This window comes from Pectobacterium aroidearum, from assembly GCF_015689195.1.
Taxonomy (GTDB): domain Bacteria; phylum Pseudomonadota; class Gammaproteobacteria; order Enterobacterales; family Enterobacteriaceae; genus Pectobacterium; species Pectobacterium aroidearum.
In genome coordinates, this window is the sequence record NZ_CP065044.1 from 3,629,659 (window position 1) to 3,687,329 (window position 57,671).

A 57,671-nucleotide genomic window follows, 5' to 3' on the forward strand; every position below is an offset into this window, starting at 1 on the left:
CTTAAGTTCCCCGTCGCTTCTTTAATTGCGACAATATTTTTCACTTCGGACAAACGGGCAACGGTTTCCGGCAGCATGTCACAACCAGTACGGGAAGGTACGTTATACAGGATTTGCGGCAGATCGGTATGCTCGGCAATCGCTTTGAAGTGCTGGTACAGGCCTTCCTGCGTCGGTTTATTGTAGTACGGCGTGACCGTCAGGCAGCCCACAACGCCAGTGCCGTGAAAACGTTTAGTCAGTGAAACGCCTTCGGCGGTCGCGTTAGCACCGGTACCCGCGATGACAGGAATACGTCCGTCGCTCAGCTCCAGCGTCAGCATCACGACATCGCCATGTTCGTCATGGCTCAGCGTGGCGGATTCACCCGTCGTGCCGACAGAGACAATCGCCGATGTACCGCTAGCGACATGATAATCAATCAGTTTTTTCAAGCTCGCCCGATCGACGGCGCCTTTGGCGTCCATCGGCGTAACCAGCGCAACAATACTTCCCGTAAACATTGGCCATCCCCTCCACAAACAAGTGCTTCATGGTACTTTTGACTTCTATGCAAAAGCAAGCGGACAAGGGCGTTGTCGGCGTCTGACGCAGGTTTTTTTATGACGCAGTAAACGAAATTAAAAATGCTTCTGACGTTTTGCGCCAAAAGCAGCCCGTTTACTGCGACTTATCCGTCACTCGCGGGATGTTTCAGGTTATTTTTCACCCAACCGATCAAATCCAAATATCATTTTCAGCCGTCCGCTCACCGCCTTCATGACCCGTATTCAGCACGCCTTTTGGTTCAATGAGCAGCATTTTTACTTCGTGTTCTGCATAAGGCTTATGTTCAACGCCGCGTGAGACAACGTACATTTCCCCAGCATTGATGTGCACATCGCCGTCACGAAAATCGATTCTCAGTTGGCCTTCCAGCACGATGAATGTTTCGTCCGTTTCGGGATGGGAATGCCAGATGAAATCGCCCTGAATTTTCACGATTTTAAACTGATAGTCATTCATCTCCGCGATCACTTTCGGCTGCCAGCGATCGTCGAATAACGCTAACTTTTGGGCAAAATTAATGGATTTATACATACCGTCTCTCCTTATGATGACGCCCTCAGACTAGCGAAGCAGAGTACCGGCTGTATTGAACGATTGTGCAAGTAGATTAAAACGTAGTGAACATTCGCTGCCAGTGACCCGGTGAAAGGCCAAATGCCTTCACGAAATGACGCGTCATATGGCTTTGGTCCGCGAAACCCGCCCGAGCGGCGATATCGACGAGGCTGTCACCGGCCAGCATACCTCGCCGACAGTGTTCGAGACGGCGCATGGTGACGTAGCGGTACGGCGTCGTGCCGAAAAGTGCGCGGAAATCGCGCGTCAGGCTCCAGCGGTCCCGACCGCTCACCAGTGCCAGCTCATCAAGCGTAATGGCCTTATCAAAGGCATCATGAATATATTCACGTGCCCGTTCGGCAGCGTGGTAGTCGAACAAACGCCGCGGATGCCGCTGTCCACCCACAGCCGATAGAGCCTGCGCCAGATCGTAGAGCACATCATCTTCTTCCAGTTCATCGAATCCCTCCTCCATCGCTCTGAGCAACGGTTCCGTTGCCGCAAACAGACGCGGATCGTTAGATATGCCGCCGTTAACGAAGGGCAGAGGTTTACCACCGAGTATTTTTTGAATCAGCGCCGGCTCAACGTAAATCATGCGGTACTGAAAGCCGTCGGCAGAACCCGCTTCGCCATCATGAATCTCATCCGGATGAAGTACCAGCGTTCCCCCCGGCACGCTATTGCACAGGCTGCCACGATAGTGAAAACGCTGCACGCCGGATAACGTCCGCCCAATCGCATAGGTGTCGTGCCGATGGGGATCGTAACCGTGCCCACGGAAGAAAGCCTCAATTCGTTCGAACGAGGCGGGATGCTGAGCCTGCTTTACCCAGTCGTTATTTATTTGATGCCGTCGCATGATGAAAGGCGCTTTATCTCTGGTGACCAGAATTCACCTTAACGCGGAATGCCCACAATCACGAAATATTGTCTAAGCGACGGCAAGCGGCGTTAAAAATTGCTCCAGGCAATTTTTTATGTTTACCATGTGATTAATGGGAAAAAAGACAGGAAGCATGATGTTGCCAAGCTCACAAGAATACTATCTGGTTATTACCGCACTGGGGGTTGATCGCCCTGGTATTGTCAATGCGATTACCCGCCACGTCAGTAGCTGTGGCTGCAATATCGAAGATAGCCGTCTTGCCATGCTGGGCAAAGAATTTACCTTCATTATGTTGCTGTCCGGTAGCTGGAACGCGATAACGCTGATCGAATCAACCCTGCCGCTGAAAGGCGCAGAGATGGATCTGCTGATCGTGATGAAGCGGACGGAGTCACAGGCCAGCCAGCCGACGCCCTCTACCGTCTGGGTGAAAGTTGACGTTGCCGACTCCCCTCACATCATCGAGCGTTTTACCGATTTATTCGATTCTCATCAGTTAAACATTGCTGAGCTGGTGTCAAAAACACAGCCCGCCGAGGGCGGCAAACCGCCGCAGTTGTATATTCAGATTGCCGCACACAGTTCTGCCACGCTGGATAGCTCAATTATTGAGCCAGCCTTTCATCAGCTATGTACAGAATTGAACGCACAAGGCAGTATTAGCGTCGTTAACTATGCCCAGTAGTATTTGGCGCCCAATAGTATTTGTGCCCAATAGCATAACGCTGCCATTATTATTGCGAATAGCATGGGTATATCCACAGCATGAAGAGAAACAAGACGGAGAGTCGTGATGAACACACTGAAAGCCGGTGATATTGCACCGAAATTTAGCTTGCCCGACCAAGATGGCGAACAAGTAAATTTAACCGACTTCCAGGGACAGAAAGTGTTGGTGTATTTCTACCCTAAAGCGATGACGCCAGGATGCACCGTTCAAGCCTGCGGCCTGCGCGATAACATGGACGATCTGAAAAAATATGGCGTTGAAGTTCTCGGTATCAGCACGGACAAATCAGAAAAACTGTCCCGCTTTGTCGAGAAAGAAGTCTTAAATTTCACGCTGCTTTCTGATGAAGACCATCAGGTTTCAGAAGGATTTGGCGTTTGGGGAGAAAAAACCTTCATGGGGAAAACCTATGATGGTATTCATCGTATCAGTTTCCTGATCGATGAAAACGGCAAGGTCGAGAAGGTTTTTGACGACTTCAAAACCAGCAACCACCACGACATCGTTCTCGATTATTTAAAAAACGCCTGATTCGCGGTTTTTAAATCCTCTACCGGCACCGTCATACGTGCCGGTTTTTCCTGTTATTCTTCCTCTTCACTACGTTTTTCCCGCTCGGGCATTTCTTTGTCTGCCATCGCTGGCTAAGATAGTTGGCAGAATGCTTTCACGTTAGCTGTTGATAAGGTTATCTTCCGTTATGTCTATTCGGTTAAGAAAAACGGTCATGTCCGTGCTGTTTGGGGCACTACTGGCTGGCAACCTGCTTCCTGCTCAGGCCGACACGCAGGATCGGCTGCCGGATATCGGCACCACCGCAGGCGGTACGCTCAGTATCAATCAGGAACTGGCAATGGGGGATTTTTACGTCCGCCAACTGCGTGCCGGCGCACCGCTTATCAACGATCCACTGCTGTCGAATTACATTAATCAACTCGGTAACAGATTGGTCAAACAGGCCGATTCCGTGCGTACGCCGTTTCATTTTTACCTGATCCGTAATGACGACATTAACGCCTTTGCCTTCTTTGGCGGCAACGTGGTGCTGCATTCCGCGCTGTTCCGCTATGCCGATAGCGAAAGTGAACTGGCCTCCGTGCTGGCACATGAAATCTCTCACGTTACCCAACGTCACCTGGCGCGTAGCATGGAATCACAGCAACGTAGCGCACCGCTTACGTGGGTCGGCGCGCTCGGTTCCATACTGTTGGCGATGGCTAATCCACAGTTGGGGATGGCGGCACTTAGCGGTACGCTGGCGGGTGCGCAGCAGGGCATGATTACGTTCACGCAGGCGAATGAACAAGAGGCAGACCGCATCGGGATTCAGGTCTTGCAGCGTGCGGGCTTCGATCCGCAAGCCATGCCAAATTTCCTGCAAAAGCTGGCGGATCAGTCGCGTTACGCTTCCAGACCGCCGGAAATGCTGTTGACTCACCCCTTGCCGGAAAGTCGCCTGTCCGACGCCCGCAACCGCGCCAACCAGATGCGTTCAACGCCGGTACAATCTTCTCAGGATTTCCTGTTCGCCAAAATACGGACCTTTGGCATGTATGGCTCACCGGATCGTCCGCTGAGCAACGATCTGCTGGAGCAATGGGAAAAAGGCAACGTGCGGGAACAACTGGCCGCGAAGTATGGCCGGGCGATTCAGTTTTATCAGGCGAAGAAGTACGATGAGGCGCGCAATGTACTGCAACCGCTGCTAAGCAGCGCGCCTGAAAACCCGTGGTTTCTGGATATGATGACCGATATCGATCTGGGACAAAACCGCGCGGCTCAGGCTATCAGCCGCTTACAAAACGCTCCCGGTGCGCAGGCTAATCCGGTACTTCAGCTTAATCTGGCGAATGCCTATGTGGAAGGGAAGCAGCCTGCTGCTGCCAGCAAAATACTCTATCGCTATACCTACGCTCACCCTGACGACTCGAACGGCTGGGATCTGCTGGCACAAGCCGCAGCAGCACAAGGACAGCGAGCAGAAGAACTGGCCGCACGCGCAGAGAGTCTGGCGCTCAGTGGCCAGCTCGATCAAGCTATTCGGCTACTGAGCAACGCGAGCTCACTGGTTAAATTGGGGAGTCTGGAACAGGCGCGCTACGACGCCCGCATCGACCAGCTGCGCCAATTGCAGCAGCGTTTCCGCCAGTACCAGAAATCCTGATAAGGAGCATGACGATGACACAATCTTCAACCCAAACATCCGTGACGATTTACCACAACCCGCGCTGCTCCAAAAGCCGTGAAACACTAGCGCTGTTGCAGGAACACAATGTCACGCCCGACGTCGTGCTCTATCTCGACACGCCGCCCGATGCCGTGACGCTGGCTCAGCTTATTCAACAATTGGGCTTTAACAGCGCACGTGAGTTAATGAGAACCAAAGAAGAGCGTTATCAGCAGTTGGGGCTGTCCGATACCGCGCTGACAGAAACGCAGCTGATTCAGGCAATGGTCGATAATCCGAAGCTCATCGAGCGTCCTATCGTCGTGGCGCACGGTCAGGCACGTATTGGTCGCCCGCCGGAACAGGTGCTGGAAATACTGTAGTTGTAAAAATGACTGTTAAATGATGGTTGTTAAACAATGATTGTTAAGCGGCAGGCATGAGCGATCCTCAACGACGATCTTTTAACAACGATCGTCAACTACAGCCCGAGGATCTCTTTCACAAAGGGAATGGTCAGCTTGCGCTGTGCGGTGATGGAAGCGTGGTCAAGCTGATCGAGCGTCATAAATAACGTCCGCATTTCCCGATCCAGACGTTTAAGCAGAAAACGGCTCACGTCTTCCGGCAATTCGAACCCTCGTAGTCTGGCGCGCAGCTGTAACGCTTCCCCTTTCTCATCATCCGACAGCGGTTGCAGCTTGTAGATTTGTCCCCAGTCGAGACGAGAAGCCAAATCGGGCAGGTGTAAATTCAGCTGACGCGGCGGACGATCGCCGGTAATCAACAGTCGAGCACGTCCCGTTTCCTGAATGCGGTTATACAAGTTAAACACCGCCATTTCCCACTCTTCATCACCCGCAATCGATTCGATGTTATCGATACACACCAGCGCCAGTTGCTCCATACCTTCCAACACATCCGGCACAAAATAGGCGCGTTTATCTAACGGCACGTAGCCCACCGCGCGTTCCTGACGCGACAGTTCAGCGCAGGCAGCATGCAGCAGATGGCTGCGCCCGCCCCCTTCGCGTGACCAGAAATAGATGTAGCTGCCGTGTTCCTGGTGCAAAGCATTATTAATGGCGGCAAGAAGAGACGCATTTTCACCCGGATAGAAACTGGCAAAGGTTTCGTCATCGGGTAAGTAGAGGGGCAATGAAAGCTGTGCCGGCGTGTTCAGAATCACCTCAAGCAAAACGGGCAGGAAATCGGATCGAGTTTATCACAGAAACCGTGCCCTGTTGAGGACGCGATAGTGACGGCCTCAACAGGGGAACTAATGCGGTTATGAACGTGTGTCGTTCTCTTCCGGCGCATCGAGGATCTCTTCCTCTTTGCGGAACAGGCTGATGACCTTAAACACCAGGCTCATCCCAATACCGACAACCGTCGCCAGCGCCATGCCTTTCAGCTCAGTCGCGCCCAGATGCACTTTTGCGCCGCTGACGCCAATGATCAGGATCACAGAGGTCAGGATCAGGTTTTGCGCTTTGTTGTAATCCACTTTGGATTCAATCAGTACGCGAATACCAGACGCCCCAATCACGCCGTACAGCAACAGCGATACACCGCCCATGACAGGAACCGGTACAGCCTGAATCGCCGCCGCCAGTTTGCCCACGCAGGAGAGCAGAATCGCGAGGATCGCTGCACCGCCGATAACCCAGGTGCTGTACACTTTGGTAATCGCCAGCACGCCGATGTTTTCACCGTAGGTTGTGTTCGGCGTAGAACCAAAGAAGCCGGACAGCACGGTAGAAATGCCGTTGGCGAACATGGAGCGATGCAGCCCCGGTTCACGCATCAGATCTTTCTTCACGATATTCGCCGTCACGACCAAGTGACCGACGTGTTCTGCAATCACCACCAGCGCCGCAGGCAGAATCGCCAGAATGGCAAACCATTCAAAGCGCGGCGTGTAGAATGTTGGCATCGCAAACCAGTGCGCTTCACGAATCGGGGTCAAATCCACCACGCCCAGCGCGAACGACAGCGCATAGCCTGCCAGTACCCCGATCAGAATCGGGATGATCGCCAGAAAACCGCGAAACAGTACCGATCCCAGAATGGTGATTGCCAGCGTCGCCAGTGAAATCGTCACCGCGGTAGAATCGACAGAAGCGCCATCGGCAGGCAACAAGCCAGCCATTCCCGCCGCCACACCGGCCAGTTCAAGGCCGATAACCGCCACAATCGCCCCCATCGCCGCAGGGGGGAACAGCACATTCAGCCAGCCAGTCCCCGCTTTCTTAACAATCAGCGCCACCAGACAGAACAACACGCCGCACATGATGAAACCACCTAGTGCGACCTCATACCCCAGTGGCAACAGCAGTAAAACCGGAGAAATGAACGCGAAGCTCGACCCCAGATACGCCGGGATTTTCCCCTTACAAATGAATAAATAAAGCAGCGTACCGACACCGTTGAATAACAGTACGGTTGCCGGATTGATCTTGAACAGAATGGGTACCAGAACGGTAGCGCCAAACATCGCAAACAGATGCTGGAAACTCAACGGGATGGTTTGTAACAAGGGTGGTCGTTCACTTACCCCGATGGCGCGACGAGTCATCTTCAATATCCTCTGTAGTGTTGTTATCGAGTGTTGCTATTTGTGTGTGCAGGTAGACCCGCACTTATTATCACAGCCAGACTCACCCCGCCCCACCGTAGCGAAGCAGGAGAATGGTGACTGCTGATGTATAAAAGAACCGCGTGTGACGTAACACAGGCTGTGGCGCACCATAGGAAATACTTAGGTTGGCGCCAAAAAAAAGCCGACTATAAGTCGGCTTACCTGTTATTTCGTACCAAATATTTTATCGCCCGCATCGCCCAGACCCGGCATGATGTAACCCTGCTCGTTGAGGCCTTTATCGATGGATGCCGTGTAAAGCTCAATATCCGGGTGAGCTTTTTCCAGTGCGGCAATCCCTTCTGGCGCCGCGACCAACACCAGCACCTTAATGCTGTGACAACCCGCTTTTTTCAGCAGATCGATCGTCGCAATCATTGAACCGCCGGTTGCCAACATAGGGTCAACCACCAGCGCCATGCGCTCTTCGATATTGGAAACCAGCTTTTGGAAATAAGGAACAGGCTCTAGCGTCTCTTCATCACGGTAGATACCGACAACGCTGATACGCGCGCTAGGGACATTTTCCAGCACGCCTTCCATCATCCCTAATCCTGCACGGAGAATTGGTACGACGGTAATTTTCTTGCCTTTGATCTGATCGACTTCAACTGGACCGCACCAGCCATCAATGGTGACTTTTTCGGTTGCCAGGTCAGCCGTCGCTTCGTAAGTCAGCAAACTTCCCACTTCGGAAGCCAGTTCACGAAAACGCTTCGTACTAATATCGTTCTCTCGCATCAAACCCAGTTTGTGTTTGACGAGCGGGTGTTTCACCTCGACGATCTTCATCATTATCTCCCCATCGGCTAGTGGACGGACAAAAACGCCAAACGCGTTTTTAAACACCGCTTGCGGCGGCCCGCAGGGCGGCGGGCACGAGAGCCCGTCGTAAAAAAAATCGCGGGATTATACCGCCTTTTTTACTTAGCGCCATATGATTAAGCCTGATCCAGATCAACCGAGGAGAGAAATTGTCGCCGTTAGCGAAAAATAGCCAGCCGATGACTCATCGCTCGCAAACGATTGCCTACACTGTTAGAATTAGCGCGCATTATTTTTACCACAGTATGTTTTCTAAATACCGTGTTTTCTGAATACGACCCGTAACCTTCGTGGGGACTCAGCAGTGACCGACAAAACCTCTCTCAGCTATAAAGACGCAGGCGTGGATATCGATGCGGGTAATGCATTGGTAGACCGTATTAAAGGTGTAGTGAAACAGACCCGTCGCCCGGAAGTTATGGGTGGATTGGGTGGTTTCGGTGCCTTGTGCGCCTTACCGCAAAAATACCGCGAACCGATTCTGGTTTCCGGCACTGACGGAGTCGGCACCAAACTGCGCCTGGCGATGGACCTGAAGCGCCACGATACCATTGGTATCGATCTGGTTGCGATGTGCGTGAACGATCTGGTGGTTCAGGGTGCAGAACCACTGTTCTTCCTCGACTATTACGCTACGGGCAAACTGGATGTCGATACGGCTGCCAGCGTGATTACCGGTATCGCGGAAGGCTGTAAGCAGTCAGGCTGTGCGCTGGTCGGTGGCGAAACCGCCGAAATGCCGGGCATGTACCATGGCGAAGACTACGACGTTGCCGGCTTCTGCGTCGGTGTCGTAGAAAAATCAGAAATCATTGACGGCAGCAAAGTCCAGAACGGCGATGTTCTGGTTGCCCTCGCGTCCAGCGGGCCGCACTCAAACGGTTATTCTCTGGTACGTAAAGTGCTTGAAGTCAGCAAAACCGATCCAGAGCAGTTCGAACTGGAAGGCAAACCGCTGGCCGATCACCTGCTGGCACCGACCAAAATCTACGTGAAATCCATCCTGTCCCTGATTGAGAAAGTGGACGTCCATGCGATTTCTCACCTGACTGGCGGCGGCTTCTGGGAAAATATCCCACGCGTTCTGCCAGAAGGTATGCAGGCGACTATCGATGAATCCAGCTGGCAATGGCCTGCGGTGTTCAACTGGCTGCAACAGGCCGGGAACGTTAGCCGTCACGAAATGTATCGTACTTTTAACTGCGGTGTTGGTATGATCATCGCACTGCCAGCCGAACAGGCAGACGAGGCCGTTGCATTACTCAACAGCAGCGGTGAAAACGCATGGAAAATCGGCGTCATTACTCAAACCGATGCCGGAGACGCAGTGGTTATTAACTGATGAAAAACATCGTTGTGCTGATTTCAGGTCATGGAAGCAACTTGCAGGCGTTGATTGACGCCTGTAAGAACGGACGTCTCAAAGGAAAGATCGTCGCCGTATTCAGTAATAATGCGGAGGCCTACGGGCTGGAACGCGCGCAGAATGCGGATATTCCTACGTGCGTCCTGAACCCTGAAGATTTTGCCGATCGCGCCGCATTTGATGCCGCACTGGCAAATGAAATTGAGCAATATGAGCCGGCGCTGGTGGTTCTGGCAGGTTACATGCGGATTCTTAGCCCGGAATTTGTTGCCCAATTTGCCGGCAAAATGCTGAACATTCACCCTTCTCTGCTGCCCAAATATCCCGGCCTGCATACACACCGCAAGGCGCTGGAAAATGGCGATCGGGAACATGGGACTTCTGTGCATTTTGTCACGGATGAGCTGGATGGCGGCCCACTGATTCTGCAAGCGAAGGTGCCTGTATTTAGTGACGACACCGAAGAAAGCCTGAGCGAACGCGTGAAAACGCACGAGCACACGATTTATCCGATGGTCATTAACTGGTTCCTGAACGGCAGACTGGTGATGCGGGATAATGAAGCCTGGCTGGACAGCGTGCGTATTCCGCCACAGGGCTACGCTGCTGAGTAATTCTGTCTCTTCATCATCTTAGTAAGGCTCCCACTACGGAGCCTTACTCACCTCCTCTTCCTGCTTTTTCTTCTTACCTCCTCTTCTCCGCATATTTCTTCCCTACACACGCGACACATCGCTATTTTCAGCCCTATCCGCGCTTTAAATATTTACTAATCTTTACTAAGCGAACACTAAGACTCAGATAAAAAAGAACATTTCTATCAACCGGAATTACACCCACTTTTCATCGGTTGAAAACGAAAATGACAATGATTATCTTTCCCCATCCTAAATTCTGTGAACTCCCCCATGCGTACTGTCTTACTGCTTTGTCTGCTTTTCCTCAGCCCATTCCTACAAGCAAAAACGGTCACCGATATGTTGGGCCGACAGGTGGAAATACCAGACAATCCCCAACGCATCATTCTGGGTGAGAGCCGCATGCTATATACGCTGGCACTGCTTCAGCCTGATAACCCGGCAAAGCATGTTGTCGGCTGGCCGGGAGATATGGCGCGCTACGATGCGCAAAGCTGGTCACGCTATACCGAAAAATTCCCACAGCTTAACCAGATCCCACAGTTAGGTAACGGCAGCCTGCAAGCAATGAACGCGGAGATGCTGCTGCCGCTAAAACCCGATCTGGTCATTCTTCCCCGGCTGGCAAAAAACGCGGCCAATGAAGATCTGCTGCAACAAACGCTGACTCGTGCGGGGATCCCGTTTATTTACGTCGACCTGCGTATCGACCTGCTTAACAACACATTACCCAGTATTCGCCTGCTCGGCGAGGTGCTGAATCAGCCCCAACGCGCTGCCGCCTTCAGCAATTTCTATCAGCAGCATATGGACGTGGTTCGCCAGCGTATCGCGCAATACCACGGTAAAAAACCGACGGTCATGCTGCATTTGCATCTGGGTAGACGTGATACCTGCTGTACCACAGCGGTCGGCGGCAGCCTTGGCGACCTGCTGACTTTCGCCGGTGGCGAGAATATTGCCAATGGCACCATCAACAGCGTCTACGGAGAGTTGAGCCCAGAGCGCGTGCTGGCTGCCAATCCTGATGTCTACATCGCCACCGGCATGGCCGGGCCGGAAGGCAAACGTTTCTCCAGTCTGATGCTCGGGCCGCTGGTGAACGCCGCGCAGGCAAAAGAGAGCTTCGACACGCTTATCCGTCAGGAACCTATTTTGTCTCACCTGCAAGCCGTGCAAACAGGCCGAGCCTGGAGCATGTGGCACAACTTCTACCTCAGCCCGTACCACGTCGTGATGGTCGAAATGTTTGCCAAGGCGCTTTACCCGGATCGGTTTGCCGATATCGATCCGCAACAAACACTACAACAACTCTACCAACAGTTTTTACCTATTGAATTTTCAGGGATTTATTGGAGTCAGATTTCGCATGAATAAGTTTGCCATAAGAAAGACCACGTTCCGCCACGGCTGGCCGCTGCTGGCGCTGTTGCCGTTTAGCATTCAGGCCGCCATTGTTGATGGCAAAGAAGACACTATGGTAGTGAGCGCAACACCTGGCGAGCAGACGGGAAAAGAGACAGGTTATCAGCCGCATAAAACCGTGACCGGCACCCGTACCGAAAGCCGCCTGCTGGATGTGCCACAGGCCGTCAACGTCGTGCCGACTCAGGTACTTGACGATCGTGCGGTACGCAACATCGATGAAGCGCTGTATAACGTCAGCGGTATCACCCAGTCGAATACGCTGGGCGGCACACAGGATGCCATAATCAAACGCGGCTTCGGCGATAACCGCGACGGTTCGATCTTCCGCGATGGCGTACGCTCCATTCAGGCACGCAACTTTACGCCCAGCAGCGAGCGCGTCGAAGTGCTGAAAGGCCCAGCCTCCATGCTCTACGGCATGGGAGAACCCGGCGGCGTGATCAATATCATCAGCAAAAAGCCTGAACTGGTACAGAAAACGCACATTGAAGGCTGGGGAAGCAGCTTCAAGGGCGGCGGCGGCCAGTTGGATGTCACTGGTCCGTTAGGTACGTCCGGTCTGGCTTACCGTATGGTGGTCGATCATGATGAAACTGATTACTGGCGCAACTTCGGGCGTAACCGCCAGACGACGGTTGCGCCATCCCTCATGTGGTACGGCGAAGACACCACGGTACGTGTTTCCTACGAACATATGGAATACCTGACACCTTTCGATCGCGGCACCCTTATCGATCCGAAGACAGGCAAGCCGGTTAATACGCCGCGCGATCGCCGCTTTGATGAAAGCTACAATGCGACACGTGGCGATCAGGACAGCGTCACCATGCAGGTTGATCGCAATCTAAATGACCGCTGGAAAAGCAGCCTGACCTATTCGTATAACCGCAACCGCTACAGCGATAATCAGGCGCGTGCTACAAAATACAATGCCAATACGGGAGTCCTGACACGTCAGCCAGACGCTACAGGCTATGCGCATAGCCAGGCGCAAATTGTCCAGCTTACGCTGAATGGCGACGTTGACTGGGGTCGCATCAATCACCAGTTGCTGTTTGGGTTTGACTATGAAGCGGATAGAACATTCCGTGGCGATATGATCCGCGGTACAGCGGCTTCAGGATTCAACATCTATAACCCGGTGTACGGCCAGCAACCAGCCTCTACTGCCGTTAACGCGAAAGACAGTGACCAGCGCGAGAATATCGACAGCAAAGCTTTATTTATGCAGGACGCTATCCGCCTTAACGATCGCTGGCAGTTACTGGGTGGTTTGCGTTATGACACGTTCGATGTGATGGCGGGTAAAGGACGCCCTTTCATCACCAATACGGACAGCTCATACCACCGCGTCGTACCGCGTGCAGGCGTCATTTACAGCCTGACGTCGTATTCATCGCTCTATGCCAGCTACAGCGGTTCATTTAAGCCCAACAGCAATATTGCCAATAACATCGGTGCCCTTCCGCCCGAAATCGGCAAGTCTTACGAAATCGGTGCCAAACTGGATCTGCCCAACCGTATTACCGGTAACGTAGCCTTGTTCGACATTGAAAAACAAAACGTGATGGTCAAGGTCGATGACAATCTTTACCGTACAGCAGGGAAAGTGCGCTCGCAGGGCGTTGAACTGGATCTGGCAGGTAGCCTCACCGATACCTTAAGCCTGATCGGTTCTTATGCCTACACCGATGCTCGCGTCACCGCTGACCCGGAAAACACCGGTAAACGGATGCCGAATGCCGCACGTCATACCGCCTCGCTGTTCCTGACGCAGGACTTCGGCAATATTGGCCTGGCCGCTGGTGACGATCTACGCGCGGGTGCGGGCGCGCGCTACGTCAGCCGCCGCGCGGGCGATGCAGCAAACACCTTCTATCTGGATGATTACACTGTCGCCGATGCGTTTATTGCCTATAGCCTGCCGCTCAACGGTTACAAGGTGAAATGGCAGTTGAACGTGAAGAATCTGTTCGACCAGACCTATTACCCCTCCAGCGGTAACAACCTGCGTGTCGCCATCGGCGAGCCGCGTCAGGTGGTGCTGCGCGCCAGCGTCGATTTCTAATCCGCTTTGCCCCGCATCTCAGCGATGCGGGGTCTCTTGCGATGTTTCATTCCACATTACGCGTTCAGCGCCAGCCTATCCGCCGCTATACTAGCGTTGGCATACCCATGCCAACGTGACTCCGGAAACCTCGGTTCACGTCCCTTTTATCAATTAAGGATTCACTATGTCCGGTACGAGCAATTCCGTTCGGCTACGACCGCTGGAGCGGGACGATCTCACTTTTGTTCATCAGTTAGATAACAATGCCAGTGTGATGCGTTATTGGTTTGAAGAGCCTTACGAGGCCTTTGTCGAACTCAGCGATCTGTACGACAAGCATATTCATGACCAGAGCGAGCGGCGCTTCATTATTGAACACGAACAGACCAAAGTTGGTCTGGTTGAACTGGTGGAAATTAACCATATCCACCGTCGCGCGGAATTTCAGATCATCATCGATCCGGCCTATCAAGGCCGCGGCTACGCCAGCACAGCGGCCAAACTGGCCATGGATTACGGCTTCTCGGTATTGAACCTCTACAAGCTGTATTTGATTGTGGATAAGGAAAACCAGAAAGCGATCCACATCTACAGCAAATTAGGGTTTGAGGTCGAAGGCGAACTGATCCATGAGTTCTTCATCAACGGTGAATATCGCAACACGATCCGCATGTGTATTTTCCAGCATCAATATCTGGCGAAACACAAAACCGTGACGGGAACCGGCGGCGAAGCACCGGGAAGTTCTATCAGCCAGTAAGGTAAAAAGGCCAGCTCGCTGGCCTAAAGCGATTTATTGCTCCTTTAGCCCTGCCTCTTAAGTTCGTTTATGTAGGCTTAGAGGCGGTTTCGTGCGCCACAATACCGCTATTCTCATGCTACCTCGTAGCACGCGCCCGACGCAGGGCGCTCAATCGCCGCCGCCCTGCGAACCCAGGCTTCCGGCTAAATTATGCCGCTGCGCGGTTCCATCGGTGTTCATGACCGCTAATCGAGCCGTCAGTGACGCGTTCCCGACGCGGCACTGACTTTCGCGACGTCCTGTCGCTCACTCGGCGTTCATGTCCACCGCTGCATAATTTTTTACGCCGGATGATGCTAAAAACCATCGAGTCATAGCGCTTATGTATAAGAGATTAACGCTCGAAAAATAAATGTTAACCCGCGAACTGGCGGAAAAGAGCTTTACCGCGTAAGAGTCGTAGCCCCAGCCAGCCGCCGCAGAGCGACAGCAGGAACGCCGCGATTAGCGGGAGCGTTATCCACATCGTGACATTCGGTTCCCAGGCAAAGTTAAATACTTTACGCTGCAACAGCCACAGGGCAGATTCTGCGCCAATCGCCGCTGCCGTTCCTGCTACCAGCCCCAGTACCGCGAATTCACACCACAGCGTGGTGCGCAGCAGGCGTAGCCCAGCTCCCAGCGTTCGATATACCATCAGTTCCTGACGCCGTTGACGCATCCCGACCTGAATTTGTGCCAACAACAGCAGCACGCCGCAGAACAGTACCAGAATGACCATAATCTCCAGCGCCCGGCTTACCTGCTGTAAGACCTGCCCCACCTGACGCAGAATACTGCCGATATCCAGCACGCTCACCGTCGGGAACTGGCGATTCAGTTGCGTAATCATCTTCTCATCGCCATCATAGCGGAAGCTGGTCAGCCAGGACTGCGGCTGGTTATCCAACGCTCCTACAGGGAAAATGAAGAAGAAGTTCGGACGCAGGCTTTCCCAATCCACCTGACGGAAGCTGGTCACCGTGGCGCTAAACGGCTGCGTATCACCGGTAAAGGTCAGCGTATCGCCAATCTTGATCCCCATCTCTTTGGCTTCTTTCGCTTCCATAGAGACTTCACCCGGCTTCGGCGCTTCGCCTTCCACCAGTACGTTGTGCGGCGGAATCCCATTCATCCAGGTCAGGTTCAGCTCACGGTTCACCGTGTTGCCGCCCGGATCGTCCTCGTGGATCACTTCCGTCGCAATCTGCTGATTAATTTCCGTCAGACGCGCACGAATAATCGGGAAGAATTGCTCCGGCGTCACGTCATGCTGAGAGAGGAAATCTTCAACCTGTGGCACCTGCTCCTTCGTGATATTCAGCAGGAAATAGTTCGGGCTGCCCGGCGGCAATTGCTGCTGCCAGCGATCCAGCAAGTCACCGCGCATCACCAACAGGAGTGCCAAGAGCATAAAGGACAGCGAAAAGGCGGCCAGTTGGCTGAGCGTCGACCACGGCTGGCGCAACAGGCGATTAATGGCCAGACGCAATGCCAGTCGTTTAACCGTCAAGCGTCGTAATAACAGCAACCCGCCCCAACCGATAACGCCCAACAGTAACGACAGCACCGCCATACCGCCGAGCAGCGACCACAGCAGCACGCCGCCACCGGACAACACGGCCAGCAGGCCGACGACAATAAGCAGGACAATCGGCAGGTAGTAGCGCAGCGGCCACACGTTCGCCACCACATCCTGACGTAACACGCGCAGCGGTTGTGTCGCTAGCAGCAGTCGATACGGGCGCAGGCCAACCAGCAGCGAGATCAGAACCAGCGATCCCAGCGCCCATACCCACGGCCACAGCCCAGAAGCTGGCAGTGTGGCGGGCAGCACCGGTGCCAGCATTTTCATCAACAGCGCCTCAAATCCCAGACCGAGCACGCTGCCGCACACCGCCGCCAGCCCGAGCACGGAAAGCCACTGCCCGATGATTAAGCGCCTCAGCGCTTGTCTGCCTGCACCCAGCGTTTTCAGGATAGCGACCAAATCATAACGGCTGCGGCAGTAGTGCCCCATCGCCACCGCCACTGCGGCAATAGACAACAGCAGCGTCAGCAGCGCCGACAACAACAGGAACTGCTGCGACCGCTTTAACGACTGGCTCAGCGCGCCTTCAGAATCCTCCATGCCATACCAGCGCTGATCGGGCTTAAGCTGTGGTTTGATGAAGTTGCTGAATTCACTAATTTGCTTCTCATTGCCGGAAAACATGTAGCGCCAGGTAATGCGTCCCCCCGGCTGAATCGCACCGGTTTTCTCGACATCGTCCAGATTCATCAGAATACGCGGCGCGGTCTCAAACGGATTGAAGCCGGCATCCGGCTCCTGAATCAGCTCGCCGCTGATGCGCAGTGAAGTATCGCCGACGTCCAGCATATCACCGACTTTCAGCCCAAGTAGCGCCAGCAGGCGCGGCGCTACCAGCACCGTTCCCGCTTCCGCATGCAGCCCTTCAGGACGCGTCTGCAAATTGCCATACAACGGATAACGCTGGTCAGTGGCTTTAACCTGTGCCAGCTGTGGCGTATCGCCCGCGAACGTCATGGTCATGAAAGAAATCTGTCTACTGAGCGTCAGCCCGCGCTGCTGCGCGTCCTGAAGCCAGGCTTCCGCGACAGGCCGTGAAGCACGCAGCACGCGGTCGCCAGCCAGAAAATCACGGCTCTGCTGACTGAGCCCTTTTTCCATGCGATCGCTGATCGTACCCAGCGCCAGCACACAAGCGACAGCCAGCGTTAATGCCAACCAGACAATCAGTAAGGAAGGAGAGCGCCATTCGCGCCAGAACCACCGCCAGATCATGCGTCCTCCCGCAGCTTGCCGTCGACTAAACGCAGGCGTCGTTCACAGCGCGCCGCCAGTTGTTCATCGTGCGTTACCAGAATCAACGTAGTGGCATAGTCGCGGTTGAGGGAAAACAGCAGATCAACGATGCGTTCACCGGTTTTACGATCCAGATTCCCAGTAGGCTCATCGGCAAACAAGACGTTGGGACGACCGCTGAACGCACGCGCCAGCGCCACACGCTGCTGCTCACCGCCAGAAAGCTGAGCAGGAAGATGATGTAAGCGCTCACCCAACCCGAGCTGTTGTAACAGTTGTTCAGCCTGTCCACGGCTGTGGCTGTCGCTTTCACCACGCAGCAACGCGGGTAATTGCACGTTCTCCAATGCATTCAGCGTCGGCACCAGCATGAAAGACTGAAAGACAAAGCCGACATGCTGAGCGCGCAGCGCCGCACGGCCTTCCTCATCCAGCGCGTTTAGCGACTTGCCCATCAGGCCCACCTCGCCTTCCGTGCCATCATCCAGCCCGGCCAAAATTCCCAGCAAGGTCGATTTCCCCGAACCGGATTCCCCAATCAGGGCAATTGTCTGCGCAGGTTTGACAATAAGCTCAACTCCGGTAAGGATGGAAAGCCGATTTTCTCCCTGACCAACGTGCTTACTAAGATGATGAACTTCAAGAATGTTTTCTACGTGCGCAGTTTTGCTTGGCGTAGCACTCGCTGGGCTGGTCTTCGCAAACATGTTTTCGTCCTTTTGCTTCTGGGATTATGCAGCGTACGCGCTTTCGCCGCTGACACATTATTAATTCTGGGCGATAGCCTTAGCGCGGGCTACCAAATGCCGGCCGCTAACGCGTGGCCAACGCTGTTGAACACACAGTGGCAAACGCAGAAAAAAGGCATCGCTGTGGTTAACGCCAGCATTAGCGGTGACACCACCGCACAAGGGCTGGCGCGACTTCCTGCCTTGTTAAAACAGCATCAGCCACGTTGGGTGTTGATTGAACTGGGCGGCAATGACGGGCTACGGGGATTTCCGGCCCCTAATATCGAGCAGGATCTGGCAAAAATCATCACGCTGGTCAAACAGGCTAACGCTCAGCCTCTGATTATGCAGATCCGTTTGCCGACCAACTATGGCCGTCGCTACACCGAGTCATTCAGCAATATTTACCCCAAATTGGCGGAGCAGTTTGCACTTCCGCTGCTGCCTTTCTTTATGGAGCAGGTGTATCTTAAACCGGAGTGGATGATGGAAGATGGCATCCATCCAACCCGGGATGCCCAACCGTTTATCGCAGAATGGATGGCGAAGCAGCTGGAACCCTTAGTTAACCATGAGTCTTAATAAATAGGCTTTTGAATTAGGTAAAGTTATGCAAAAAACGGTCTTCATTACGGGTTGCTCCAGCGGTATTGGCCTGATTGCCGCTCAGGATCTGCAAAAGCGCGGCTATCGCGTGATTGCGGCCTGCCGTCGCGCAGAGGATGTTGCGCGCCTGAACGCGCTGGGTCTGGAAGCGATTACGCTCGATCTGGATGACAGCGCCAGCGTTGAACAAGCCGCCGCAGAGGTGATCAGACTGACCGATAACCGCCTGTACGGGTTGTTTAATAACGCCGGATACGGTCTGTATGGCCCGCTGAATACCATTTCGCGCCAGCAGCTCGAACAGCAGTTTTCCAGCAACCTGTTCGGCACGCATCAGCTCACGCAATTACTGCTGCCCGCTATGCTGCCGCACGGCGAAGGCCGTATCATCCAGACCAGTTCGGTGTTAGGGCTGGTGTCAACGCCGGGGCGCGGCGCGTATGCCGCCAGCAAATATGCGTTGGAAGCGTGGTCAGATGCGCTGCGCATGGAGTTACACGGCAGCGGCCTGCACGTCAGCCTGATCGAGCCCGGCCCAATTAGCACACGCTTTACTCATAACGTGGCGCAAACGCAGACGGACAAACCGGTGACCAACCCCGGCATCGCTAAGCGTTTCACTCTGCCGCCGGAAGCGATATTGCCGAAGCTCCATCATGCGCTGGAAAGTTCGCGGCCTAAATTACGCTATCCCGTCACGCTGGTCGCTCACGCCTTAACCTGGCTGCGCCGCCTGCTACCGGGGTGTTTGCTGGATAAAGTATTACGAGGATAAACCTCAGAAGGTGAGGTATTGCACACTTGCCTCTGTACGAGGCTTGCAAGTGACACCGACAGGCCCCATCTAAGGGTCAAACGCATTCAGGAAGTAAGAGAGACTACTCATGTTAGAACAACAAGCGACTATCATTGACGTCAACGAATCCAACCTGCGTCAGGTGTTGGACCACTCCATGACACTGCCAGTCCTGTTTTACTTCTGGTCGGCGCGTAGCCAGCACTGTCTGGAACTGGAACCGGTGCTGGACAGGCTGGCGCAGGAATATGCAGGACAGTTTGTTCTGGCGAAGGTTGACTGTGATGCCGAACAGCGCGTCGCGGCTCAGTTTGGCCTGCGCTCAATCCCCACCGTTTATCTCGTTAAAGATGCTCAGCCGCTGGACGGTTTTCAGGGGCCACAGCCGGAAGAAGCCATTCGTGAATTGCTGAAACGCGCATTGCCGAAAGAAGAAGAGCTGAAAGTCGCGCAGGCACAGCTGTTGATTCAGGAAGACAAACTGTCAGAAGCAATGCACTTGCTGAAAGACGCCTGGCAACTCAGCCAGCAGCGCAGCGATATCGGTCTGATGCTGGCGGAAGTGCAGATTCAGATTAAACGTAGTGAAGAGGCAGAAGCGGTATTAGCCACCATTCCTTTGCAAGATCAAGATACCCGCTATCACAGTCTCGTCGCGCAGATTGAGTTGCTGAAACAGGCGGCAGATACGCCGGAAATTCAGCATCTACAGCAAAAATTGGATGCTGCCCCGCAAAATGCGGAACTGGCGGTACAGCTGGCGCTGCAACTGCATCAGGTCGGTCGTAATGAAGAAGCCCTTGAACTGCTGATGGGATTCCTGAAGAAAGATCTGGCCGTTGCTAACGGCAGCGCACGCAAAACGCTGATGGACATCATGGCCGCCCTCGGCACCGGCGACGCCCTCGCCGCCCGCTACCGTCGGCAGCTCTACTCGCTACTGTATTAATTCTCTTGTGAAAAAGGCCAGAACATTGATTCTGGCCTTTTTATTTGCAGGTAAGCATTAGCCATCGGCTTATCGGCTTATCGGCTTATCGGCTTATCGGCTTATCGGCTTATCGGCTTATCGGCTTATCGGCTTATCGGCTTATGCTAGATTGATGTGATCGTTTCGGGCGTACTAACCACCCTACTTTTCTGTCATTTCATCACTCGCCCGACAAGGAGCGCTCAATCGCCGCAGCTCCTTGACCTCTGGCTATTTGGCGGACGTTGTGCCGCTTCGCGGTATCTTCGGCGTTCGTGCCCGTTATTCGGGCCGTCAGTGACGCGTTCCTGACGCGGCACTGACTCTCGCCGCGTCCATGCGGCTCATCCGACGGTCACGCCCACCTCAGCACAGCGTTTGACGCCAGAAAATGAAAAACAGAAAAATCAGAGAACATACATACTTTTTTATATGTTTAATATTATTACGTTTTTACTCTATAACGTCTTCAACACCGTGATCCAGCCGTGCCCGCCGTACACTGACCAGCCGTTTAGCCAGCGGCGCAGCATGTTCATCACCAGCATAGCAACAACCTCTTGATGGGTTTTCAGGCTGTAGCGCTGTACGTTGAACTGTATCGTTTGGGCGAAAGCCCCTTCCGGCGTATGCAGCGCTAATGACAGTTCTGCATCATTCCGACTTCCCACAACCAGCGCTAACGACGCGCCCTGACGCTCCGCCAGATGACGAGCATAATCCGCTAGCCCAGACAGGCTGGTGTCCTCAACGCGTGCCAGCAGTTCCCCGCCCACTAGCGGCGTATTCGCCGACTGGAGCTGCCAGTTGAGCAATCCTGCCGTGAAGTGTTCACTCACTGCCAGCGTCATATCACGTTCAGCCAGACGCCGTGCAAGCTGCGCTGGCAGCCCTTCCGTTCCTTCAAAGAGGGTATTTTCCCCAGCTACGGCGCGCACCGTTTCCCACAGTTGCACCATCTTTTCCTGCTGAGCGGCTGGCCCTGTCAGCTTCAGCTCGATAATCGGCATAGAAGAGCGGTAGCCCAGCACCACGCCCGGCGGTAACGCCATACCATCCAGCTGACTTGCCAGATCGCTCTCGGAACGACCAAAGGTGGTCAGGCGCAGGCACAGCGGGGCATCGGCAACAGCAAAACGCTCGCGCAAGCGCGGCATAATTTGCTGATCGACCATGACCTTAAACTCAGACGGGACTCCCGGAGTGAAAAACATCAGACACTTATTCAAGTGCAGTGCAAAACCACAGGCGGTACCAACCGGGTTATCTACCATTTCCGCGCTGGCGGGGATTTGTGCCTGTTTGCGGTTACTCGGCGCCATCACTCTGCCGCGCTCGGCAAAAAAAGCCTCCATCCGCGCCAGCCATTCTGCGTGCTCAACCAGCCCTTCACCCGCTGCGGTGGCCGCCGCCAACGCGCTGAGATCGTCGCTGGTCGGCCCCAAACCACCGTTTACAATCAGGATATCGGCGATCTGGCTACGCTGTGTTATCGCCGTCACCAACGCATCGAGATCGTCCCCAACCGTCATCCGGCTGGTCATCGGTAATCCCTGTTGAAACAAATAATCCGCCAACCAGGCCGCATTGGTATCAATAATCTGACCATGCAGCACTTCATCGCCGGTACACAACATCTCGACCCTAAGCATTTTTTTATTCCTCGTGACGATCCTGAAACCACTTTAAAAAGTCGGATGAACAAACACAATGTTTCTTTCAGCCAGCTCGATAGCACCACGCAGCCGCTGAGTCTCGTCCAGTGTAAATATAAAATTACACCCCTCGTAACGGCGTTTTGACAGAAATCACTGAATACTCTACCCTGCTGCCAAAAATATCTGGATAGCCACGCTATATATAGAGGAATAGGTGAAAAATCGTACTCTTGGCAGTATTTTTATCGTTGCTGGTACCACAATTGGAGCAGGAATGTTGGCGATGCCGCTGGCAACGGCTGGCGTCGGATTTGGCACGACATTGATGATATTAATCGGTCTGTGGGCACTGATGTGTTACAGCGCCCTGCTGCTGGTTGAAGTGTATCAACATCAGCCGTCGCACACCGGATTAGGCACGTTGGCAAAAATCTACCTCGGCCGCTGGGGACAATGGATTACCGGTTTCAGTATGCTATTTCTGATGTATGCGCTCACCGCGGCCTATATCAGCGGCGCAGGCGAACTGCTCGCCACCAGCATCAGCCAATGGAGTGGCTACTCACTTCCGCTGTCCGCCGGTATTCTACTCTTCACGCTGGTTGCCGGCGGCGTCGTCTGTATCGGGACTTCCTCCGTCGATTTGTTTAACCGCATTCTGTTTAGCGGCAAAGTGCTCATGCTCGTCATTATGCTGGCCGTCATGGTTCCACATATTCAGCGTGTAAATCTCTTAACGCTCCCACTGCAACAGGGTCTGACGCTCTCGGCATTACCCGTCATTCTGACGTCATTCGGCTTTCACGGCAGTATCCCCAGTATTGTGCATTACATGGGTGGTGACAGCCGTAAGTTGCGCCGGATATTTCTTATCGGTAGCGTGATACCGCTGATTGCCTACATTTTCTGGCAGCTCGCGATGCTAGGCAGCCTCAGTTCTTCAACATTCAATGCGATTTTGACCGATCAGGCAGGGTTGAATGGACTGATGCAGGCTATTCGTACGCTGGTGGCTTCACCGCACGTTGAACTGGCCGTCCACCTGTTTGCCGATCTGGCGCTGGCGACCTCTTTCCTCGGCGTGGCGCTTGGGCTATTCGATTATTTAGCCGATCTGTTTAAGCGTAAAAATAGCGTCACCGGACGTGCCCAAACGGGTTTGCTGACCTTTATCCCACCTCTGGTGTTTGCACTCTTTTATCCGCAAGGGTTCGTGATGGCGCTGGGTTATGCGGCGATCTCACTGGCCGTGCTGGCACTGCTTATTCCCGTCCTGCTGAGCTGGCAGGTGCGCAAACAGCGTCCTGAAATACGTGCGACGCGAGGTGGTGCTCCAGTTCTGGCGCTGGTTTTCGCCAGCGGCGTAGGCATCATCCTGATCCAACTGGCGATGGTCGCAGGCTGGCTACCGTCGATTAGTTAACCTTCTCATCGGTTAATCCAAGATATAAAAAAACGCTGGGAGCGTTTTTCAACGTTGCGCAGCAACGGCCCGCAGGGTGACGGACAAGGATGCCCGTCATAAAAAAAGAGCGTGAATTCAACATTCACGCTCTTTTTCTTTCCAGCAGCGATACGTCACATGGCCAAAAGCCAACACACCTGCGGCTTGAAGTATGACGGGTATATCAGAAGCTCAGACCAACGCCGACATAAGCAGAATCAGCCAGTTTGTTGTCCGGTCCATTCTCACGCGCCATATTGATGTAGCGGTAACCCACATCAACGCTCAGCGGTGCAAAGACCTGCCAGCGTACGCCTGCTTTCCCTTCAACGTAGTGATCGACATGACTGGAGAAAGCATCCGGTGAATAGTAGCCTTCACCATACAGCGAGAACTGACGGCTCAGCGGCCACTGCACGCCACCGCCCAGAGCAACGCCATAGCCATCATTGCCGTGGTCCTGATTCAGGTACAGCGCTTTACCGCCCAGAGTCAGTTTAAGTGGGCCAACAGGGATGGTGTATCCCAGACCGAAGCCGTAGACGTCATTGTTATTGTCGCCGTGGGCATAGCTCACATTACCCGCAAGCCCAGGAATGCCCAGACCGAAGCCCGCACTGGCACCGGCGTAATCGCGACCTGCTTCCCCGGAAAGGCTAATGGCATGTACAGAAGCACTTGCAAGTAACAGGCTTCCCGCACAGGCAATCACAAACTTTTTCATTTTCAATATCCTTAAAACCGTCGTTAAACGCGCGTGTAAAGATGTTATCGTTGCCGATTCTACCCGAAACGCCCCCTCACTCCAGCACGAAATTGCCCTGAGCAGCGATTTATTCTTTTAATAATCATGAAAATTTTCATTCAGCGCTGCTGACAATAGCAACAATAAGCGCGGCCTATTTGCTCAAAGAAGACAAAGTGAACAATAGTACTCACCATGGATGACGACAAAACAGGCAGAAGGAAACGATGATGAGAGAAGGAAAATTAGCGACAGGAAAGCGTGCCGCAGCGATGGATACCCCTCATACGGTGCATGCCGACATGCGCACCCCGATGCGGTTTCAGGACATGTGGTTTCTGGAAAAGCTGGCGCTGTTTGATCGGGAAACCAACGCCAGCTATCAGACGACTCATCAAACTATCCAGCAAAAAAAGGTGACGAAACCCGGTGCCAACGCGTCGGATAGCTAGCGACCAGCCGCGCTGAGCGACCTATTGGACGAAGGGTATATCGCTTTTACCCAGCTTTTCACCTGCTGACGAGAGAGCTTAATTCCACCATTTTTCAGTTCAGTCGGCAGCGCATAATACGCGACCGGACGCTGAAATCCGGCAAGCTGTGGCTGTAGCCAATCACGTACGGCATCAAGCGTCGTGGTTTGTGCTAACTCCACCACCGCGACAGGACGGTGGCCGAACTCCACGTCTTCAACGGGTACAACACAGGCCTGTTGAACATCGGGATGCGTCAACAGCACGGCTTCAATGTTCTCCGGCTGGATCCCTTCCCCACCGCTGAAAAATTGGTTATCCAGACGCCCCAAAATCTGCCATTCGCCCTCGGCAAAGCGCCCGCGATCCCGCGTATGAAACCAGCCATCATCATCGACCAGTGGAATCAGTTTCCCATCACGCCAATAGCCAGCGGCCAGCGTGCTGCCGCGCAGCAGAATTTCATCATCAACCAGCCGGATCTCCCGCCCGTGTAGAGGCAGGCCGACACCCGAACGTCCATCGGCGCGTTTTGCGCAGGCTGTAGACGCCAGTTCCGTCAGACCATAACCACACCAGCAGCTCACACCTCGGGCTTCCGCCTGCTGCGTCAGCGCCTGCGGAATCATCGCGCCGCCAAGCAATACAGCTTTCAGTGCCGCGGGGAGAATGTCCTCCGACAACAGTCGCCACAGCTGCGTTGGCACCAGAGAAGCATGGGTACAATCGCGTAGCGCACTGTCCAGAGGCTGATGCGCACGAACCACTATCGTGGCTCCCGTGGCAAGCCAGCGCCAGACAATACCCTGCCCAGACACGTGGAACAGTGGAAGTGACAGCAGCCAGCTGTCGCTGGCAGAAAACGCCATCATCCGTACCACCCCTTCCGCGCTGGAGATATGAGCCGCGAACGTGTGCGCCACCGCTTTCGGCATCCCGCTGGAGCCGGATGTCAGCGTCAGCGTCGCCAGCCGATCGGCCTGCCAGCGCAAATCAGCACGGCAGCGTTCTTCGATATCGTCGGATAGCAAAGATCCTGATGGTAAAGAAATGGGAGCTAAAGAAAGCGGGCGTACGGCATTCGGCCAGGGATTATCATTCAGGCACAGGCCATACGTCACATTAAGCGAGGGCAGCAGCGCCTCAGTTACCGCCTCGGGCAACTGTGGGTTCAGTGGTAGCACGCGTGCACCACACTGCAATAACGCCAGATAGCTGAACAGCATCTGGACGCTATTCTTACCACGTAGCGCAACCGTACTGTCGGCCGTCACGCCCTGCTGTGTGAAATGATGCACCAGACAATCCACCTGCCGGGCAAGCGCCTGCCAGCTCCAGCGGGTTTCGTCTGCAATCAACGCGACAGGCTCATTCAACGAAACAGACTGGGGCGTTTGGCTAGCCCAGTGTCGCCACGGCCAGTCGGTCAGGATTGCCATACCACGTCCAGTTGCTCAGCAGCCAGCAGCGGCAACGTGCTCTCCGGCCAGCCCTGAATCACCTGCGCCTGCATCAGATCCAACGTATCCAGCCCGGGAATCGTGTCCGGCGTCAGCCAGTGCGCCAGACGCGCCAACTGCGTTAAGCCCAAACTCGATTCAATACTGGAACTGATCACCGCCGTTAACCCAGCCTGATGCGTGTCCTTCACCAGTTGCTGGCAGCGTGCGAGGCTGCCGACCAGCGTCGGCTTAATGACAATCGCACTCACGCCCGGCTCGGCTTCCACCCGAAAATCCGCCTCGCGCACGCTTTCATCCCAGGCAATGCTGATACCCGTTTCCCGCGCAAATTCGCGAGATTCTTCACGGGTTTTGCAAGGTTCTTCGAGGAAGGCAATGCGTGAACGCAATGACGGCGCGACATAGCGGGCAAAACCGTCCGCTTTGGCGCGCGTCCAACTGCGGTTGGCATCCAGACGAAGTTTCAGATCCGGCAAGGCTTCCAGCAGCACGTTAACGATCATGCCGTCACGCACCGCTTCGTAAAGACCGACTTTGATCTTTGCCACTTTCTCGCCCGGCATCGCCTGTAGCATCTCGAACAACTCATCGGGGTCGCCATTACACAATGGCGCTTTACGATAGTCCGCCGCCTGCGGCAGGTGCTGATCCAGTTCGGCCTGTGCACAGCTCAAGCCAAAGGCAACAGATGGTGGAAGATCGTCAGAAAATGTCTGCCCTGCTACCCACGATTGCAGTTGTTCAAGCGCAGCTGATTCCGCCTCCGCCAGCGTTTCCACGCTGAATTCTGGCAGCGGTGCAATCTCGCCCCAGCCCAACCGTTCGCCTTCTTGCAGGCGAACGATAAGACCATCGCGGGTTTTCAGGCGCTGATTGCGCAGCACCACCCCGGCTTCCATCGGCACGCTGTAACGATAGAGAGTGACCCGACGCATTACGGATTCCGTTTGAATTTGCTGAAGTCAGGCTGGCGTTTTTCATTAAACGCGTTACGGCCTTCCTGCCCTTCGTCCGTCATGTAGAACAGCATGGTGGCGTTACCCGCCAGTTCCTGCAAGCCCGCCTGACCGTCGCAGTCCGCGTTCAGTGCCGCTTTCAGGCAGCGCAGCGCCATCGGGCTGTTTTGCAGCATTTCGCGGCACCAGCGCACGGTCTCTTTTTCCAGATCGGCCAGCGGAACCACGGTGTTTACCAGTCCCATATCCAGCGCTTGCGCCGCATCGTACTGACGGCACAGGAACCAGATTTCACGCGCTTTCTTCTGGCCGACGATGCGCGCCATGTAAGACGCGCCCCAGCCGCCGTCAAAGGAGCCGACACGCGGACCGGTTTGACCGAAGATGGCGTTCTCTGCCGCAATGGTCAGATCGCACATCATGTGCAGAACGTGTCCACCGCCGATGGAATAGCCAGCTACCATCGCGACAACCGGCTTCGGACAGGTACGGATCTGGCGCTGGAAATCCAGCACGTTCAGGTGATGCACACCGCTGTCGTCCTGATAGCCGCCGTAGTCGCCACGTACTTTCTGATCGCCGCCGGAACAGAATGCTTTATCACCCGCACCGGTCAGGATGATCGTGCCAATCCCGTCATCGTGACGCGCATTGTCGAGCGCCTGAATCATCTCTTTTACCGTTTGCGGACGGAACGCATTGCGTACCTGAGGACGGTTAATGGTGATTTTGGCAATGCCATCGGCGGATTTGTGGTAGAGGATATCGGCGAAATCGCCGCTGCAATCGTGCCATTCAATCGGTGCGTAAAGCAGTTCTTCACTCGGATAAAGCATAGTTATCAATCCTTAACGGGATGCAAAAAGAAAATCGCGAACCCGCTCGGCATACGCCGTTGGATTCGCCTGATGAGCATTATGGCCCGCCTGCGCGACGCTCAGTAACGGCAGGCCGTAGTGCGCCGCCAGCGTTTGAAATTTCACGTCGCTGGCACCGCATAAGTAAGCAAAAGGTATCGACAGATGTCGAAGGCGTTCAGCCAAAAAAGGCTGTCGCCCCAGCGAGGTGGCTTCCAACATGGCCGCGACAGATGCACCATGATTCTCGCTGCGACGCGTAATCAGCTGTTCACGCTGTTCTGAATCCACATCAGCAAAGACCGCCTGCTGATACCAGTCCTGCAAGACCGCAGGCAGAGGTTCCTGACGAAAGCGCTGCGCCCAGCGTGCATCATGGTGGGTACGCTCCGTACGCAGCTCGGGCGTCGCCAGACCGGGGTGTCCCCCTTCGACCAATAGCCCCAGCATGCCGTCATGCTGTCCGGTGCAGGCGTGATACATCGCGATACGCCCACCGAGCGAATAGCCCAGCAGCCAATAGCGCGTAATACCCTGCACCAGCAGCGTGGCGCTTAGCTGGCGACTCACATCGGCAAAATCGGCAGTGGCAATCGTTCGCGACGCACCGTGCCCGGGTAAATCCACCAACAGCACAGGCCAGTCACGACAAAATGGCAGGACGGGTAACCAGTCCTCGCCACTGCCTAATAAACCATGCAGGCACACCAGCCACGGCTGCCCAGAAGCCACAGCGCCATGCGTCACCTTCCGGCAGCTTAGCTCTTGAAAGCCTAGACTCTGAGGAACCAGCCTCTGAGCATCTAGTGCGCCCATGTCGCCACCTGCGCGACCAGTTCGTTAAGCGTTGCTGCGCCTTCCTTCGGTTCAACCACAACCTCCAGCAGCGTGACGCCACCTTGTGCCCAGCAATCCATCACCGTATTTGCCAGTTGTTCCCAGTTATCAGCACGCACGTAATTGAGGCCAAACATCGCAGCGGCGTGGCCGAACTCCACATTTTGCGGCATGCAGTAAAACGTTTCGCGCTGTGCAACCGGCGTCGGCAGCAGGGAAAATATCTGGCCGCCGTTATTGTTCACCACAATCAACACCAGCGGTGCGGGAGCCTGACGCAGCAGCGCCAGCGCATTCAAATCGTATAACGCAGAAAGATCGCCGACGATGCCCAGCGTCGGTTTTGCCGTGGCACGCTGCACGCCTGCCAGCGTGGAGATCAGACCATCAATACCGCTGGCACCACGATTACCGTACACCGGATACCCCTGCGGGAGCTGCGCCAGCGCGTCGATCAGCCTCACAACAAGGCTGTTGCCGACAAACAGCTGTCCATCCGGCGGCAACAGCGCCGGGATGCGCTGTGCCAGTTGCGCTTCCCCAAAGCGAGAAGCCAGATGGGTATCAATCTGCCGCTGCGTTTTATCGGCAATATCCACCAACATATCCGCCCACGGCGTCTGCTTATGCGCCGGGTGCGCAGAAAGCCATTCGCCCACGTCGGCGACCAGACGGCGTCCGCGATGGTGGGCCGGATCCAGCCGTCCCGGCAGATCGTCAATTAACCAAAATTCTTGCGGCTGGCACTGTTCCTGCCATTGCAGCAGACGTTTACCCGTCAGGCTACCGCCGAACTGCAAGACAATCTCCGCCTGCCGTAAGCGATCCACCGCGTCGGGATGCGCCAGCCAGATATCCGCGCAGGGTAACGGCTGCCCGCTTTGCGACAGGACATCACCAATCAGCGGCCAGCCTAATTCGTTCGCCCACGCGGCGAGGCGCGCCCCCTGTTCCGGACTCACGCGACCGGCGAGAACGACGCCGCGCTTCTGCCGCCACTGCGGCCAGTCCGGCTGTACCGCCAGAGTGCTCTGGCGCATTTCACGCAGCCAAGGCTCACGGCTGCCCCACCAGTCGCCCAGCGCCATCAGCCAATCCTGATACGCCGTGCCGTCATCGGCACCGTACAGCGGTTCAGCAAAGGGGCAATTAATGTGCAGCGCGCCGTGCGCCAGCCGCGCCATCGCGCTATCCACAGAGGAAACCAGCCAGCTAGCCGGGATATCAGGCGTGGGACGCGGCAAATCCAGCGCCAGCGTAGGATGTGAAGCATACAGTGCATGCTGACGAATCGCCTGATTCGCCCCGCAGTCAATCAGCTCCGGCGGGCGGTCGGCCGTCAGCACCACCAGCCGTTCGCCGGTCAGTCCGGCTTCAATGATGGCCGGATAAAGATTCGCGGCAGCCGTACCTGACGTCACGATAATCGCAACCGGTTCACGCGAGGCTTTTGCCAGGCCCAGCGCCAGATGTCCGAGCCCTCGCTCGTCAAAATGCGTGTGGCAAATCAGCGCGTGATTGTCCGCCGCAGACAAGGTCAGCGGGGTGGAGCGAGAACCAGGCGCGATGCAGACATGCCGGACGCCGTGGCGGGTCAGCGATTCCAGCAGTAATGTAGCCCAGCGGCGATTAAATACACTTGTTGACATGATGTACTCAACAACTCAGGTTGCAGGTTATTCCCGCCATCTTCCTGTGTACTGGCTCGATGCTCACAGAAAATGATGGATATAGACAAAATACGAATGATCAAACTGTTGGCGGCCTGGTTGCCCTTCAGCAAACATCAAGATCGGCACTATTATATTTTTTTTTATCACGCTGACTTTGATATAAACCATTACCTGACACAACAACCATAAAACAAAACTATGACATATCACCGTCTAACAGGGATCTCAGCCCTGCGGCTTTGTTTTCCAACTCCTGCCATTCTTGTTCTGGATCAGAACCGGCCACAATTCCGGCACCGGCATAGAGCGTCAAAATATGATCCCGCACTTCAGCCGAACGTAACGCCACGCTAAATTCAGACTGCTGACGAGACAGGTAACCCGCCGACCCAGCGTACCAGCCGCGTTCAAATGGTTCATGTTCGGCAATAAAACGGCGCGCCTCTTGCCTCGGTAAACCCGCCACCGCCGCCGTGGGCTGTAATGCATTCAGGCACGCGCTATCGGACGCAGTTCGCAAAGTGGCGTGAATGGTACGGCGCAGGTGCTGCACTTTACGCAGGCGCACAATTTCCGGCGGCATCACATCCAGCGACAGCGCCGACTGCTGTAACCGCTGGCAAATATCATCCACCACCAGCATGTTCTCACACTGATTTTTGGTGTCATTCATCAGCCAGTCGCCCAGTTCAGCGGCTTTGTGCGCATCGCGATCGCTTGCCACCGTTCCCGCCAGCGCTTCCGTTTCCAGTTCGCTCCCCCGACGGCGATAAAGCCGCTCCGGGCTGGAACCAAGAAACGCATGACGCGCGTCGTGCGCCAGCATGAAATGGAAGCAGTGGTGATTTGCCGCCCGGCTGGCGGCCATAAAGGTGGTCGCCTGTAGCGGCTGCGTCAGCGTTAGCGTCGTCGTGCGCGCCAGAACGACCTTTTCCATCAGCCCTGCTTTGATGTCGTGCAACGCCCGCTGGAGCAAATCAATCCATCCCTGACGCTCCGGCTGATGCCCGACGGACTGTACCTCCGCATGCAAAAGAGGCGACGGCGCAGGCGGCAGAAGCAGATTAAGAAACGCCGAAGCTTCGGCGGCATCCTGTTGCAATGAGGTATCGCTGAACAGATTAATGCTCAGACTGAGCGTATCATCCTGACGCCGTAGTTCTGCCCGGGGCAAAAACAGGTAGCCAGGTGAAGACGTGCCGCTTTCTTTTATCTGGTTAAACGCATTCAGCCCCCAGATACGCACGTTGGGATCGCACTGCTGCTGAGCAAGAAATGCTTCTGCATCCTGAAGATGACGAAACCCACACACGTTGCCGCAAACGGCGGCTTCTTCACGATCCTGACGATGTTGCCAATAGAACTGCGGGTACACTGGCTGAGTCGCCAGCCACGGCAATAGCTCAGACGCATCGCTGAGAGTTAATGAACGCGTTATTTGTCTGAAACCTGCGCGTTCAGGCTGTGGCTCGCGCAAATCCTGCTGCAAATGCCGCAGCAAGTCGGAAAGTTGTTTCACCGTCACCCCGGAGACCTAACACAAAGTAGGGGATTATACGGGAAAAAAACACGCCGTGGGTGAGAGGTTACGCAAGAGTAAAAGGCTACCCTCAGCAGGGTACGCTCCATCGCATTTTTATGACGTGCCGTTGCTGATGCAACGTTAAAAATTTCCCCCGGAAATTCTACCCCATGAGGGTTATCCGCATAACCATAACGATGCGAGCAGGCTAAAATCGCATCAAACGGCAAAACGGCGCGTATGTATCGCTTTAAAATCCCACTCCATCATCATTATTGCTTCAATTGATCTATTCTTTTGCCGATTATCTAATCGGCATTTTTTTGCGCGCGACACTACCTCAGAAAATGCTGTTCCCCCTTCCCTCTCAAACCGCGCGCCAGGATTCTTTCCATTCAGACCGCTAATTATGGTAAAAATAGGCCCTTGTTACGTCGACCGGATAGTCTCGTTAGGATGAGTACAACACTGAATTCCAACCCGTTATGCGTCAATCAGCCTCTGCCGGGCAAAAAGGCACAGACAGCGACGCGCATCGTTTTCTTTGTTGCGGGTTTCGCCATGGCCTCCTGGGCACCGCTGGTGCCATTTGTCAAAACGCGGCTGGCTATCAGTGATGCCTCTCTGGGGATGTTGCTACTTTCTCTTGGTATTGGTTCGCTGCTGGCTATGCCGCTCACCGGTTTCCTCACCAGCAAGCTAGGGTGTCGCAGCGTGATTTTGCTGGCAAGCGCACTGCTTTGTCTGGTATTGCCCGCATTGACGCAGGCAGGCACATTACCCGTGATGGCGATAACGCTGCTCTTTTTCGGCGCATCTATCGGCATGATCGATGTTGCGATGAATATTCAGGCCGTCATCGTAGAACGTGCCAGCGGCCGGGCGATGATGTCCGGTTTTCATGGTTTCTTTAGCGTCGGGGGGATTGTCGGCGCAGGCGGCGTCAGCGCCCTCCTGTGGCTTGGTCTCTCCCCGCTAATGGCCATCCTGACGATGGTTGCGCTGGTACTGATATTTATGGCAGTGGCGCACAAACACCTGCTGCGCACCACGAATCAGGATGACGGCGGCCCACTGTTTGTCATCCCGCGCGGCTGGGTGATGTTCATTGGTTCACTGTGCTTCATCATGTTCCTGGCCGAAGGTTCCATATTGGACTGGAGCGCCCTCTTTTTAACGGTTGAACGCAACCTGAGCGGCGCGCAGGCAGGCATGGGCTATGCCGCGTTTTCCGTCGCGATGACGCTGGGCAGACTGAACGGCGACCGTATCGTTAATGCGCTTGGACGCTACGCGATTCTTACCGGCGGCAGCCTCTGTGCCGCACTCGGTCTGGTGTTAACGATCAGTATTGATAATGCGATCACCGCGATTCTTGGCTTTGTGATGGTCGGTATCGGCGCATCCAATGTGGTGCCGATTCTTTTCAGCGCGGCGGGAAATCAAAAGATCATGCCGCCCAATCTGGCCATCGCCTCGATTACAACCGTGGGCTACGCTGGTATTCTGATCGGCCCGACCATTCTCGGCTTTATTGCACAGTTCAGCAATTTGGCTACCGCATTCGGGTTTGTCGCACTGTTGTTGCTGGGCGTCAGCGCCAGTGCGCGTGCCGTCATCCGCTAATCAGGAGCGTTAATTGATGCCAGCAATGATTCTGCGTTATTTTTCTCTCCTTACGGTGTTATCGCTCCTGATTACCGGAACGTTCAGCTATAGCTACATCAACGACTTGCTGGCGGACAAAAAACACTCTCTGACAACCATTGCTCAGGGCATACAAAAACGTGTCGATACCTACCGTTTCTTCACCTACCAAATATACGGCAGCTTGAACAGCGAACCGTCCGCGAGCGATACCAACATTACCGCCATTAATTTAATGCCCAATGTTTTCTACGTAGAAAAAAACGGTCAGAAAACGGACGCGCTGATTTTTGGGCAACACGATAAAGGCACGCTGACGTCGGTTCGTCGGATATCACGCTATCTGGATATTCTCTGGGGAGCGGAGAACAGCGTCTATTCCATGTATTACCTGAATGGTATCGACAATAGCCTGACGATGATTTCCACGCAGACCCTGAAAGATATCTCTTCGCAGTTCCGCGGAAATTATATTACGGTCATCGCCGAAGCCCGCCGGACAGAAATGCTGCAACAGGCGAATGTGTTAGACGAGCGCGAAAGTTTTTCCCCGCTGCGTAAATTACGCTTCTATAACGACTACTATTTTACGCTGCGCACCACATTCAATCAGCCAGGCCATCTGGCGACAATTCTTGCCTTCGACCTGCCGATTAATGATTTAATCCCAGACACGATTCCGCGTGAGCACCTTATGCTGAAGCCGGATACGCCCGCGGCCAGCAATATGGACAGCAGCAGTAATGGCGAAGGTTCGGCTGACGTGCAGCTTCATGGCTCCAATATTGAAATCTCCGCTACGCTCGTTAATGCACCGCTGAAAATCGTTTTTCAGGTTCCCGTAAAAACCCTGATTATTGATTCATTGCGTAATAACGTCTGGCTTCTGCTGCTGAATCTGGTTCTGCTGATTTTATCCCTCGCTGGCTTTTATCTTTTCCGTCGGAAGTATGCACATCCCGTAGAGGATTTATCGCATCAGTTGGAAAAGAAGCTGGATATTTACCGTGAAACCACGAGCAGAATTCCGATGGGCGTGCTGGTTTATGACTTCAGCAGCAATAAAATCATCATACAAAATGAGCGTGCCGAGCATTTACTTCCGCACCTGAGCCTGCAAAAAATCACCAATATGGCGGACGAACATCAGGGCGTTATTCAGGTCACGATCAATAATGAAATGTATGAAATCCGCCAAATTCGTAGCCAATATTCGCCTGATTATTGCCTCTTCCTGCTGCGTGAACAGGATAAAGAGATTCTGGTACAGCGGAAGTTGCTGCTGGCTCAGCGTGAATATGAAAAGAATATTCATGCCAGAAAACGCTTATTCCAAAACCTGCTCAGCGAATTCAAACAGCCACTGATTTCACTGCAACAGCATATCCATACGCTGCGCCACAGCGGTACGGAAACGGTACAGACACCAACACTAGATCAGCTAACGGCAGATACTCGCTGTGCTATCGAACTGCTGGAAAATATCGCCTTGCACGAAAAGCTCGAAGCGCAGGAATGGACCGTGGTTAACAACAGCTTTTCGCTGCTGGCGCTAATGGACAATGTTCTTCTTGAGCTACTACCACGATTGAACCAAAAAGGTCTGGCCCTGTTTCATCATTACAACCTGGATAGTAATCAAACTTACGTGGGTGATGCCGAGCTGTTGAAAAAGACGCTGGCGCTGCTGCTGAATTATTCAGTGACCAATACGGATTACGGCAAGATTACCGTGTCGGTTGACAGAAAAAATAATGAGTCGGATACGTTGATTATTCAGGTCAGCGATACGGGAACGCATGTTTCAGGCAAAGAGCAGGAAAATATCCGTCATCCTTTCCTACACCCCGCCACTTCCGATCGTTTCGGACAAAATTCAGGATTGACCTTATTTTTGTGTAATCAACTCTGTAATAAACTGGGCGGTGCGTTAACCATCAACAGTAAGTCCGGGTTAGGTACACACTATATTCTGACGCTAAAACTGGAGCCGGAAGCGCTTCCCGTTGAGGAAGAAAAACTGCTGGATGGTATTACCATTCTGCTGGATGTGACATCTGATGAAGTACAGCATATTGTCGGCAATATGCTGACGGGCTGGGGAGCAAATTATCTGGTTAGCGATGAACGCCAGATTAATCAGGAAGCAGATATCTGCATTACTGACGACCCGGAGAACAAGACAGATTATACGCTGCTGTTGAGTCACGACGATGACACATTAACGCCTTTGGGCCCGCGCCGTTTGCGGGTGAATTATAATATCAGCCACCTCCTGCTGGAGGCATTACTGAAGCTGATTGAGCTACAACTGGAAACATCACCCGATGCGCTACAGGAAGGGGAACAGGATGATGTCGAGTTTTACGCCGCACAATTGGCATCAAGCGACTATTATTCGCTGTTCGTGGAGACAGTACCGGATGATTTAAAGAGGCTGTATACTGAAGCGGAAGCAGGCGATTTTCCGTCACTTTCGCAGACGGCACACCGGCTGAAAGGCGTGTTTGCCATGCTGAATCTGCATCCTGGCAAACTGTTGTGTGAACAGCTTGAACAGCATATTACCGCGCATGATAGTGAAGAGATCGACGCAAACCTTCATAAGATTGAAAGGTTTGTCAGTGCACTACTATCCCCAGAAGAACCTAAAGGGCAGCAAGGTAGCCAACAAGATGAGTAACCAAAACGATGAGTAACTTAAACGTAATTATTGCCGACGACCACCCTATTGTCCTTTTTGGCATCAAAAAATCGCTTGAGCAGATTGAATGGGTCAATGTGGTTGGCGAATTTGAAGACTCAACAGCGCTTATCAACAACCTGCCTAAGCTGGACGCTAACGTTTTAATTACCGATTTATCCATGCCTGGCGATAAATACGGCGATGGCATCACCCTCATTAAATACATTAAGCGCCATTTTCCTCATCTCTCTATTATTGTTCTCACCATGAATAATAATCCGGCGATTCTGAGCGCGGTGCTGGATTTGGATATCGAAGGTATCGTTCTGAAACAGGGCGCGCCGACCGATTTACCCAAAGCGCTGGCTGCCCTGCAAAAAGGGAAGAAGTTCACGCCGGACAGCGTATCCAAAGTGCTGGAGAAAATCAGCGCCAGCGGCTACGGTGACAAACGCCTGTCACCGAAAGAAAGTGAAGTGCTGCGCCTGTTTGCCGAAGGTTTTTTGGTCACCGAAATCGCCAAAAAACTCAACCGCAGTATCAAAACGATCAGTAGCCAGAAGAAGTCAGCGATGACCAAGCTGGGCGTCGACAACGATATCGCCCTGCTGAACTATCTGTCTTCCGTTAATGGCGGCGCAACGCAGGTCGACTAAGCCTTTCCTCACCTGCGCCAGCAACCGCTGGTGCAGGTTATTCCCCAGATGTTCTCGCCTGACGCACCACGTTACTGTAATACGCCAGCGCCTGCTGCAAGGTATCCAGCGTAACCGGTTTTGACAAACAGTTATCCATCCCCGCGCCGAGGCAACGTTCCCTTTCTTCCGCCAATGCATTTGCCGTCACGCCGATAACCGGGAAGCGTAATCCCTGCTCGCGCATGCGCTGTGTAAACAGATAACCATCCATATTCGGCATATTGACATCCGTCAGTACGATATCGATATGATTTTTGCTCAATACACCCAGCGCATCGACGCCATCATTTGCCGTTATGGCCTGATAGCCCAGAGAACCCAGCTGATCCGCCAGCAGCCGACGGTTGATGGGGTGATCGTCAACCACGAGAATCATAATGTCGCCATTCTCATCCCGCACATAGCTGGCCAGCGGCGGTGAAATCTCGGTGTGCGTTCTGTCCTCGTTTTCTGAACGATAAATTTTCTCCAGCAAATCGGGCAGATGTTGAGGTGTGGATGTCCCTTGTACCCAGTGTCCTGCACTCACTTCCTGCGCGGCCCCATTATGGGCGCCGCTCATTACAATATGTGCCCGAACAGTGACGTCCTCTTCTGACACGTAATCGCTAATCATCACATCATCAGACGACACGGTTTGATTCTGATAGCGCGCCACCTGCAATCCCTGATCCTGCAACAGCGTCAGCAGATAAGCTTCCAGCCGGGCATTACGTATTCTCAACCAGCACATCTTCCCTTGCAGGCTGGCATTGATCGCCGCAGGCGCATAACGTGCTTTATACAGCGGAATTCTGACGCCAAACAGGCTGCCGAGCCCCGGTTCCGACTCGATGGTAATGTCTCCATCCATCAGATTGACCAGCTTTTCACAAATTGCCAGCCCTAGCCCCGTCCCCTGAAAATGACGCTGAACGCCGCTCCCCGCCTGGAAGAACGGATCAAACAGCTTCACCGCCTCGCGGGGTTGAATCCCTACACCGGTATCACGCACCACAAATTCCAGATAGCCATCGCGGCAGCCAACTTCAAAAATGATGCAGCCCGTGTCCGTAAACTTGATGGCATTACTCAGCAGGTTAGACAACACCTGCTGCAAACGTACGGGATCGCCAAACAGGCTGACCGGTACTTTTGGATCGATAAAGCAGTACAGCGTCAGGCGCTTTTTCACCACCAGTGGAAGATAGTTGCTGGTGATGTGGCTGATGACCTCATGCGGCGCAAACTCACAGGGTTCTATCTTCAACTGCTCCGACTCGATCTTGGAAAAATCGAGAATATCGCTGATGATCTTCAGCAGCAGCGAGGAGGAATTGTTCATCGCCGCCACCAGACGGTTGGCGTCCTGCGGCAGCGATTTGGTTTGCAGTAAATCGAGGTTACCGATAATTCCGTACAACGGCGTACGCAACTCATGGCTGACGGTGGCCAGGAACATCGATTTAGACTGGCTTGCCTGCTCGGCGGCATTCGCCATTTCCTGTAGCGACTCTTCCATTTTGACGCGCGCACTGACATCCAGCAGCACACAAATCGCCACGTTTTCATTACGATAGCGCGAATGGACAAAACTGATTTGCAGGTGATGATTACGGCTGGTCATGACATCCACAAACTTGGACTGCTGTTCGCAAATGATGCGGGTAATGCGCAGCCTGTCCTCGTGGGTCAGCAGGTTGAGATAGTTGTGCGCCAGCTCGTTACTGAGGATGTTCGTACCGTCATTGATACGCAGGATACAAATCCCTACCGGTGCCGAAGCCACAATTTTGCGGTTGAATTGCTCGTTCTCTTCCAACTGGAACGCATTCACTTCTGCTGGCAACAGCATTTTCCGCTCAAACACCAGCGCCAGCACAAACAGTAAGATAGCCGATAGCATATTCAGCACCAGCATATTGATCATCAAGGCACTGATATGGGAGAGCAGCACCTTTAACGGCAGCGAATACACGATACTGAATGACGTCGGCGGCAGCGACTTCTTCAAAATGAGTTCATCATAACCATTCACATAGCCGAAATAGTTATGATCGGAGGGATAGCCATCTACCGACGAAGCGTAACGCCCTTTATCATCGGAAAACTGCAAAACCACCTGATTATATTGATCTAGCAACCGCGCCCCGATCGGGAATTTACCTATAGTGACGAAGTCATCCAGACGAATCGTCTGTTCAATCCCCATGATGACTTCCAGCTTGTTATCCACATAAATCGGCGTCAGCGCATATAAATAGCCGACATCGGGGATAGACGCGGGGGTAATCCAATAGAGCGTTTCATCGCGCCCGGTTTGGGTGCGATTCTTCTTCTGATCCTGAAACCGATCCTGCACGTTTTTAAGCAAGTTATCGCGGTCGAGCGACTGGTTACGGATGCCAAAATCAACCATACAGCGCCGATCGCCGCCGACAAAAAAGACCCGGTTAAGATCGTAGACGGCAGAGAAATTATCCTGCCAGCCGTTAAAGAAATGACTTAATGAAAGCAGTGCCGCATTCCCGCCATATTGCGTGGAGCAGGTTGCACCGGGCGCAAGCGAATAAACGGAGACACCAGGGCCTCCTTCCATTGGCGATTCTGCTTTTTCTCGCGCCAGCACCAGCCGATTTGCCGCCAGATACTGGAGTTCACGCACAATATCCGATGCGTGTCGAATATAGCCCTGCGACTGATCAAAGCTGAGGTTATACTCCTGCCGCAGTTCGGACTCTTTTCCATTCAATACTTTAGTGACATAAAAAACGGATATCAGCGCGCCCAGCACCCACAGCATGATCGCCAGAACCCGAAACAAATAGCGGGAAACTTTTAACGTGGTATGGAATGAGGCGAGATATTTCAAGTGGATACCGTTGAATAATGGAAGGACCCGTTTGCTGATACACTACCGAGTGTCGATAAAAAAAGCCAGCGCATCGCGCTGGCTTACTCGACTCATTCCGGTTTAATGGAAAGGCTTATTCGTCATCTTCTGCGATATCATCATCGCCATCAATGTCGTCGATAGCATCATCATCTTCGGCGATCTCGCCTTCGACTTTTACTACGCCATCCAGCTCTTCATCTTCTACCGGCTCGGCTACACGCTGCAGGCCAACAACATTTTCGTCTTCCGCCGTACGAATCAGCGTCACGCCCTGCGTGTTACGGCCAACGATGCTGACTTCAGACACGCGCGTACGCACCAGCGTTCCCGCATCGGTGATCATCATGATCTGGTCTGCGGCATCAACCTGAACCGCGCCAACCACTTTACCGTTACGTTCGCTGACCTTGATAGAGATAACCCCTTTCGTCGCACGCGACTTGGTTGGGTACTCGTTCACGGCAGTACGCTTACCAAAGCCATTTTGCGTAACGGTCAGGATATCGCCTTCGCCACGAGGAATGATCAGCGAAACAACGCGATCTTCACCTTGCAGATTGATACCACGAACACCCGTTGCCGTGCGGCCCATAGAGCGCACCGCCTGTTCGGAGAAGCGAACCACTTTACCTTCCGCAGAGAACAGCATCGCTTCGTCGCTGCCATCGGTCAGGTCGACGCCAATCAGCTCATCACCTTCGTTCAGGTTAACCGCGATGATCCCCGCGCTGCGCGGACGGCTGAATTCCGTCAGCGACGTTTTCTTCACAGTACCGCTCGCGGTTGCCATGAAGATGTGGCGGCCTTCTTCGTATTCACGTACCGGCAGAATCGCGGTGATACGCTCATCCGCTTCAAGCGGCAGCAGGTTGACGATCGGGCGACCGCGCGCGCCACGGCTGGCTTCTGGCAGTTGGTACACCTTCATCCAGTACAGACGACCACGGCTGGAGAAGCACAGAATCGTGTCGTGGGTGTTTGCCACCAGCAGACGATCGATAAAGTCTTCTTCTTTTATACGCGCGGCAGATTTACCTTTGCCCCCACGGCGCTGTGCTTCGTAATCGCTCAGCGGCTGATACTTCACGTAACCCTGATGAGACAGCGTAACGACAACATCTTCCTGATTAATCAGATCTTCGATGTTGATGTCGGCGCTGTTCGCCGTGATTTCCGTACGACGCTCATCGCTGTACTGGGTTTTAATCGCTTCCAGCTCTTCGCGGATAACTTCCATCAGGCGCTCAGGGCTGTTGAGGATATAAAGCAGCTCGGCGATTTCCGCCAGCAGCGCTTTATATTCATCCAGCAGCTTTTCGTGCTCCATGCCGGTCAGTTTCTGCAAACGCAGATCCAGAATCGCCTGCGCCTGCTGTTCCGTCAGGTAGTAGCGACCATCACGGATGCCGAACTCCGGCTCCAGCCACTCTGGACGCGCGGCATCATCGCCCGCACGTTCCAGCATTGCCGCCACGCTGCCCAGTTCCCATGCTTGTGCGATCAGCGAAGCTTTCGCTTCAGCAGGTGATGGAGCACGGCGAATCAGTTCGATAATCGGATCGATGTTCGCCAGCGCAATCGCCAAACCTTCCAGGATATGGGCGCGGTCACGGGCTTTACGCAGTTCAAAAATAGTACGACGCGTCACCACTTCGCGGCGGTGGCGCACAAATGCAACCAGAATGTCCTTCAGCGGCATGATCTTCGGCTGGCCCTGATGCAGAGCGACCATGTTGATGCCGAATGAGGTCTGAAGCTGCGTCTGGGAATACAGATTATTCAGGACCACTTCACCCACGGCGTCACGCTTAATCTCGATGACGATACGCATACCGTCTTTATCGGATTCGTCACGCAGTGCGCTGATGCCTTCGATACGCTTGTCTTTAACCAGCTCGGCAATTTTCTCGATCAGGCGCGCTTTGTTCACCTGATACGGAATTTCATGCACGATGATGGTTTCACGTCCGGTTTTCGCGTCCGCTTCCACTTCAGCACGCGCACGGATGTAAATTTTACCGCGCCCGGTGCGATAAGCTTCTTCAATACCGCGTCGGCCATTGATGATCGCCGCTGTCGGGAAGTCCGGGCCTTTGATGTGTTCCATCAGTCCTTCAAGGCTGATGTTTTCATCGTCGATATACGCCAGACAGCCGTTCACGACTTCCGTCAGGTTGTGCGGTGGAATGTTTGTTGCCATCCCGACGGCGATACCGGAAGAACCGTTAACCAGCAGGTTGGGAATACGCGTTGGCATGACGTCAGGAATCTGCTCGGTGCCGTCATAGTTCGGCACAAAATCGACCGTCTCTTTTTCGAGATCGGCCAGCAGTTCATGAGCAATTTTCGACATGCGAATTTCGGTATAACGCATCGCCGCCGCGGAGTCGCCGTCAATCGAACCGAAGTTACCCTGACCATCAACCAGCATGTAGCGCAGTGAGAAAGGCTGCGCCATACGCACGATGGTTTCATAAACGGCTGAGTCGCCGTGCGGGTGGTATTTACCGATGACATCCCCGACGACACGGGCGGATTTTTTATACGGTTTGTTCCAGTCGTTGCCCAGTACGCTCATCGCATACAGTACGCGGCGGTGTACCGGTTTAAGTCCATCACGAACATCTGGTAATGCACGTCCGACAATAACGGACATCGCATAATCCAGATACGAGCTTTTCAGCTCTTCTTCAATGTTGACCGGTGTGATTTCTCTGGCAAGGTCGCTCATGGAGCCGCTATCCCTCTATTTAGGCATCTACCCGTGTTCAGAAAAGTGAACCGTTCAGTAAGGTGAACTGTTCAAAAGGTGAAAAATTATATCACAAAGCGCCGTTTCGGGGGAAACTCCCTTCCACCCTGAACAGACTGTTTTGCCACTGAACCTTTATTTTGCAGAGAAAGGTATCCCGCAGAGAAAAACGACACCGCTGCACGTTGCGACACGAGGGAGTATACTCGCGGCAGTAGAAGATGACGAAAGGCAGCGATAACAGATGAATGTAGAAAATCAAACTCCGAACGTTGACCACCAGGAGATTGCCAAATTTGAGGCTATCGCTTCACGCTGGTGGGATTTAGAAGGTGAATTCAAACCGTTACACCGCATTAATCCACTGCGTCTGGGTTATATTTCGCAGCGCGCGGAAGGCCTATTCGGCAAGAAAGTGCTGGATGTCGGCTGCGGTGGCGGCATTCTAGCCGAGAGCATGGCGCGCGAAGGCGCGGATGTTACCGGACTCGATATGGGCGCAGAACCGCTACAGGTCGCGCGTCTACATGCGCTGGAAAGCGGTGTCGCCGTCAATTACGTGCAGGAAACGGTAGAAGCCCATGCACAGGCGCATCCGGGCCTCTACGATGTCGTCACCTGTATGGAAATGCTGGAACACGTTCCAGACCCGCAATCCGTGGTGCAGGCCTGCGCTAAATTGGTCAAACCCGGCGGACACGTCTTTTTCTCCACCATCAACCGCAACGCGAAAGCGTGGATGATGGCCGTGATCGGCGCCGAGTATGTGCTAAAAATGGTGCCGCGCGGCACGCACGACATTAAGAAATTCATCCGCCCGGCTGAGCTGATGCACTGGGTTGACAGTACGCCGCTGCGCGAAAAGCATATCACCGGGCTGCACTACAACCCGCTGACAGACCACTTTAAGCTCGGTCCAAACGTGGACGTGAACTACATGCTGCACACGCGCCACGATAAATAGAGCGGATTCGGAGTATTCTTAAAAGCTGCGCGGTTTTTTGCCGCGCGCCTTCATTCATCTGGTGCCAAAACCAGCAAAGTCATCAGGTTTTCTTTTTCTTATCAGAACCCAGAATAATATTGACATCGCTACAGGCCTTATCAGATGAGGTTTTTAACAAAACATCCTTTCTCAAACCTTTAAATTAACGAAAAATCAACTCTTGTTCTTCAAAGAATCCCCACTACAATACTCACCATGTAGTAGCCGTTTATCAAAAAATATCTATATCTAGTATTTATCCACAGAGTTAGTCACAGGGTTGTTTCTGTGAATAAACGGGGGATATTTTTTATTTTCACCAATAGGTAAATCCCAACATGAACCAGAGCTTGCTCGTTACCAAACGCGATGGCAGTAAAGAAAAAATCAATTTGGATAAAATCCACCGCGTCATTACCTGGGCCGCAGAAGGTTTACACAATGTCTCCGTTTCTCAGGTGGAACTGCGTTCACACATTCAGTTTTATGACAGCATCAAAACCTCTGATATCCATGAGACCATCATCAAGGCCGCTGCCGATCTGATCTCCCGCGAAAGCCCGGATTACCAATATCTGGCCGCGCGTCTGGCTATCTTCCATCTGCGTAAAAAAGCCTACGGTCAGTTTGAGCCGCCTGCCCTGCTGACTCACGTCACCAAGATGGTAGAACTGGGCAAGTACGACAAACACCTGCTGGAAGACTATAGCCCGGAAGAATTTGCCCAGATGGACGCTTTCATCGATCACTGGCGCGACATGAATTTCTCCTATGCCGCGGTAAAACAGCTGGAAGGGAAATATCTGGTACAAAACCGCGTCACCGGTGATATCTACGAAAGTGCCCAGTTCCTGTACATTCTGGTCGCGGCCTGCCTGTTCTCCGGCTACCCGCGTGAGACGCGTCTGGATTACGTCAAACGTTTTTATGACGCAATTTCCACGTTCAAAATCTCCCTGCCGACGCCAATCATGGCGGGCGTGCGCACGCCAACGCGTCAGTTCAGCTCCTGCGTGCTGATCGAATGCGGCGACAGTCTGGATTCCATCAATGCGACATCCAGCGCAATCGTGAAATACGTTTCCCAGCGTGCCGGTATCGGTATCAATGCGGGCCGTATCCGTGCGCTCGGTAGCCCGATTCGCGGCGGTGAAGCATTCCACACCGGCTGTATTCCTTTCTACAAACACTTCCAAACAGCGGTGAAATCCTGCTCTCAGGGCGGCGTACGCGGCGGGGCTGCTACACTGTTCTATCCTCTGTGGCATCTGGAAGTAGAAAGCCTGTTAGTGTTGAAAAACAACCGTGGTGTAGAAGGCAACCGCGTTCGTCACCTCGATTACGGCGTACAACTGAACAAACTGATGTATCAGCGTCTGGTAAAAGGTGAAGACATCACACTGTTCAGCCCGTCCGACGTGCCGGGGCTGTATGACGCGTTCTTCGCCGATCAGGATGAGTTCGAGCGCCTGTACGTGCAATATGAGCAGGATGACAGCATCCGCAAACAGCGCATCAAAGCCGTTGAGCTGTTCTCTCTGATGATGCAGGAACGTGCTTCCACCGGTCGTATCTATATTCAGAACGTTGACCACTGCAATACGCACAGCCCGTTCGATCCGCAGATTGCGCCCGTTCGCCAGTCCAACCTGTGTCTGGAAATCGCGCTGCCGACCAAACCGCTGGACGACGTGAATGATGAAAACGGTGAAATCGCGCTGTGTACGCTGTCTGCTTTCAACCTCGGCGCCATCAACAGTCTGGACGATCTCGAAGAGCTGGCGACGCTGGCGGTACGCGCGCTGGATGCCCTGCTGGACTATCAGGATTACCCGATCACAGCAGCAGAACGTGGTGCGATGGGTCGCCGTACGCTGGGAATTGGCGTGATCAACTTCGCTTACTATCTGGCGAAAAACGGCGTGCGTTATTCTGACGGAAGCGCCAATAACCTGACACACAGAACGTTTGAAGCGATCCAATACTACCTGTTGAAAGCTTCTAACGTGCTGGCTCGCGAGCAAGGCGCCTGCCCGTGGTTCAATGAAACCACCTATTCGCAGGGTATTCTGCCTATCGATACCTATAAGCGCGATCTGGATGCAATCTGTAACGAACCGCTGCATCTCGACTGGGAAGCGCTGCGTAACGACATCAAAGAATACGGGCTGCGTAACTCCACGCTGTCGGCCCTGATGCCGTCTGAAACCTCGTCTCAGATCTCCAACGCAACCAACGGTATTGAACCACCGCGCGGCCACATCAGCGTCAAGGCATCCAAAGACGGTATTCTGCGTCAGGTTGTGCCGGAGTACGAAACGCTGAAAGACGCTTACGAACTGCTGTGGGAAATGCCGAGCAATGACGGCTACCTGCAACTGGTTGGTCTGATGCAGAAGTTTGTCGATCAGGCGATTTCTTCTAACACCAACTACGATCCGTCGCGTTTCCCATCCGGCAAAGTGCCGATGAAGCAACTGCTGAAAGATCTGGTCACGGCTTACAAATTCGGCGTGAAAACGCTGTATTACCAAAACACACGTGACGGTGCTGAAGACGTACAAGACGACCTGCTGGCAGAACCGCAGGACGACGGTTGCGAAGGCGGCGCGTGTAAGATTTAAGCCAATAATAATGAAAGGCTGCAATGCAGCCTTTCATCCTTTTATAGCGGGCGTCCCTGCCCATCCCCTACGGGGCTGCCGCAATCGGCATTAAAAAATGCTCACCGCATTTTTTGGAGAGACTCATGGCCTATACCACTTTTTCACAGAATAAAAATGACCAGTTGCTAGAACCGATGTTCTTCGGTCAGTCCGTTAACGTTGCCCGTTTCGATCAGCAAAAATATGAAATTTTCGAAAAACTGATCGAAAAACAGCTGTCCTTCTTCTGGCGTCCAGAAGAAGTCGACGTGTCCCGCGACCGCATCGACTATCAGGCTCTGCCCGATCACGAAAAACACATCTTCATCAGCAACCTGAAATATCAAACGCTGCTGGATTCGATTCAGGGTCGTAGCCCGAACGTGGCGCTGCTGCCGCTGATTTCTATCCCTGAGCTGGAAACCTGGGTAGAAACCTGGGCTTTCTCGGAAACCATTCACTCACGCTCTTACACGCATATCATTCGTAATATCGTGAACGATCCGTCGCTGGTGTTTGACGATATCGTAACGAACGAAGAGATTCTAAAGCGTGCCAAAGATATCTCTGGCTACTACGACTCGCTGATCGAGATGACCGGCTACTATCATCTGCTGGGTGAAGGGACACATCAGGTCAACGGCAAAAGCGTGACCGTAGATCTGCACTCGCTGAAGAAACAACTGTATATTTGCCTGATGAGCGTAAATGCGCTGGAAGCGATTCGCTTCTACGTCAGCTTTGCCTGCTCGTTTGCTTTTGCAGAACGTGAACTGATGGAAGGCAACGCCAAAATCATCAAGCTGATAGCCCGTGATGAAGCACTGCATCTGACCGGTACACAGCACATGCTGAACCTGATGCGCTCTGGTCATGACGACCCTGAAATGGCGCAGATTGCCGAAGAGTGTCAGCAGGAGTGTTATGACCTGTTTGTGCTTGCCGCTCAGCAAGAAAAAGAGTGGGCTGAATATCTGTTCCGCGACGGCTCGATGATTGGTCTGAACAAAGATATTCTGTGCCAGTACGTGGAATACATCACCAACATCCGTATGCAGGCGGTTGGCCTACCGCTACCGTTCCAGACGCGTACCAACCCCATTCCGTGGATCAACGCTTGGCTGGTATCCGATAACGTGCAGGTCGCGCCACAGGAAGTGGAAGTCAGCTCCTATCTGGTTGGTCAGATCGATTCAGAGATCAGCGACGACGACCTGAGCGATTTCCAACTGTAATCGATGAGCAACCCAACGATCACGCTGCGCACATCCGGTGCGCAGTTTTCCTGCTCAGACGACGGCCCTTCCCTGCTGGATGTGCTGGAGTCCAACCGTGTCAGCATTGAATACCAGTGCCGATCCGGTTATTGCGGCTCCTGTCGGTTGCGTCTGGTAAAAGGCAGGGTGGCCTATCGCCAAACTCCACTGGCCTGCATCCAACAGGATGAAATCCTCCCCTGCTGCTGCATGCCGCAGGGCGACATCGAGCTCGATATTTAGCCCCGACCTTCCCCACGGGCTAATCTTCCTATCACTCGCGCTGGCAGGCGCATTTCCTGCCCGCTTTCATGCTCAAGTGGGTTACACTATCCGCTGACATCATCTTTTGACTGATATATACCCTAAATAATTCGAGTTGCAAGAAGGCGGAGACCGAGAGAATCCCCAGGAACTTACATCAAGTAAGTGACTGGGGTGAGTAAGGGAATCCAACGCACATGCAGCTTGAAGTATGACGGGGATAAAACAACCTGGAGGTTTTAAAACATGCTCACCGTCATTCCTATTTTGATCTTTGTTGCGCTCATCATCGTCTGGTCAGGCATCAAAATCGTACCTCAGGGATATCAATGGACTGTAGAACGGTTTGGTCGCTATACCAAAACGCTGATGCCAGGGCTTAATCTGGTGGTGCCATTTATGGATCGCGTCGGCCGCAAAATTAATATGATGGAACAGGTGCTGGATATTCCCTCACAGGAAATCATTTCGAAAGATAACGCCAATGTGACTATCGACGCCGTATGTTTTATTCAGGTTATCGATCCGGCGCGCGCCGCCTATGAAGTCAGCAATCTGGAACAGGCGATCGTCAACCTGACGATGACCAACATCCGTACCGTACTGGGTTCGATGGAGCTGGACGAAATGCTGTCTCAGCGCGATAGCATTAATACCCGCCTGCTGCACATCGTGGACGAAGCAACCAACCCATGGGGCATCAAAATCACCCGTATTGAGATCCGCGACGTCCGTCCGCCAACAGAGCTGATTGCCGCGATGAACGCGCAGATGAAAGCAGAACGTAACAAGCGTGCCGATATTCTGGAAGCCGAAGGGGTACGTCAGGCAGCGATCCTGAAAGCCGAAGGGGAAAAACAGTCGCAGATTCTGAAGGCGGAAGGTCTGCGTCAGTCCGCATTCCTGGAGGCTGAAGCGCGTGAGCGTGCGGCAGAAGCTGAAGCTCAGGCTACCAAAATGGTGTCCGAAGCTATCGCGGCGGGCGACATTCAGGCAGTGAATTACTTCATCGCGCAGAAATATACCGATGCGCTGCAACAGATTGGTTCTTCCAATAACAGCAAAGTCATCATGATGCCGTTGGAAGCCAGCAATTTAATGGGAGCCATCGGCGGGATTGCAGAGCTGGTTAAAGACAGCAAAGAAAGCCGAGGTAAATAATGGGCATTGAACTGGTGATGGAAAATGCGCACTGGTTCTGGCTGTCGCTCGGCGGCCTGCTTTTAGCCGCCGAAATGCTGGGCGCCAGTGGCTATTTACTGTGGAGCGGCTTATCGGCGGTATTGGTTGGGCTGTTAACGTGGGTCATGCCGCTGGGCTGGCCATGGCAGGGAACAATTTTTGCCATCCTGACGATCGTCACGGCGCTGCTCTGGTGGTATTGGCTGCGTAAACGGACGCTGTCACGTCCACAGTCAACGCTTAACCAACGCGGGCAACAGCTGCTTGGCCTGCGCGCCACGCTGACCGAACCGGTGACCAACGGTTTCGGCCGGGTAAACATTGGTGACAGCAGTTGGCGTGTGAAATCAGAGCAGGATCTGCCTGCTGGTACGCATGTTGAAGTGATTGCCATTGATGGCATCACGCTGCATGTGCGCCCAACAGAGCGCTAGCCGCACACATTCAGGGGAGCCCGTCTCCCCTTTATGACGGCTTACTTTTTTGGCGATTTATGCTTCTGACTGTTTATTCTTCTGACTACTTACTTTTCTGACAACAGCCCGCCAGATTATTGATTATCGGACAGTCTGCTCCGCCGTCACCTGGACACTGTTCGGCCAGCGCCAGCAACTGTTCACGCATCGCTTTCAACTCTTCGATATGCATCTCGATTTCCTGCACTTTCTGCAAGGTACGCGCTTTGACATCCGCACTTCGCCGCAGCGGATCGTTAAATAGCGTCACCAGTTCCCGGCATTCATCCAGATTAAAGCCAACCTGACGTGCCTGACGCAGCAGCGTAAGCTCTTCGACGTGATGGTCGTCGTAGCTACGGTAACCATTTTCAGAACGCAGCGGCGTAGTCAGAAGTTCTTTTTCTTCATAGAAGCGAATGGTTTTACTGCTAAGACCGGTTTTTTTCGCAACATCACTGATATTCATGATTTCCCCCTTGACCCTCCCCTTGCTAGAAGGTTTACCTTATCCAATAACTAGTAGAAATCAGATAGCCGGTCAACGTCTTTCACCTCCGGCTGTGATCACGGGAGAAAATTATTATGTCACAAACCATCGTGTTGTCATTGCAGGGACTGACCTGCGGACACTGTGTTCAACGCGTTAAAAAAGCACTGGACGCGCTGCCTGCGGTCGAACACACCACCGTCACACAACAGTACGCCAGCGTCAGCGGCGATGTTGATTCGCAGACGTTGATCGACACCATTGAGCAGGCTGGCTACGAAGCACAGCCTGCGACTACACCGGATGTGTCCCTCCAACTTTCCGGCCTGAGCTGCAATCACTGCGTCGCCGCGACACGTAAAGTGCTGGAAGCCATTCCCGGCGTCGTGGCAACGGATGTCACCACAGAGCAGGCCGCCGTGTATGGCAACGTTGAGGCCACGGTACTGATTAGCGCGATTGAAGAAGCCGGCTATCACGCCAGCGTACAGGAGAGCGTTCACCCAAAAACTGAGCCGCTGGCACAGGTAGCGACAACGCCGGAAGCGCTGCCAGCGGCCGAGAACACTCTTCCGGTAACGACAACACTCGCCACCAACGATGACGACAGCGTGCAGCTCCTGCTCCAAGGCATGAGCTGCGCCAGCTGCGTAAACCGCGTACAAACAGCGTTGCAAAGCGTCAGCGGCGTCACGCAAGCGCGGGTAAATCTGGCCGAACGCAGTGCGTTGGTCAGCGGTCATGCGGAACCGGAAGCGTTGATTGCCGCCGTAGAGCAAGCAGGCTATGGGGCAGAAATTATTCAGGACGAAGAAGCGCGCCGCGCGCGCCAGCAGCAAACCTCGCAGCAAGCTATCCGCCGTTTCCAATGGCAGGCCGCACTGGGCTTGCTGCTTGGTGTACCGCTGATGTTGTGGGGCGTATTGGGCGGCAGTATGAGCCTGACGCCAGAGAACCAAACACCGTGGCTCATCATCGGGATATTGACGCTGGCGGTGATGGTGTTGGCTGGCAGCCATTTTTACCGTAACGCCTGGCGTAGCCTGAAAAACGGTGCCGCCACCATGGATACGCTGGTCGCACTGGGAACGGGCGCAGCATGGCTTTATTCCATTACCGTTAACCTGTGGCCAGAGCTTTTCCCAATGGCAGCGCGCCATCTTTACTACGAAGCCAGCGCGATGATCATCGGTTTAATCAATCTGGGCCATGCGCTGGAGCAGCGCGCCCGCCAGCGATCTTCTCGTGCGCTGGAACGGCTACTCGATTTGACGCCCCCTACCGCACGCGTCGTGACGGCAGAAGGTGAAAAATCCATTCCGTTATCCGACGTACAGTCCGGCATGACGTTGCGCCTGACAACCGGCGATCGTATTCCTGTCGATGGTGAGATTTTGCAAGGCGAAGTGTGGGTGGATGAAGCCATGCTGACCGGGGAACCGATCCCACAATCCAAAACGACTGGCGACAACGTGCATGCCGGTACGCTGGTTTCCGACGGCAGCGTCCTCTTCCGGGCGGACGCGATCGGCAACCAAACGACCCTGTCGCGAATCATCCGGCTGGTCAGACAGGCGCAAAGCAGCAAACCCGCCATCGGTCAGTTAGCGGATCGTATCTCTGCCGTGTTTGTTCCCGTTGTCGTGGCTATCGCACTTCTCAGTGGCGCGATCTGGTTCTTCGTGGGGCCACAGCCGCAGATGGTCTATACGCTCATTATCGTCACGACTGTCCTAATCATTGCCTGCCCTTGTGCGCTTGGGCTGGCAACGCCGATGTCGATTATTTCCGGCGTCGGACGTGCCGCAGAGTTTGGTGTACTGGTACGGGATGCCGATGCCTTACAGCAGGCCAGCAAGCTGGATGTGCTGGTGTTTGACAAAACCGGTACGCTAACCGAAGGGCAGCCGCGCGTCGTGGCGGTTCATACCTTCGGTGATGTGACGGAAACACAGGCGCTGGCCTGGGCGGCCTCTCTCGAACTGGGCTCTAATCACCCGCTGGCAAAAGCGATTCTTGAACGCGCAGAGAATCTGCCGCTCACCCCAGCCGAGCAGTTCCGTACGCTACGCGGTCTCGGGGTCAGCGGCAAGATCGGCGACACCAACTTGCTGCTGGGGAATCCAGCTCTACTCAAACAGCATCAGGTCGATATCACCGAAGGTGAAACGCTGATCAACGAGCAGGCTCAGCGCGGCATCACACCGGTGTTGCTTGCGGCGAATGGTCGCATCATCGCGGTGTTATCTATCCACGATCCGCTGCGCGCAGATAGCATCAGCGCCTTACAGCGTCTGCACCGGCAGGGCTATCAGCTCGTTATGCTAACGGGAGACAACCCGCTCACAGCGAAGAGCATCGCGACAGAAGCGGGTATCGACCAAGTGATTGCCGGGGTGCTGCCAGACGGCAAAGCGGACGCGATCAAAAAGCTACAGGCTCAAGGCAAACGCGTGGCAATGATTGGTGACGGCATCAACGATGCGCCAGCACTGGCGCAGGCTGATGTCGGCATTGCGATGGGCGGTGGCAGCGATATTGCGATTGAAACCGCCGCTATCACGCTGATGCGTCACAGCCTGCATGGCGTCGCCGATGCGCTGGCGCTCTCCAATGCCACGCTGCGCAACATGAAGCAGAACCTGCTAGGCGCGTTTATCTATAACTCGCTGGGGATCCCGATCGCGGCAGGCGTGCTTTACCCGCTGACCGGCGCGCTACTCAGCCCGGTGGTCGCCGGTGCCGCTATGGCGCTCTCCTCCATCACGGTAGTCAGTAACGCCAACCGCCTGCTTCGCTTTAAACCTAAAAGTGAGTAATGCAGACGCGGCACGTCTCAACAACGTGCCGCGTTTGGCTTTTCCGAAAATCATCGCGTTTTTATCGCCTGTAGCCAGAGCGATTCCATCAGGTTCACACCAGCATCGGTATACCTTGTATTGTGCCGCATCTAGCGTTTAGCATAGTTATTCCACATCAGGAGACGGAACCCATGGGGCAATTGCTGCGTAGAATCGCGACTTTTCTTGGTTTTATTTCACCGCTGGCTTATGCCTACCCGGCGATAGACGTCCAACTTGCCAATGCGCGGCAACTGCATCTGGTCGGCAGTATTCATATGGGTAGTCAGGATATGGCACCGCTACCCGATGCGCTGCTGCAACAACTCCGTCAGGCGACCGCACTGATCGTCGAAGCCGATATCTCTGATGCACACTCCCCCTTCGGCCATAATGATGCCGAGTCGCCGCTCGTACAGCGCCTCAGCCCGGAAAACTACCGTCAATTGCAAAAAATCTGCGAATCGCTTTCTTTCGATGAGAGCAATATCGATACGCTGCCAGCCTGGCAGGCCGCGCTGATGCTGCAAGCAAGACAGGCACAATTGCTGGGCTTACGCCCCGACTACGGTATCGATTATCAGTTGATCAACGCAGCGAAATCTCAGGGTATTCAGGTCATCGAACTGGAAGGGCAGCAGACGCAGGTTGATTTGTTACAGCAACTGCCGCAGGGCGGCCTGCTGCTACTGGAAGATACGATTAAACACTGGCACACCAACGCACGTCTGCTGCAAACGATGGTAGGTTGGTGGCTAGACAGCAGGCCCGGCCAATATAAGCCGGATATCCCTGCGACATTCAGCAATGAAATGACCGACCTGCTGATGGGTCAACGTAACCGTCGTTGGCAACAGCAACTTCAGGCGCTACCGCCCGGAAACTACGTTGTGGCCGTCGGCGCACTGCATCTGTATGGCGATGAGAACTTACCTACTCTGCTCAACAACGGTCATTCCGCAACGCAGTAAAAGAACACATTATGGCGCGCAACCGCGTCTGCAAGATAAGACCCGCTCAAGGGTTAAGGATAGTGAAATCATGACACCCGCAGTCAATCTGCTCGAAAAGAATAAGGTCGCTTTTACGTTACACAGCTACCACCACGACAGCGACGAAACCAATTTTGGCGAGGAAGCAGCCAGAAAGCTGGGACTGAATAAAGAACAGGTTTATAAAACGCTGCTCGTTTCCCTGAATGGTGATGCGAAGAACCTCGCCGTGGCCGTCACGCCGGTTTCAGGAATGCTTGATCTCAAGAAAGTTGCTCGCGCGCTGTCGGCCAAAAAAGCCGATATGGCCGATCCGATTATCGCTCAGCGTGTCACAGGTTATCTGGTAGGAGGAATCAGCCCGCTGGGGCAAAAGAAACTGCTGCCGACCGTGATTGATGAACCGGCACGCCAGTTCGAGAGCATTTTCATTTCCGGCGGTAAGCGCGGTCTGGATATTGAGCTATCGGCAGACGATCTGGCGCGACTGCTGCGCGCAACCTTTGCTGATATCGCCAAGCATGATTAATGCCCGTCATTAAACGGGCATCATCTTCCGGGCGAGGTGCCTCAAAGTGAAGCAGGTAGCAGGGAACTCCACGGCCAGTGTGTCCCCCGCTACCGCCTCATATACTCGTCATACTTCAAGTTGCATGTGCGTTGGCTGCTTTCAGTCACCCGAATCACTTACTTGAGTAAGCTCATCGGGATTCCTTCCCTTGCCGCCTTCCTGAAACTCGAATTATTTAGGGTATAATCGATTACTGATCGACTTTCGCCCCTTTATCCAACTGCATCACCGGACCTTCTTTCACATTCAGCGTCAGGCCTTTGGTTTGCAGTTCCGCATTCCTGACGCGAATCCCTTTATCCGCATCAATGCGCACGTTATCAAAGTGGAAACCGCTGAGCGGGGCTTCCGGCACGCCGATAATGTAAGCCGCGGCCTTGGTCTTACCGGTCGACTCCAGATTCTCAATGGTCACATTGCTGAAATGCGGCGTTTTGTATTGATCAAACGGCTGCGCTGGATCGGTATCCGGTGGGTAAATCTGCTCACCCATCGTGAAGCCGCCTTCGGCCAGCATCTTATCGACTTCAACCTGCACTATCGGCGCGGCTTTGTAGTAAGCAGCAAAGACGAGTGGGATTTCGACATCCACCATTTTGGTATTACGGTAGGTGATATTTTTCACTTCGCCGCCTTTACCACGCAGGGTTTTAATGCGGATACCGTACATGGAACCTTCAAACTGGTTGTTTTCAACCAGCACGTTATTCACACCACCAGAGGTTTCGCTGCCGATCGAAATACCGCGCCCCTGTTTCAGGATATTGTTAGCAATATAAATGTTATCCACGACGCCATTCGGGAAGCGGCTATCCGGCTTCTCGGCTTTTATCGCAATATGGTCGTCATTACAGTCGATATAGTTGTTGGTGATACGGATATTCTGACTGTCGATCGGGTCGATAGCATCGGTATTTGGCGCATGCCACGGCGACAGAATGCGCGTGCCGTTCACATCCACATCGTGCGAATAACGCATCACAATGTGAAAGCTTGGAGAATGCGTGAGCGTGACGCCATCTACCAGCACGTTGCTGGAACTTTTGATATAAATCAGACGAGGACGATCGGTTCCGCCCTTTTTGCCCGTTGCACGAATATTCTCACGCCAGCGTTCCCACCAGACGGCGCCCTGTCCATCAATGGTGCCCTGACCGGTGATAGCCACGTTCTGCGCGTCGGCAATACTGATAAAGGGAAGCCAGCCATTTTCCGCTTCAGCGTATTTGGTTTTTTCCGTTGCGCGATACGCCGCGATTTCGGTCGACGCAACGATAGTTGCATCTTTTGCCAAATCCAGTCGGATGTTACTTTTCAGGAACAACGGATCGACCAGATAGTTACCGCGAGGTACGTGTACCGTTCCGCCACCAGCCGCAGCGCAATCATCAATCGCTTTCTGGAAAGCTTCGGTATTTAGTGCGATCTGTAGGCGGTGACCTTCGGCCCCGTATTGTGTGACGTCACAGATTTTATCGGGGAATTTCACTGAACTGGCCGCTTGTGCCGTGCCAGCTTGAATACCCAGAGTGATGCAGGAAGCCATTAATGACAGAGCAAGACCACTACGCATACTTAACCTCACCAAATAATGAAATATCGTTTTAATAAAATACCACCAACATTCCAGTAAAAAGCGAGGGACGATCACGTTTTAGATGTATTCGTAATAATTACAATAAGATATGAATTTTTCTGTGCAATTGCCCTATTCACATTTTGCCAATCGCCATAGGATGAAGATCGCTCTGTCTGGTCGTGGGCAACGCAGTGTGAAAGGAAGCGAAAAGAAAGCAGGATTAAGAAATGGTGCTGGCCTGAGCGACCAGCACAAATAAGATGAATAGCGCTATGCCGTCAGGCGAGCGAAAGCGTCACGGATTTCCTGTTCAGGTAAGTCCACACCAATAAACACCAGCACGCTCTTCTTTTCTTCATCAGGCTGCCATTCTCTGTCCCAGTCGGCGCTGTACAAGCGCTGAACGCCCTGAAACAGCAGACGCCGGTCATCACCGTTAATGGCCAGAATGCCCTTATAACGCAGCAAATTATCGGAGAATTGCAGCAGCAGATTTTCCATTACATCAGAGACGGCCTGAAGCTCAACCGCCTTATCGAGATAGACGACGATCGACTGCACGTTATTCTGCGCGGGGGCAATAAAGCGAAACACCGGCGTTTTCACATCCAGTTCATCGCTGAGAACAAAACCATCAATGTTGAACAGCACGCTCAGATCGATATCGCCGTGTACGACAGGATAGATCGGTGCACGCGCATTAATGCGCTGAAGACGCGGTAGCAGCGTTTCGTCTTCGTTTGCCACATCGGTTTTGGTTAACAGTATACGGTCGGCATAGCCAATCTGCGACTGCGCGATAGTAAATTGATCGAGCTGCTGTTGCGCATGCACCGCATCCACCAGCGTGATAATACCGTCCAGAACAAAACGCTCGCAGATAACCTCATGAGAGAAGAAAGTCTGCGCCACTGGCCCCGGATCGGCCATACCGGTACATTCAATAATGACGTGATCAAAATCCAGCGTACCGTTATCTACGCCATCAATCAGATCGAGCAGCGCATCGGCCAGCTCATTGGACTGCGTGCAGCAGATGCAGCCGTTGCTCAGCGTCGTAATCTGGCTGGCGCGTTCACCGATTAACGTATTATCAATCGGGACTTCACCAAATTCGTTTTCAATCACAGCAATTTTGTAGCCGTGGTCTGCATTCAGGATATGGCGTAATAAGGTGGTTTTTCCCGCGCCGAGAAAACCGGTCAGGATAGTGACATACACGGGGGTAGCCACATCAGAGGATAAAGGTTGAGTCATAACAGGTTCCAAGTCGTTAACAGCAGCGCATCCCGCCTTTGCCATCTCCGCCGTAACGCGCCTGCTGGCGTTCGCGGAAAAATTCTTCGTACGTCATCGCAGGTTTATCCGGGTGATTGGTCTGCATATGCTGCACATAGGTATCGTAATCTGGCATACCGACCAGCATACGCGCCGCCTGGCCCAAATATTTTCCTGCTTTTCCCAGATTGCCAAACATCATTACCTCCAGACTATCACCAGCAATCGCAGCTAGATAAAAAATACCCTGTATAACGTTATACATTATACAGGGTATCTGTACCCGTCATCTTTCG

General features: G+C 53.6%; 47 protein-coding genes and 1 pseudogene (1 of these 48 running past the window's edge). 26 read left to right on the forward strand and 22 right to left on the reverse strand.

Annotation, left to right across the window (positions count from 1 at the left end; translation table 11 throughout):
* From dapA to I2D83_RS16295, 3 genes are all read right to left on the reverse strand, one after another.
* Positions 1-503: the 5' portion of a 4-hydroxy-tetrahydrodipicolinate synthase gene (gene dapA, locus I2D83_RS16285; RefSeq protein WP_015839426.1), read on the reverse strand. It extends 376 nt beyond the left edge of the window; only the first 503 of its 879 coding nucleotides appear in the window; it begins with the start codon at positions 501-503; its stop codon lies beyond the left edge, outside the window.
* 214 nt (positions 504-717) lie between these two features.
* On the reverse strand, positions 718-1,080 hold the full coding sequence (locus I2D83_RS16290) for a cupin domain-containing protein (RefSeq protein ID WP_205946921.1): 363 nt from the start codon (positions 1,078-1,080) through the stop codon (positions 718-720).
* A gap of 76 nt (positions 1,081-1,156) precedes the next feature.
* The gene (locus tag I2D83_RS16295) at positions 1,157-1,969 is read right to left on the reverse strand and encodes an AraC family transcriptional regulator (protein ID WP_180778327.1); all 813 of its coding nucleotides are present in this window, start codon (positions 1,967-1,969) and stop codon (positions 1,157-1,159) included.
* Between the two features lie 160 nt (positions 1,970-2,129).
* Here I2D83_RS16295 and I2D83_RS16300 point away from each other — a divergent pair, with 160 nt between their 5' ends.
* From I2D83_RS16300 to arsC, 4 genes are all read left to right on the forward strand, one after another.
* Positions 2,130-2,681, forward strand: coding sequence for a glycine cleavage system transcriptional repressor (locus tag I2D83_RS16300; RefSeq protein ID WP_180778436.1), 552 nt, complete (start codon positions 2,130-2,132; stop codon positions 2,679-2,681).
* Between the two features lie 108 nt (positions 2,682-2,789).
* On the forward strand, positions 2,790-3,257 hold the full coding sequence (gene bcp, locus I2D83_RS16305) for a thioredoxin-dependent thiol peroxidase (RefSeq protein WP_015839422.1): 468 nt from the start codon (positions 2,790-2,792) through the stop codon (positions 3,255-3,257).
* A gap of 169 nt (positions 3,258-3,426) precedes the next feature.
* A complete protein-coding gene (bepA, locus tag I2D83_RS16310; RefSeq protein WP_205946922.1) occupies positions 3,427-4,890 on the forward strand; it encodes a beta-barrel assembly-enhancing protease in 1,464 nt (487 codons plus the stop codon).
* Positions 4,891-4,904: 14 nt separating this feature from the next.
* Positions 4,905-5,276, forward strand: a complete 372-nt coding sequence (gene arsC, locus I2D83_RS16315) for an arsenate reductase (glutaredoxin) (RefSeq protein ID WP_205946923.1) — start codon at positions 4,905-4,907, stop codon at positions 5,274-5,276.
* A gap of 98 nt (positions 5,277-5,374) precedes the next feature.
* On the opposite strand, the gene hda is transcribed toward arsC, so the two are convergent.
* The 3 genes from hda to upp form a co-directional block, all read right to left on the reverse strand.
* On the reverse strand, positions 5,375-6,082 hold the full coding sequence (gene hda, locus I2D83_RS16320; RefSeq protein ID WP_015839419.1) for a DnaA inactivator Hda: 708 nt from the start codon (positions 6,080-6,082) through the stop codon (positions 5,375-5,377).
* Positions 6,083-6,181: 99 nt separating this feature from the next.
* Positions 6,182-7,471, reverse strand: a complete 1,290-nt coding sequence (gene uraA / locus I2D83_RS16325; RefSeq protein ID WP_015839418.1) for a uracil permease — start codon at positions 7,469-7,471, stop codon at positions 6,182-6,184.
* Between the two features lie 228 nt (positions 7,472-7,699).
* Positions 7,700-8,326: a uracil phosphoribosyltransferase gene (gene upp / locus I2D83_RS16330; RefSeq protein ID WP_014914591.1), complete on the reverse strand. Its 627-nt coding sequence runs from the start codon at positions 8,324-8,326 to the stop codon at positions 7,700-7,702.
* A gap of 337 nt (positions 8,327-8,663) precedes the next feature.
* Here upp and purM point away from each other — a divergent pair, with 337 nt between their 5' ends.
* The 5 genes from purM to speG all read left to right on the forward strand — a co-directional run bounded on the left by purM (position 8,664) and on the right by speG (position 14,601).
* Positions 8,664-9,701: a phosphoribosylformylglycinamidine cyclo-ligase gene (gene purM / locus I2D83_RS16335; RefSeq protein WP_015839417.1), complete on the forward strand. Its 1,038-nt coding sequence runs from the start codon at positions 8,664-8,666 to the stop codon at positions 9,699-9,701.
* Positions 9,701-10,339, forward strand: coding sequence for a phosphoribosylglycinamide formyltransferase (gene purN / locus I2D83_RS16340; RefSeq protein WP_015839416.1), 639 nt, complete (start codon positions 9,701-9,703; stop codon positions 10,337-10,339). The genes purM and purN overlap by 1 nt, the downstream gene beginning before the upstream one ends.
* Positions 10,340-10,633: 294 nt before the next feature.
* Positions 10,634-11,740, forward strand: a complete 1,107-nt coding sequence (locus I2D83_RS16345; RefSeq protein WP_180778325.1) for an ABC transporter substrate-binding protein — start codon at positions 10,634-10,636, stop codon at positions 11,738-11,740.
* On the forward strand, positions 11,733-13,859 hold the full coding sequence (locus tag I2D83_RS16350; protein WP_205946924.1) for a TonB-dependent siderophore receptor: 2,127 nt from the start codon (positions 11,733-11,735) through the stop codon (positions 13,857-13,859). Before I2D83_RS16345 ends, I2D83_RS16350 begins: the two co-directional genes overlap by 8 nt.
* A 166-nt stretch (positions 13,860-14,025) precedes the next feature.
* Positions 14,026-14,601 carry a spermidine N1-acetyltransferase gene (gene speG / locus I2D83_RS16355; protein WP_010284156.1) on the forward strand — a complete coding sequence of 192 codons (576 nt, stop codon included), beginning with the start codon at positions 14,026-14,028 and terminating at the stop codon, positions 14,599-14,601.
* Positions 14,602-14,998: 397 nt separating this feature from the next.
* Here the strand turns inward: speG and ybbP are convergent, their stop codons facing one another.
* Positions 14,999-17,428 (reverse strand): putative ABC transporter permease subunit YbbP, encoded by a 2,430-nt coding sequence (gene ybbP, locus I2D83_RS16360; RefSeq protein WP_205946925.1) that lies wholly within the window; start codon positions 17,426-17,428, stop codon positions 14,999-15,001.
* The gene (gene ybbA / locus I2D83_RS16365; RefSeq protein ID WP_205946926.1) at positions 17,425-18,156 is read right to left on the reverse strand and encodes a putative ABC transporter ATP-binding protein YbbA; all 732 of its coding nucleotides are present in this window, start codon (positions 18,154-18,156) and stop codon (positions 17,425-17,427) included. The genes ybbP and ybbA overlap by 4 nt, the downstream gene beginning before the upstream one ends.
* Between ybbA and tesA the strand changes: the two genes are divergently transcribed.
* From tesA to I2D83_RS16380, 3 genes are all read left to right on the forward strand, one after another.
* Complete coding sequence (gene tesA, locus I2D83_RS16370; protein WP_180778321.1) at positions 18,079-18,762, forward strand: multifunctional acyl-CoA thioesterase I/protease I/lysophospholipase L1; 684 nt, start codon at positions 18,079-18,081, stop codon at positions 18,760-18,762. The genes ybbA and tesA overlap by 78 nt on opposite strands.
* 28 nt (positions 18,763-18,790) lie before the next feature.
* Positions 18,791-19,561, forward strand: coding sequence for an SDR family oxidoreductase (locus I2D83_RS16375; RefSeq protein WP_015839409.1), 771 nt, complete (start codon positions 18,791-18,793; stop codon positions 19,559-19,561).
* 109 nt (positions 19,562-19,670) lie between these two features.
* Positions 19,671-20,531, forward strand: a complete 861-nt coding sequence (locus tag I2D83_RS16380) for a co-chaperone YbbN (RefSeq protein ID WP_205946927.1) — start codon at positions 19,671-19,673, stop codon at positions 20,529-20,531.
* 479 nt (positions 20,532-21,010) lie between these two features.
* Here I2D83_RS16380 and I2D83_RS16385 read toward each other — a convergent pair whose 3' ends face one another.
* A complete protein-coding gene (locus I2D83_RS16385; RefSeq protein ID WP_205946928.1) occupies positions 21,011-22,204 on the reverse strand; it encodes a nicotinamide mononucleotide deamidase-related protein YfaY in 1,194 nt (397 codons plus the stop codon).
* Between the two features lie 220 nt (positions 22,205-22,424).
* On the opposite strand from I2D83_RS16385, the gene tyrP reads away from it, so the two are divergent.
* Positions 22,425-23,633, forward strand: a complete 1,209-nt coding sequence (tyrP, locus tag I2D83_RS16390) for a tyrosine transporter TyrP (RefSeq protein ID WP_205946929.1) — start codon at positions 22,425-22,427, stop codon at positions 23,631-23,633.
* A gap of 205 nt (positions 23,634-23,838) precedes the next feature.
* On the opposite strand, the gene I2D83_RS16395 is transcribed toward tyrP, so the two are convergent.
* Positions 23,839-24,378 (reverse strand): YfaZ family outer membrane protein, encoded by a 540-nt coding sequence (locus I2D83_RS16395; RefSeq protein WP_015839405.1) that lies wholly within the window; start codon positions 24,376-24,378, stop codon positions 23,839-23,841.
* Positions 24,379-24,626: 248 nt separating this feature from the next.
* On the opposite strand from I2D83_RS16395, the gene I2D83_RS16400 reads away from it, so the two are divergent.
* Positions 24,627-24,851, forward strand: a complete 225-nt coding sequence (locus tag I2D83_RS16400; protein WP_241007233.1) for a catalase — start codon at positions 24,627-24,629, stop codon at positions 24,849-24,851.
* Here I2D83_RS16400 and menE read toward each other — a convergent pair.
* The 6 genes and pseudogenes from menE to menF all read right to left on the reverse strand — a co-directional run bounded on the left by menE (position 24,848) and on the right by menF (position 32,183).
* Positions 24,848-26,311, reverse strand: a complete 1,464-nt coding sequence (menE, locus tag I2D83_RS16405) for an o-succinylbenzoate--CoA ligase (protein ID WP_205946930.1) — start codon at positions 26,309-26,311, stop codon at positions 24,848-24,850. The genes I2D83_RS16400 and menE overlap by 4 nt on opposite strands.
* A complete protein-coding gene (gene menC, locus I2D83_RS16410; protein WP_181844566.1) occupies positions 26,299-27,270 on the reverse strand; it encodes an o-succinylbenzoate synthase in 972 nt (323 codons plus the stop codon). Before menC ends, menE begins: the two co-directional genes overlap by 13 nt.
* Positions 27,270-28,127: a 1,4-dihydroxy-2-naphthoyl-CoA synthase gene (gene menB / locus I2D83_RS16415; protein WP_015839401.1), complete on the reverse strand. Its 858-nt coding sequence runs from the start codon at positions 28,125-28,127 to the stop codon at positions 27,270-27,272. The genes menC and menB overlap by 1 nt, the downstream gene beginning before the upstream one ends.
* 5 nt (positions 28,128-28,132) lie before the next feature.
* A pseudogene (menH, locus tag I2D83_RS16420) lies at positions 28,133-28,895 on the reverse strand (2-succinyl-6-hydroxy-2,4-cyclohexadiene-1-carboxylate synthase).
* Positions 28,896-28,951: 56 nt separating this feature from the next.
* Complete coding sequence (gene menD / locus I2D83_RS16425; protein ID WP_205946932.1) at positions 28,952-30,634, reverse strand: 2-succinyl-5-enolpyruvyl-6-hydroxy-3-cyclohexene-1-carboxylic-acid synthase; 1,683 nt, start codon at positions 30,632-30,634, stop codon at positions 28,952-28,954.
* 220 nt (positions 30,635-30,854) lie between these two features.
* A complete protein-coding gene (gene menF, locus I2D83_RS16430) occupies positions 30,855-32,183 on the reverse strand; it encodes an isochorismate synthase MenF (RefSeq protein ID WP_205946933.1) in 1,329 nt (442 codons plus the stop codon).
* Between the two features lie 453 nt (positions 32,184-32,636).
* On the opposite strand from menF, the gene I2D83_RS16435 reads away from it, so the two are divergent.
* From I2D83_RS16435 to rcsB, 3 genes are read left to right on the forward strand one after another with little or no spacing between them, the layout of a single operon-like run.
* Entirely contained in the window at positions 32,637-33,806 is a 1,170-nt protein-coding gene (locus I2D83_RS16435) for an MFS transporter (RefSeq protein ID WP_181830038.1), read from the forward strand.
* 16 nt (positions 33,807-33,822) lie between these two features.
* On the forward strand, positions 33,823-36,510 hold the full coding sequence (gene rcsD / locus I2D83_RS16440; protein WP_205946934.1) for a phosphotransferase RcsD: 2,688 nt from the start codon (positions 33,823-33,825) through the stop codon (positions 36,508-36,510).
* Positions 36,511-36,518: 8 nt separating this feature from the next.
* Complete coding sequence (gene rcsB, locus I2D83_RS16445; protein WP_015839395.1) at positions 36,519-37,169, forward strand: response regulator transcription factor RcsB; 651 nt, start codon at positions 36,519-36,521, stop codon at positions 37,167-37,169.
* Between the two features lie 37 nt (positions 37,170-37,206).
* Here the strand turns inward: rcsB and rcsC are convergent, their stop codons facing one another.
* Together rcsC and gyrA are read right to left on the reverse strand one after the other, a co-directional pair.
* Positions 37,207-40,062 (reverse strand): two-component system sensor histidine kinase RcsC, encoded by a 2,856-nt coding sequence (gene rcsC, locus I2D83_RS16450; RefSeq protein WP_180778310.1) that lies wholly within the window; start codon positions 40,060-40,062, stop codon positions 37,207-37,209.
* 115 nt (positions 40,063-40,177) lie between these two features.
* Positions 40,178-42,817, reverse strand: coding sequence for a DNA topoisomerase (ATP-hydrolyzing) subunit A (gyrA, locus tag I2D83_RS16455; protein ID WP_015839393.1), 2,640 nt, complete (start codon positions 42,815-42,817; stop codon positions 40,178-40,180).
* Between the two features lie 265 nt (positions 42,818-43,082).
* Between gyrA and ubiG the strand changes: the two genes are divergently transcribed.
* From ubiG to I2D83_RS16485, 6 genes are all read left to right on the forward strand, one after another.
* Positions 43,083-43,802 carry a bifunctional 2-polyprenyl-6-hydroxyphenol methylase/3-demethylubiquinol 3-O-methyltransferase UbiG gene (gene ubiG / locus I2D83_RS16460; RefSeq protein ID WP_015839392.1) on the forward strand — a complete coding sequence of 240 codons (720 nt, stop codon included), beginning with the start codon at positions 43,083-43,085 and terminating at the stop codon, positions 43,800-43,802.
* A gap of 359 nt (positions 43,803-44,161) precedes the next feature.
* Positions 44,162-46,447, forward strand: coding sequence for a class 1a ribonucleoside-diphosphate reductase subunit alpha (nrdA, locus tag I2D83_RS16465; protein ID WP_015839391.1), 2,286 nt, complete (start codon positions 44,162-44,164; stop codon positions 46,445-46,447).
* 125 nt (positions 46,448-46,572) lie between these two features.
* Entirely contained in the window at positions 46,573-47,703 is a 1,131-nt protein-coding gene (gene nrdB / locus I2D83_RS16470) for a class Ia ribonucleoside-diphosphate reductase subunit beta (RefSeq protein WP_015839390.1), read from the forward strand.
* Between the two features lie 3 nt (positions 47,704-47,706).
* Positions 47,707-47,967 (forward strand): class I ribonucleotide reductase maintenance protein YfaE, encoded by a 261-nt coding sequence (gene yfaE, locus I2D83_RS16475; RefSeq protein ID WP_010284079.1) that lies wholly within the window; start codon positions 47,707-47,709, stop codon positions 47,965-47,967.
* 267 nt (positions 47,968-48,234) lie between these two features.
* Positions 48,235-49,149, forward strand: coding sequence for an SPFH domain-containing protein (locus I2D83_RS16480; RefSeq protein ID WP_015839389.1), 915 nt, complete (start codon positions 48,235-48,237; stop codon positions 49,147-49,149).
* On the forward strand, positions 49,149-49,604 hold the full coding sequence (locus I2D83_RS16485; RefSeq protein WP_015839388.1) for an NfeD family protein: 456 nt from the start codon (positions 49,149-49,151) through the stop codon (positions 49,602-49,604). Before I2D83_RS16480 ends, I2D83_RS16485 begins: the two co-directional genes overlap by 1 nt.
* Positions 49,605-49,689: 85 nt before the next feature.
* Here the strand turns inward: I2D83_RS16485 and cueR are convergent, their stop codons facing one another.
* Positions 49,690-50,094, reverse strand: coding sequence for a Cu(I)-responsive transcriptional regulator (gene cueR, locus I2D83_RS16490; RefSeq protein WP_015839387.1), 405 nt, complete (start codon positions 50,092-50,094; stop codon positions 49,690-49,692).
* Positions 50,095-50,210: 116 nt separating this feature from the next.
* On the opposite strand from cueR, the gene copA reads away from it, so the two are divergent.
* From copA to ybaK, 3 genes are all read left to right on the forward strand, one after another.
* Complete coding sequence (copA, locus tag I2D83_RS16495; RefSeq protein WP_205946935.1) at positions 50,211-52,934, forward strand: copper-exporting P-type ATPase CopA; 2,724 nt, start codon at positions 50,211-50,213, stop codon at positions 52,932-52,934.
* Positions 52,935-53,107: 173 nt separating this feature from the next.
* Positions 53,108-53,926 (forward strand): TraB/GumN family protein, encoded by an 819-nt coding sequence (locus I2D83_RS16500; RefSeq protein WP_205946936.1) that lies wholly within the window; start codon positions 53,108-53,110, stop codon positions 53,924-53,926.
* A 70-nt stretch (positions 53,927-53,996) separates the two neighbouring features.
* Positions 53,997-54,476, forward strand: coding sequence for a Cys-tRNA(Pro)/Cys-tRNA(Cys) deacylase YbaK (gene ybaK / locus I2D83_RS16505; RefSeq protein WP_205946937.1), 480 nt, complete (start codon positions 53,997-53,999; stop codon positions 54,474-54,476).
* Positions 54,477-54,708: 232 nt separating this feature from the next.
* On the opposite strand, the gene I2D83_RS16510 is transcribed toward ybaK, so the two are convergent.
* The 3 genes from I2D83_RS16510 to I2D83_RS16520 form a co-directional block, all read right to left on the reverse strand.
* Complete coding sequence (locus I2D83_RS16510; protein WP_205946938.1) at positions 54,709-56,091, reverse strand: glycoside hydrolase family 28 protein; 1,383 nt, start codon at positions 56,089-56,091, stop codon at positions 54,709-54,711.
* A 276-nt stretch (positions 56,092-56,367) separates the two neighbouring features.
* Complete coding sequence (gene yjiA, locus I2D83_RS16515; RefSeq protein ID WP_181844579.1) at positions 56,368-57,354, reverse strand: GTPase; 987 nt, start codon at positions 57,352-57,354, stop codon at positions 56,368-56,370.
* A gap of 16 nt (positions 57,355-57,370) precedes the next feature.
* The gene (locus I2D83_RS16520; RefSeq protein ID WP_005976130.1) at positions 57,371-57,574 is read right to left on the reverse strand and encodes a YbdD/YjiX family protein; all 204 of its coding nucleotides are present in this window, start codon (positions 57,572-57,574) and stop codon (positions 57,371-57,373) included.
* Between the last annotated feature and the right edge of the window lie 97 nt (positions 57,575-57,671).

Excerpts from the sequence above, each read along its gene's own strand:
- arsC (WP_205946923.1), top strand. The coding sequence starts at position 4,905 with ATGACACAATCTTCAACCCAAACATCCGTGACGATTTACCACAACCCG.
- rcsB (WP_015839395.1), top strand. The coding sequence starts at position 36,519 with ATGAGTAACTTAAACGTAATTATTGCCGACGACCACCCTATTGTCCTT.
- I2D83_RS16485 (WP_015839388.1), top strand. The coding sequence starts at position 49,149 with ATGGGCATTGAACTGGTGATGGAAAATGCGCACTGGTTCTGGCTGTCG.
- nrdB (WP_015839390.1), top strand. The coding sequence starts at position 46,573 with ATGGCCTATACCACTTTTTCACAGAATAAAAATGACCAGTTGCTAGAA.
- ybbA (WP_205946926.1), bottom strand. The coding sequence starts at position 18,156 with ATGTTTGCGAAGACCAGCCCAGCGAGTGCTACGCCAAGCAAAACTGCG.
- yjiA (WP_181844579.1), bottom strand. The coding sequence starts at position 57,354 with ATGACTCAACCTTTATCCTCTGATGTGGCTACCCCCGTGTATGTCACT.
- ybaK (WP_205946937.1), top strand. The coding sequence starts at position 53,997 with ATGACACCCGCAGTCAATCTGCTCGAAAAGAATAAGGTCGCTTTTACG.
- nrdA (WP_015839391.1), top strand. The coding sequence starts at position 44,162 with ATGAACCAGAGCTTGCTCGTTACCAAACGCGATGGCAGTAAAGAAAAA.
- menD (WP_205946932.1), bottom strand. The coding sequence starts at position 30,634 with ATGTCAACAAGTGTATTTAATCGCCGCTGGGCTACATTACTGCTGGAA.
- menE (WP_205946930.1), bottom strand. The coding sequence starts at position 26,311 with ATGGCAATCCTGACCGACTGGCCGTGGCGACACTGGGCTAGCCAAACG.
- I2D83_RS16350 (WP_205946924.1), top strand. The coding sequence starts at position 11,733 with ATGAATAAGTTTGCCATAAGAAAGACCACGTTCCGCCACGGCTGGCCG.
- I2D83_RS16520 (WP_005976130.1), bottom strand. The coding sequence starts at position 57,574 with ATGTTTGGCAATCTGGGAAAAGCAGGAAAATATTTGGGCCAGGCGGCG.
- bepA (WP_205946922.1), top strand. The coding sequence starts at position 3,427 with ATGTCTATTCGGTTAAGAAAAACGGTCATGTCCGTGCTGTTTGGGGCA.
- cueR (WP_015839387.1), bottom strand. The coding sequence starts at position 50,094 with ATGAATATCAGTGATGTTGCGAAAAAAACCGGTCTTAGCAGTAAAACC.
- upp (WP_014914591.1), bottom strand. The coding sequence starts at position 8,326 with ATGAAGATCGTCGAGGTGAAACACCCGCTCGTCAAACACAAACTGGGT.
- I2D83_RS16345 (WP_180778325.1), top strand. The coding sequence starts at position 10,634 with ATGCGTACTGTCTTACTGCTTTGTCTGCTTTTCCTCAGCCCATTCCTA.
- I2D83_RS16510 (WP_205946938.1), bottom strand. The coding sequence starts at position 56,091 with ATGCGTAGTGGTCTTGCTCTGTCATTAATGGCTTCCTGCATCACTCTG.
- I2D83_RS16480 (WP_015839389.1), top strand. The coding sequence starts at position 48,235 with ATGCTCACCGTCATTCCTATTTTGATCTTTGTTGCGCTCATCATCGTC.
- speG (WP_010284156.1), top strand. The coding sequence starts at position 14,026 with ATGTCCGGTACGAGCAATTCCGTTCGGCTACGACCGCTGGAGCGGGAC.
- purN (WP_015839416.1), top strand. The coding sequence starts at position 9,701 with ATGAAAAACATCGTTGTGCTGATTTCAGGTCATGGAAGCAACTTGCAG.
- rcsD (WP_205946934.1), top strand. The coding sequence starts at position 33,823 with ATGCCAGCAATGATTCTGCGTTATTTTTCTCTCCTTACGGTGTTATCG.
- gyrA (WP_015839393.1), bottom strand. The coding sequence starts at position 42,817 with ATGAGCGACCTTGCCAGAGAAATCACACCGGTCAACATTGAAGAAGAG.
- I2D83_RS16435 (WP_181830038.1), top strand. The coding sequence starts at position 32,637 with ATGAGTACAACACTGAATTCCAACCCGTTATGCGTCAATCAGCCTCTG.
- yfaE (WP_010284079.1), top strand. The coding sequence starts at position 47,707 with ATGAGCAACCCAACGATCACGCTGCGCACATCCGGTGCGCAGTTTTCC.
- ubiG (WP_015839392.1), top strand. The coding sequence starts at position 43,083 with ATGAATGTAGAAAATCAAACTCCGAACGTTGACCACCAGGAGATTGCC.
- I2D83_RS16295 (WP_180778327.1), bottom strand. The coding sequence starts at position 1,969 with ATGCGACGGCATCAAATAAATAACGACTGGGTAAAGCAGGCTCAGCAT.
- I2D83_RS16300 (WP_180778436.1), top strand. The coding sequence starts at position 2,130 with ATGTTGCCAAGCTCACAAGAATACTATCTGGTTATTACCGCACTGGGG.
- I2D83_RS16290 (WP_205946921.1), bottom strand. The coding sequence starts at position 1,080 with ATGTATAAATCCATTAATTTTGCCCAAAAGTTAGCGTTATTCGACGAT.
- copA (WP_205946935.1), top strand. The coding sequence starts at position 50,211 with ATGTCACAAACCATCGTGTTGTCATTGCAGGGACTGACCTGCGGACAC.
- uraA (WP_015839418.1), bottom strand. The coding sequence starts at position 7,471 with ATGACTCGTCGCGCCATCGGGGTAAGTGAACGACCACCCTTGTTACAA.
- I2D83_RS16375 (WP_015839409.1), top strand. The coding sequence starts at position 18,791 with ATGCAAAAAACGGTCTTCATTACGGGTTGCTCCAGCGGTATTGGCCTG.
- bcp (WP_015839422.1), top strand. The coding sequence starts at position 2,790 with ATGAACACACTGAAAGCCGGTGATATTGCACCGAAATTTAGCTTGCCC.
- menB (WP_015839401.1), bottom strand. The coding sequence starts at position 28,127 with ATGCTTTATCCGAGTGAAGAACTGCTTTACGCACCGATTGAATGGCAC.
- I2D83_RS16385 (WP_205946928.1), bottom strand. The coding sequence starts at position 22,204 with ATGCTTAGGGTCGAGATGTTGTGTACCGGCGATGAAGTGCTGCATGGT.
- menC (WP_181844566.1), bottom strand. The coding sequence starts at position 27,270 with ATGCGTCGGGTCACTCTCTATCGTTACAGCGTGCCGATGGAAGCCGGG.
- I2D83_RS16500 (WP_205946936.1), top strand. The coding sequence starts at position 53,108 with ATGGGGCAATTGCTGCGTAGAATCGCGACTTTTCTTGGTTTTATTTCA.
- tesA (WP_180778321.1), top strand. The coding sequence starts at position 18,079 with ATGATGAACTTCAAGAATGTTTTCTACGTGCGCAGTTTTGCTTGGCGT.
- I2D83_RS16380 (WP_205946927.1), top strand. The coding sequence starts at position 19,671 with ATGTTAGAACAACAAGCGACTATCATTGACGTCAACGAATCCAACCTG.
- ybbP (WP_205946925.1), bottom strand. The coding sequence starts at position 17,428 with ATGATCTGGCGGTGGTTCTGGCGCGAATGGCGCTCTCCTTCCTTACTG.
- I2D83_RS16395 (WP_015839405.1), bottom strand. The coding sequence starts at position 24,378 with ATGAAAAAGTTTGTGATTGCCTGTGCGGGAAGCCTGTTACTTGCAAGT.
- I2D83_RS16400 (WP_241007233.1), top strand. The coding sequence starts at position 24,627 with ATGATGAGAGAAGGAAAATTAGCGACAGGAAAGCGTGCCGCAGCGATG.